The sequence below is a fragment of the Falsiruegeria mediterranea M17 genome (assembly GCF_900302455.1).
In the GTDB taxonomy this organism is placed as follows: domain Bacteria; phylum Pseudomonadota; class Alphaproteobacteria; order Rhodobacterales; family Rhodobacteraceae; genus Falsiruegeria; species Falsiruegeria mediterranea.
In genome coordinates, this window is the sequence record NZ_ONZG01000021.1 from 1 (window position 1) to 44,879 (window position 44,879).

At 58.8% G+C, this 44,879-nt stretch carries 17 protein-coding genes and 5 pseudogenes; 9 read left to right on the forward strand and 13 right to left on the reverse strand.

The genetic code is table 11. From position 1 onward, the window contains the following. Nucleotides 1–107 precede the first annotated feature (107 nt). The 9 genes and pseudogenes from TRM7615_RS26280 to TRM7615_RS24325 form a co-directional block, all read right to left on the reverse strand. A complete protein-coding gene (locus tag TRM7615_RS26280) occupies nucleotides 108–239 on the reverse strand; it encodes a hypothetical protein (RefSeq protein ID WP_370739835.1) in 132 nt (43 codons plus the stop codon). Next, nucleotides 187–648: pseudogene (locus tag TRM7615_RS24290) on the reverse strand (NAD(P)-binding domain-containing protein). The gene TRM7615_RS26280 and the pseudogene TRM7615_RS24290 overlap by 53 nt, the downstream one beginning before the upstream one ends. A 19-nt stretch (nucleotides 649–667) precedes the next feature. Continuing rightward, entirely contained in the window at nucleotides 668–1,627 is a 960-nt protein-coding gene (locus tag TRM7615_RS24295; protein ID WP_108792572.1) for a 2-hydroxyacid dehydrogenase, read from the reverse strand. After that, a complete protein-coding gene (locus TRM7615_RS24300) occupies nucleotides 1,617–1,817 on the reverse strand; it encodes a hypothetical protein (RefSeq protein WP_108792573.1) in 201 nt (66 codons plus the stop codon). Before TRM7615_RS24300 ends, TRM7615_RS24295 begins: the two co-directional genes overlap by 11 nt. 12 nt (nucleotides 1,818–1,829) lie before the next feature. Then, complete coding sequence (locus tag TRM7615_RS24305; RefSeq protein ID WP_108792574.1) at nucleotides 1,830–3,173, reverse strand: amidase; 1,344 nt, start codon at nucleotides 3,171–3,173, stop codon at nucleotides 1,830–1,832. Further along, nucleotides 3,170–4,537 (reverse strand): TRAP transporter large permease, encoded by a 1,368-nt coding sequence (locus TRM7615_RS24310; RefSeq protein ID WP_108792575.1) that lies wholly within the window; start codon nucleotides 4,535–4,537, stop codon nucleotides 3,170–3,172. The genes TRM7615_RS24305 and TRM7615_RS24310 overlap by 4 nt, the downstream gene beginning before the upstream one ends. Nucleotides 4,538–4,567: 30 nt before the next feature. Then, a complete protein-coding gene (locus TRM7615_RS24315) occupies nucleotides 4,568–5,158 on the reverse strand; it encodes a TRAP transporter small permease subunit (protein WP_108792576.1) in 591 nt (196 codons plus the stop codon). A 103-nt stretch (nucleotides 5,159–5,261) separates the two neighbouring features. After that, nucleotides 5,262–6,356, reverse strand: coding sequence for a TRAP transporter substrate-binding protein (locus TRM7615_RS24320; protein ID WP_108792577.1), 1,095 nt, complete (start codon nucleotides 6,354–6,356; stop codon nucleotides 5,262–5,264). A gap of 277 nt (nucleotides 6,357–6,633) precedes the next feature. Beyond that, a pseudogene (locus TRM7615_RS24325) lies at nucleotides 6,634–6,909 on the reverse strand (IS5/IS1182 family transposase); the annotation flags it as partial. A 288-nt stretch (nucleotides 6,910–7,197) separates the two neighbouring features. Here TRM7615_RS24325 and TRM7615_RS24330 point away from each other — a divergent pair. The 7 genes and pseudogenes from TRM7615_RS24330 (at nucleotide 7,198) to TRM7615_RS24355 (ending at nucleotide 38,290) form a co-directional block, all read left to right on the forward strand. After that, nucleotides 7,198–8,727 carry an ATP-binding cassette domain-containing protein gene (locus TRM7615_RS24330; RefSeq protein WP_108792578.1) on the forward strand — a complete coding sequence of 510 codons (1,530 nt, stop codon included), beginning with the start codon at nucleotides 7,198–7,200 and terminating at the stop codon, nucleotides 8,725–8,727. Beyond that, the gene (locus tag TRM7615_RS24335) at nucleotides 8,724–10,664 is read left to right on the forward strand and encodes an ATP-binding cassette domain-containing protein (RefSeq protein WP_108792579.1); all 1,941 of its coding nucleotides are present in this window, start codon (nucleotides 8,724–8,726) and stop codon (nucleotides 10,662–10,664) included. Before TRM7615_RS24330 ends, TRM7615_RS24335 begins: the two co-directional genes overlap by 4 nt. After that, nucleotides 10,657–11,958 (forward strand): HlyD family type I secretion periplasmic adaptor subunit, encoded by a 1,302-nt coding sequence (locus TRM7615_RS24340; protein WP_165821533.1) that lies wholly within the window; start codon nucleotides 10,657–10,659, stop codon nucleotides 11,956–11,958. The genes TRM7615_RS24335 and TRM7615_RS24340 overlap by 8 nt, the downstream gene beginning before the upstream one ends. Before the next feature lie 485 nt (nucleotides 11,959–12,443). Then, the gene (locus tag TRM7615_RS24345; RefSeq protein ID WP_165821534.1) at nucleotides 12,444–23,693 is read left to right on the forward strand and encodes a VCBS domain-containing protein; all 11,250 of its coding nucleotides are present in this window, start codon (nucleotides 12,444–12,446) and stop codon (nucleotides 23,691–23,693) included. Between the two features lie 54 nt (nucleotides 23,694–23,747). Next, complete coding sequence (locus TRM7615_RS26150; protein WP_268877568.1) at nucleotides 23,748–23,933, forward strand: transposase; 186 nt, start codon at nucleotides 23,748–23,750, stop codon at nucleotides 23,931–23,933. 549 nt (nucleotides 23,934–24,482) lie between these two features. Then, a pseudogene (locus tag TRM7615_RS26300) lies at nucleotides 24,483–24,721 on the forward strand (helix-turn-helix domain-containing protein); the annotation flags it as partial. A gap of 216 nt (nucleotides 24,722–24,937) precedes the next feature. After that, entirely contained in the window at nucleotides 24,938–38,290 is a 13,353-nt protein-coding gene (locus TRM7615_RS24355) for a hypothetical protein (protein WP_108792583.1), read from the forward strand. Between the two features lie 92 nt (nucleotides 38,291–38,382). On the opposite strand, the gene TRM7615_RS24360 is transcribed toward TRM7615_RS24355, so the two are convergent. From TRM7615_RS24360 to TRM7615_RS24370, 3 genes are all read right to left on the reverse strand, one after another. Then, a complete protein-coding gene (locus tag TRM7615_RS24360; protein WP_108792584.1) occupies nucleotides 38,383–39,702 on the reverse strand; it encodes an HlyD family type I secretion periplasmic adaptor subunit in 1,320 nt (439 codons plus the stop codon). After that, nucleotides 39,699–41,804: a type I secretion system permease/ATPase gene (locus TRM7615_RS24365; protein ID WP_165821535.1), complete on the reverse strand. Its 2,106-nt coding sequence runs from the start codon at nucleotides 41,802–41,804 to the stop codon at nucleotides 39,699–39,701. The genes TRM7615_RS24360 and TRM7615_RS24365 overlap by 4 nt, the downstream gene beginning before the upstream one ends. A 143-nt stretch (nucleotides 41,805–41,947) precedes the next feature. Next, nucleotides 41,948–43,360: a TolC family protein gene (locus TRM7615_RS24370; RefSeq protein ID WP_235824207.1), complete on the reverse strand. Its 1,413-nt coding sequence runs from the start codon at nucleotides 43,358–43,360 to the stop codon at nucleotides 41,948–41,950. A 155-nt stretch (nucleotides 43,361–43,515) separates the two neighbouring features. Between TRM7615_RS24370 and TRM7615_RS24375 the strand changes: the two genes are divergently transcribed. Beyond that, on the forward strand, nucleotides 43,516–44,208 hold the full coding sequence (locus tag TRM7615_RS24375; protein ID WP_108792587.1) for an OmpA family protein: 693 nt from the start codon (nucleotides 43,516–43,518) through the stop codon (nucleotides 44,206–44,208). Between the two features lie 95 nt (nucleotides 44,209–44,303). Then, nucleotides 44,304–44,755 (forward strand): annotated as a pseudogene (locus tag TRM7615_RS24380) (IS6 family transposase); the annotation flags it as partial. 10 nt (nucleotides 44,756–44,765) lie between these two features. Here the strand turns inward: TRM7615_RS24380 and TRM7615_RS24385 are convergent. Further along, a pseudogene (locus tag TRM7615_RS24385) lies at nucleotides 44,766–44,879 on the reverse strand (IS5/IS1182 family transposase); the annotation flags it as partial.

The following is a 44,879-nucleotide window of genomic DNA, read 5'->3' on the forward strand; positions in this document are numbered from 1 at the left end:
GCCATCGCCCAAAACCTCCGGAAACTAGCAAAACTCAAGCCAATGGTGACAACCACCGGCTGACAACAAGCCTCAGCATCGGTCGTTCAATAAAATCAGCGCAGTAGCTAAACGCGCAACGCCAAAACCAACGACTTTTTCAACGAAATCGGCGGTCTCCGGACCTTAGCTGCAAACGCGAGGTGGTTATCCATTACGGGTTCTGCCCGCTCGTAATCTGCCTGATCCCTGCTGCACATGATCGACTGTTGTCCGTTCTCGGCCCCCGCCTCCCCCCCGGGACACCGGTGCGTCAACAAAACTAACGTGCTGCTGTTTGGCTACCGCGAAAAGTTCATACGAGACCTTGGACGAGAGGGTTGTGTGATCGACAAAAAGACTGCCCGCATCCACATCTGCAAAGGCGCCGTCGTCGCCAACGCAAATGCTTCGCATATCGGTATAGTTCCCCACACATGCCATGACCAGCTCCGCCCTTTTGACGGCTGTTGCCGGGGTCAAAGCGCGTGTTCAACCGCGCTGAGCGGCCCAGGCGTCCGCCTTGGCTGCCGTACGGTATTAGACGGTTACGTCGTGCCCCGCGGCCTGTAAGTGGCCTGCGATCGGGTAGCCCATCATGCCAAGGCAAAGGAAAGCAATTTTCGTCATCGTGAGTGTCCTTTAAAAGCTACAGTAAGTCGCCGGGCGTCTTACCAGCAAAGAACGCGTCAAGGTTGTCGAGTGCGCGGAACCCCATCGCGTCACGCGTCTGGCGCGTGGCGCTGCCGATATGAGGCAGCATGAAGATGTTGTCATGCGTGGCAAAGGCGGGGTTTCCGCCGGGTTCAACTTGAAAACAGTCAAGGCCCGCAGCTGCGAGGTGGTCCTGAGTTAGGGCGTCCAGCAACGCGGTCTCGTCCACCAGCGCTCCACGCGCCGTGTTCACAATCACAGCACCTTGCGGCAGCAGGGCAAAGCGTTCCTGGTTCATAAGGTTTGTCGTCTCAGCCGTGGCCGGGCAATGCAATGACAGGAAATCTGCGATACTCAGAAGGCTTTCGACACTGCCATGGTAGGTCGCGCCCTGCGCGAGATCAGGGGCCAACTCGGTACGGTTATAGTAATGGATGTCCATGTCAAAACCGCGCGCTTTTGCAGCGAACGCACGGCCCACACGGCCCATCCCGATGATGCCTAGCCGAGCGCCTGTGACCTGCTTGCCGACCATAAATGCAGGTGACCAGCTATCCCAGGCACCCGTGCGCACGATCCGATCACCGGCCACCGCATGGCGGGCCGCGCCAAGCATCAATAGCATCGCCAGCTCGGCTGTTGCATCCGACAGCACGTCGGGCGTGTTCGTTATCGCGATGCCGCGTTCCTTGAGCGCGGGCAGATCGCAATGATCAACGCCGACAGAGTGGTTCGCCACGATCCGCAGCCGGTCAGAAAACCGCGCCACCACATCCGCACAAAAGTGTTCGGAATGGCAGGGTATGATGGCGTCGAATTCGGCGCTGGCCGCGATCAACTCCTCCGCCGTGCCGGGTGTGTCTTGGTGATTGATCACCACGTCATAATCGCGGGCGGCCCGCTTGAGCGTGGCGTCCGACAGGCGGCGTGTAATCCAAAGGCGCTTACGGGTCATTTTTGCGGACACATTCATCCCAGAAGTCATAAATCGCCAAACTGCAAACCACGATGGCGATGATCATGAACGGCAGACCGCCGTAAAACCCGGCAAAACCACTAGAGATGCTTTGCGACAAGCCGCCGATGAAAATGCATAGAAATGCAGTTCCAATGAACCCGGCGATCAGTTTCACAGTGTATGACATGGTATTTCCTCTCTATGAGCCGGCCGCTTGGACCAGTTCGGTCTGCAGCCAGCGCGCGGTGCGCAGCAGCCGATCGTCTTTTTCTGCCGGGCCGATCAATTGCACCCCGATGGGCAAGTCTGTTTCCCCCACAAGTAGGGGCAGTGTGACACAAGGCAGACCGGCCAAAGTCCACAATGTACAGAATATCGGGTCTCCGGTGCCATTGCCAAACAGGGGCGCTTCGCCTGCGGCCGAGGGTGCGATGATCCCATCAAATTCTACAAAGAAATCGGCAAAAAACGCCTCTGCAGATACTTTGACATCAAGGGCGTCCTCGTATTCGGTGTGGGTGATTTGACGCCCGCGAGTGATAACGGGTTTGAGTGTGTCGCTTATCTGGTCCCAGTGTTGGTCGAACACCTCTGCCTGATGCTGACAGATTTCGTATTCATGGATGCGCGCTTGCACAGCGACAAGATTCGATAATGTTTCCGCGGGCTGCATGCGGGTGACTTGCGGCCCCAGAATGTCCAAAACGGCTTCAAGCCCTGTGAGCGCAGCCTCTGACAAACGGTCGTTAAACGGCAATTCGAACCATACCAAATCAGGGGGCACGGGCACGTCTGCCGCGACGCCTACAGACATGTCCGGTCGGGGGCGGGCAAAACTGGCCGGGTCGCGCTGGTCATATCCGGCGATGGCGTCGGTTAGCAGCGCCGTGTCGGCGAGTGTGCGGCCAAAGCAGCCCACCTGGTCCAGAGAAACAGATGTTTGCAACACCCCTGTGCGTGAGATCACTCCACGTGTGGGTTTGAAGCCGAACGTGCCGCAGAAAGATGCAGGCCGGATCACGGACCCGTTCGTTTGCGTGCCAATCGCCAGAGGCACATGAAATGCAGCCACTGCCGCCGCTGAACCACTTGACGATCCCCCGGGGCTGTAGTTGGCATTGTGTGGATTGCGCGTCTCGTTTGCATGAACAAAGGCGAGTTCGGTTGTTACGGTCTTGCCCATGATAACTGCGCCGGACTCGCGCAGGTGTTCGACCAGTCGGGCCACATTGTCGGTCTCGCGCCCTGCAAAGATCGGAGTGCCGCGCTGCGTCGGCATTTTGGCTGTGTCGATGATGTCCTTGAGGCCCACTGGTATTCCGTGCAAAGGCCCCAAAGCCATTCCAGCTTTGCGCAATCGGTCGCATTCGGCAGCCTGCGCAAGTGCGGCGTCCGGATCCAGAAACGCCCATGCCTTTATGGCCTCGTCTGTGGATTTGATCCGATCAAGGCAGGACTGCACCAAAGCGACGGATGTCAGTCGCCCAGCCGCCATGGCGGCCAAGGCTTCTGTTGCCGAAAGAGTGTAGGAGTCCTTGATCATGGAATGTAGGGCCCAAAGAGGTAGTCAGGGAACCACAATGCGATGCCGGGGAATTGGTACATAAGCACCATCGTAAAGATCACGATGCCCAAGTACGGCATGATCCCGCGGAAGATTTCCATCAACTCGATCTGCTTCTTTAGTACGCCCTTTAGGTAATACGCCGACATGGCCATGGGCGGAGTAAGGAAAGAAGTCTGCAGGTTCAGTGCTACGAGCATCGCAAAGAAATAGGGATTCACTCCGAAGACTTCGAGCAGAGGCAGGAAGATTGGCACGAAGATGATCAGGATTTCCGACCACTCCAGCGGCCAGCCCAGCAGGAAGATGATGACTTGTGCAAGAATCAGGAACTCCCACGGCTCAAGGTCCATGCCTCCCACCCAATGGGCGATGATGTCATGGCCCCCGAGATAGGAGAATACGGACGCAAAAGTCCACGAGCCGACAAACAACCAGCACACCATTGCTGTGGCTTTTGCTGTCAGGAACACGCTTTCCTTTAGTTTTGTCCATGTCATGGAACGATAGAGTACTGCCAGGACCATACCTCCAAGAGCACCCATCGCAGCGGCCTCTGCCGGCGTTGCCAAACCGCCCAAGATGGATCCGAGGACAAGCGCGATCAGAACGGTCAACGGTACGAAGCTGACGAGCAGGTCCCAATAAATCTCACGCGGGGGTGGAGGGTCCTCCATCGTGGGCTTTGGGGCCAGCGACGGTGTCAACCAGACTCGAAAGATCACGTATACGATATAGAGGCCGGCAAGCAGCATGCCTGGAAAGAGAGCCGCAGCATAGAGGCGCAGTGGAGACAGGTCGGCAATCGCTGCATAGACGATCAACATGATCGAAGGCGGAATAAGAATGCCCAGCGTACCGCCCGCACAAATGACGCCAGAGGCGAAGCTCTTGTTGTAGTCGGCTTTGGCCATCGCTGGAAAGGCCAGCAAGCCCATCAACGTGACCACCGCACCAACGATGCCAGATGCGGTAGAGAAGACGGCACAGGTCACCAGCGCGGCAATAGCAAGGCTGCCAGGCAAATTTCGAGCGGCCATGTAGAGCGAGAAGAACAGCTTGTCGACGATATTGGCGCGTTCCACTACGTAGCCCATGAACAGGAACAGCGGGATTGCGACGAGTATCGGGTTCTCCATCACCGAATAGGTGTTCTGGTTCAGCAGATAGAAGATGTTGTTGTTGAATATGTCACCAATGCTCTCGATGGAGCCGCCCTGATGGTAGGCGTAGTAGCCAAAGGCGACGCCCATTGCCAGCAATGTAAAAGCGATCGGGAAACCCAGCAGGACGAGGACGATAAAGAGCGCAAGCATCAGCAGGGCGACTTCGGGATTTGTCATCTTTTTTACTCTCTTGAAGCGCTAAGCGGCTTATCGATTATTCGGAGATATGGCTTCGATCGCCTCAAGATCGGCTTCGCTGAGCAGATCTTCAGTTTCCTTCACATCCGCCAGTCGCTCGGGCCAGACACCAGTGCGCATGGCCATTACGCAACGCACCAACTCGGCGATGCCCTGTACCGCAAGCAAGCCACCGGCCAGTGGGATAAGTGACTTGAAGAAGTAGATTTGGATCGAGGCGGGGCTGTTAAAGCTGACTTCCTTGTAGCGCCAACTGTCCGAGGCAATTTCATAGCCGTACCAGACCAGTGCGATGATGCCGGGAAAGAAGAACAAAAAGTAGAGCAGAAAATCCAAGCCTGCCTGGACCCTGACCGGAAACAGGCGATAGACAACGTCAGCCCGAACATGCGTGTCCTGCGCTAGCGCATATGCGCCGCACATCAGGAACAATGCCCCATACATCTGGATCATCATGTCGAACGCCCAGACCGTCGGCGAATTCAGCACGTAGCGCACAAAAACTTCGTAGGACACCGACAGTGTCAGGATCAGAATGCACCACCCAAAAGCCCGCCCCGTCCAAAGGCTGAGGCCCTCGATCGCGTGAACAAATCTCATCTCTTATTTTCTCCCCACAGATCCGCTGGGCTTACTGTGTAACCTGCGGACAAGATGTCCGGACACCAAAACGATGCCCGGACATCTCAGTCTTGTACTGAAATCAACCGAAGTAGTGGTTGTAAGCCAGCTTATAGTCTGGCTGGTTCAGGTTGAGATAGTTCATCACGTTCTTCGCATACGCTTTCTGCGATTCCATCACCTTGGCAAAGAACGGGTCGTCCTCGGCGATACGTGCTGTGACTTTGTCCCATGCTTCAAGCTGTGCGGCCATCACCGAATCCGGCGTCCGGTATACATTCACGCCGTCAGATTCCTGCAGCTTCAGCAGGTCGTCCGAATAGCGCTTGGTGTTGCCCCAGTAGAAGCCGGAGTTTTCAGCCATCGACGCATTCTTGATGATCGCCTTGTGCTCATCCGACAAAGCGTTGAATTTGTCCTTGTTGATCGTGACTTCAAAGAACTCCTGGCTCTGGTGATAAGACGCAAGGTGGTAGTGCTTGGACACGTCCTGCATACCAAAGTCGCGGTCAGAGGTGGGGTTGTTGAATTCAGCCGCGTCAATCAGGCCTGACTTCATCGCAGGCTGGATTTCGCCGCCCGGAAGCTGGACGACCGACATACCCATCTCGAGCAGAACGTCAGCAGCCAAGCCAACCGTACGGTACTTGAGGCCGTCCATTTGCGAAGCGTCTGTGATCTGCTCTTGGAACCAGCCAAGAGGCTGAGCAGGCATAGGTGAGTTGAAGAAGGACACGACGTTGAGACGCAGTGTATCCATCAGCTCGTCAAAGAGTTCCTGACCGCCACCTGCGTGGACCCATCCCAGTACTTCCTGGCTGGACCAGCCGAAGCAAGGGCCGGTGCCAAAGAGTGAAGCCGCTTTGGATTTGCCGTACCAATACGCAGGCACATAGTGTGCTGCGTCCAGAACGCCGCGGTGTACCGCGTCTTGCATCTGGCTGGTTTTTACAACCGCGTCGACCGAAAGCACTTCGATGGTCAGCGACCCGCCGGACATTTCGTTGACGCGCGCCGCGAAAGATTGCGCGTTCTCTAAGAAGATGCCGCCGCCCCATGCTGCTTGCATCTTGAGTGTTGTTCCATGGTCGTCCGCAATTGCGGGGGTCGCCAAAGCAGCAGCACCAGCAACAGCCGAGCCGCGCAGAAAGTTTCTGCGATTAAGTGTATCTTTCATGTTTCCTCCCAAGGAATCTGATGTGGCTCAAACTTTGCAACCATTGGCCACACACAAAAATTCAGGCTTGGATGAACCGTTCTTTTTCGCCCTCCCAAGGCTCCTCAACCCAATGGTGGACCAGCGGCTTCTCCCGACCTTCGACTTACGTTAAGTCAAAATAAGACATTGACAAGTGCTGAAATGGTGCGCGGCGATGTGCGATCGACTCCGGGTACTAGCGGGCCTTGTTGCATAAATCAGGTTCTGAGGGGATTTCACCTTTCCCCGGACGGACTTATCCTACGGCCACTGTGACGGGTCTGCCGAGGGCGGTATAGCCGTTCAGCACCGCGATGCGGGCTTGCAGCTCCGCGACCTGGCGGTCGAAGTCTCGAGCCATCAGTGACTGACCAAGCAGGTTGATGCCGTTCATCCTGCTTTCGACCCGGCTCCGGCGGTGGTAGCCGCTCCATCTTCGCCAAATGGCTCGGCCCAGGTACTTTGAAACGCGCAGCGCTTCGTTGCGTGCGACGACACCTGGGCTCGTCGGGGTCCAGGGTTTGGCGTCTTTGAGCAGCCTCATCCGACTGGTCCAAGTTGATTGTTAGTGCATGATTGGCCTGCTTTCCATCAGGATGATGGCCTTTGGTGCCGGTGACCGAGTACCGTTTCCGAGCCATCTTCCATCCCCCAATTCGTGGTCCAAACAATGGCCCCGTTTTAGGGGGCAGGCACAAGTCTTGAGCCTAAGTCCCCCAGCACCCCCTCCCTCTTTAACTGCTTAAATCTGAATTTCTTGATATTTGGATTGATCCACTGACCTTCTGTGCTAATATTTTGACTGGTTCAGCAGGCATGGATGGGTATGGAAGCGATACAGCGAGACGATCAAGTTAATAGTGCTCCCGCTCTCCCCAACCGTTCGCGGTTGTTCGTTAGTGTCATTTCCGTGGGCATCAACGTGCTCGTATTGGCACTGCCCCTCGCTCTTCTTCAGGTCTATGATCGAATTTTGCCGAACCAATCAGCAGGATCTGCGATTGTCATTTTTTCGGCTGTTGTCGTGGCGTTGTTGCTTTCAGGACTGCTTCGATACGTCAGATCTGGCATCTTTGCTCGCTGGTCTGCGTTGGAGGAACACCGGCTCTGGTCTCGAACCGCACGGCAATTGCTTCAAGGGCATCACAGCAGGGAGGACGCTCTTATGCTCGCCTCCGCGCCCGCCAAGGCACGTGATGTGAATGTGGGTCAAACGATGCTGGCCCGCTTCGACGCGCCCTTCTCCATCGTTTTCCTCGCTCTGATTGCCTATCTCGGTGGAATCGTGGTCGCCGCGCCCTTGCTGGTTGCCGCCGTTTCAGTAGTCGCCTTTTTTAGTGTTGCTCCTCGGAACCGGGCGGCGCTGGAGCAAGAGCTGCGCGCGGGCGCGCAATTCGAGGCTGGTGTGACGGGGCTTGCGAACACATCCTCGAACACTACGAGGTTGTCCAGCCTCGGCTCTGTGTTTGCCCGATTGGCCTACGCCCGCTCGGTTCAGTCGAATGCAAACAGGACGACGCAGAACGTCAGCACCTTCCAATTGGACCTGTTGCAAAGCGGCGCACTAATTTCGACCGTCGGTGTTGTCTGGTTGGGCGCCGAAGCGGTGCTCGCAGGACAGATGACAACCGGCGGCCTTGCTGCCTGCACGTTGCTCGGCTCTCGGGCGGCATCCCAGCTTGTCGGGATTGCGGCGACTGGTCTGCGTGCTCAGCCCGCAGCCATCGCAGCGGTGCAATCTAAGGCGGTCCTTGAAACCAATGAAGGAACCGAACGTCGACCGTCCCTTACAACGACAGAGTATCTACAGACGGCCGGCGGTGGTCTCTGGCTGCTCGAGGCGACCCTTAATCAATCGCCGTCCGAGAAGCTGGAAGCCATCATTGGTCACCTGCCCCGCAACCTCGCGGATCCCGAGGCGGTCCGGATCGTTCCAGCTCGGCCGCGGCTGCTGAGCGGTCGACTGATGGATTGTCTTTCCCGGCTGGACAAGGCTCTCGAGGTTCAAGCGTTGTCTCTGTCGCGCGAGGTCGGGCTTGACAACCTCGTTTGTCGCCTAACCCACGGGTACGATACGGAACTTGAGGCGTCCGGCCGACCACTCTCGGATGGCGGCGCCAAGCGCGCCGCGATAGTCCAAGCATTCACCGGCAATCCCAAAATGGTTATTCTCGAGGCGCCAGAAGCCTGCCTTGATGTCGAAGCACTGAAGATGCTGTCGGCATTCCTTCTTGCACACTCGGATGACGTCAAGATCGTGGTGCAGACATCATCCGAGGATCTTCGCAACGACCTGGAAGTTGCCACTCGGCTCGAAAACCCAAGTAACTGGATCGAGGGGCTAGAATGATGTCCGATGCCCCCAGCTTTCTCCAGTCCATTCTTAAGTTTCTCGACGGGCGCCACTCCGATCAGGCCTTAGAGGCTGCATTTGGGGGGTTCTCATCATCGCTGTCTGACATGGCGCGCGCCTGCAACCTGATCGGGGTACACGCCTCAGTTCACAAGGGCGTTCCGGCATCCTGGAGCGACGGGCATGATGGCGCTCTGATCACGAAAGAAGGCTCCAATTGGATTAGCATCGTAAGACGGGATGGTGATCTCAGTTCATTCCCGGAGCACAATGAAGCGGATCAGGTTCTCTTGTCCAACGGGCCGTTTCTATATCTGCGCATGCTCCCCGAAGCAGAGGCATCGAAAGTCACGTATGCCAATCTATCGTCTCGCGCGCGCGGCGCCTTTGTCCATGTCGCGTGGCAATCCTTAGTCATCAACCTATGCGCTCTGGCGGTGCCTTTTTTCACCATGGCTGTGTACGACCGGGTGTTGGGGGGCGGCGCCGCTCAGTCGCTTCCGGCCCTCTTGTCAGGCGCAGTAATCGTTCTGATCACAATGCTGGCAATGCGGCGCGTGCGGTCGGGGCTTGCTTCTGCAGAATATGCCGCGCTTTCGGGGCAGATCTCGACACTGCTGGCGGGCAAGATGCTGCGGTCGCCTGCATCGAATGCGGCCGGAAATTCTGGCAGTACGATCATCGCGAGGGTACGGCAAGGCGAGCGCGCAGCTGATCTGTTCGCCTCTCCGAACATTGCGGCGATTTACGATGCGCCCTTTATCCTGCTGACATTTGCCGCCCTGGTGATCGTTGGCGGCGGCATGGCGATCATCCCCGCGATCTACCTTGTGCTGTTTTTCGGTTTCGGCTTACTGATGAATGCTGGAACCGGTGGCAGGGACCCTTATGCTGTCCGTCAGTCCCAGCGACGCACGCAGATGATCGGTGAACTGGTCGATGCCAACGGGGCCATTCAACGCGCCGGACTAAGCAAAAAGTGGCTTCAGCGGTTCGACGCGACCTTGCGGTCGAGCGCGCGCGACACACACCGTTCCATGATAAGAACCGGATCCCATTCGGCTATCGCAACCACCCTCGGGTCTGGCACCGCTTTGGTTACGCTGGTCGTTGGAATCGATCTCGCACTGAAGGGCCATTTGTCGCCGGGCACGCTGATCGGGACCATGTTGTTGACATGGCGCATTACGGGTCCGGCACAATCGCTGTTCCTAGCAATTCCGCGCCTCAAGGCAATCCGCAGCGGTTGGACTTCGCTTCAGGTTCAGCTCCGTGCGCCCACAGTGGGTCAGGATTCCCATCTTCAGATCGCACTCGAACCTAAGGCACCCGCCGTGGCTGCGCAGGGTCTCTTCTACCGTCATGAAGCTGGTCAACCACCTGCCGTCACCGGCGTAACGTTTGATGTCGCCCCTGGCAGCGTGGTCGTCGTCATGGGGCCAAACGGGTCGGGTAAATCTACTTTGCTCCAACTCGTCTCGGGGCATCTTCGCCCGCAATCCGGGCATGTGACGCTAAATGGGCGCCAAATGTCCCAGTACGATCCCGACGAGATCGACGTGCGTTGCGCCTATGTCGGTGGTGACAAGAGCGTTTGGCTGGAGCGGAGCAAAACAAAGCTCAGGGTTGGGTTTTCCCTGGAAGCCGATGTGGAACGTGCAGCCTGGAGCGCGATTACGGGACATGACTGCTCGTTCTTCGTTCTCGACGATCCGCTCTCGGCAAATGGCAAGGATGCCGTGAACGAGATCGCGACGTTCATCGACGAGAGGCGTGGCAACGCTACAATCTTCCTTGCAACCCACGACACGGAACTCGCGGCGCACGCCGATATTGCCATCGTGCTGGACGCCGGAAATGTCGTCTATTGCGGACCTGTTCAGACAGAAAAGCCAGAGGCAAAATCTTCGACGGAGGAGAAAAGTAATGGGTGAAAATCGCGGAGATCAACCTTTCGACCTTTACGATACTTCCACCTTTGTCTGGATGCGCCGTGCGGCAATCGTTGTTCTGCTAGGACTTGCCGCGCTGGTGGTCTGGATGGTCTACATGCCGGTCGACGAGATCTCAAAAGCGCGCGGTGAAATCGAACCCATCACGCAAGTGAAACGCGTCGAAAGTCGACATGGCGGCCAACTGGCCGAACTGCGCGTGACGCGCGGTCAGATGGTGGAAGCGAGCGAAATCGTGGCTGTCCTGGATCAGGCTGAAGCGCAATCTGCACTTCGGGCCGCCGAAGTTCGCATTGCGGGTCTCTCCCTCGAGATTGAACGCCTCCTCGCGCTTGCAGAAGGTCGAGAACCAGATTTCTCAACCCATGCTGAGGATTTCAGTGGCCTCGTGGAACGCGAGAAAGCCGCTCTGGCAGCAACACGAGCCTTCATTCGCGCCGAACACTCGGTGATCCGCTCTCAAATCAAAGAAAAACGGGCCGAGATTAGCGCAATTGACGAGGAACGCCCCCAACTCATCCAACAGATCGCCGTCGCTGAGGAGGAGCGCTCTGTTCAGCAGGACCTGTTGGATCGCGGCCTGAGCGCACGCGCGAAGCTTGCTGAACTGCGCGAACAGGAGGCTCAGTATCGTTTTGACCTTGCGCAACTCGCTGGCCGTCGAGCCATCGCCGAGGCTGAGGTCGCCGAACTTCAGGCCTCACTGACACAAGTCGAATTGGATGAGTTTGCCAAGGCGAGAAGCCGGATTGCAGAGGCAGACTCCCAGCGTCGCGCATTGCAGGCTGAAGCTGCCGGCCTGCTGAGCCGCGTTGCTGAGACCGAGATACGCTCTCCAATTGCCGGGGTAATCCAATCGATCCCCGACGACACGATCGGCGACGTCATTGACCCCGGCGGCATGGTGGTCACGATTGTTCCGGCCGATGGTGGCTACCGTTTCAGCGGGCGCTTGTCGCCGCGCGATGTCGGCTTCGTCTCGGTCGGGCAACCCGTTCGATTGAAAATCGACAGCTTCGACTACAGCCGTTTTGGCGCATTGCCCGGCACAGTTGAGGAAGTGTCACCTACAACGGCTGTCGATGAGCGTGGAATAGCTTTCTACGAAGTCCTGGTGCAGCTTGACAGTGACCATTTCCGCGATGCCGAGGACGGCCTCATTCTGATCGCCGGGATGACCGGCGAGGCCGACATAAGGACTGGCTCCAAGACCGTTTTTCAGTATGTCTGGAAACCCATTTACACAAATCTTGACCTTGCATTGACCGAGCGGTGAGGAGCGACGCGATGTCAGACCATAACCCGAGCAAGCCCCAAACTTCGCGCGCGACAGCGGACCCCAGGGACGAATTGTCAGAAGAAGTTTTTGCCTGGGTTGTGACTGACACGAGCGAACTTGCAGAAGTTCCGACCGAGGGCTCTCATGCTGCACCTGAGGGCTCCGAGCAAAGCGGGGGCGGTTCCGGCAATCGGCAGTTGTTGGTTTCTGCACCGGCCCTGGCACGCCATATGGGTGTTGATTTTTCCGAGCTGCATTCCGAACCAAGTCGTCTTGGGGCAGAACCCGGCTCCGACTGGTTAGCCTCGTCCGGCTTGGCCCCACTCCCACCGGTTCACCTTCGCGGCTCAGTCGCGGGCGAACCCAACTTCACCCACGCCTTACCGAGCATAGGATCAAATCAGAACGTCGGGCATGCGGTCATTCCAACGGCTTCAAGCGGCAGTGGCAGTCAAGCATCGAGACAGACGCCGAGCCATATCGTGACGGGCGGCCAACCAAACGGGCCCGCCATTGCCGGGTTCATCCCGAGCGCAAAGGAAGGCAACCCCGTCCCAATCGTGATCTCGGTGGTGAATGGCAACAACACCCTGAACGGATCCACCGTGACCTTGGGTGGATTGCCACCCGGAACAACCTTGGACCAAGGTCACGCAGGACAAGGCGGCACCTGGGTCCTCGGCCCTGGCACCGACTTAAAGACCCTGACCATGACGCCCCCGACCGACTGGTTCGGATCCGGACACATCGCAGCGACCGTTGTTGATCCAAACGGACACTCGGCGCAGATCCAGATGCCATTTACTGTGCAGCCGCAGCCCGACGCAGCCAAGATTACGGGAACGGACTCCGGAACTGCGTCCGAAGACCATGTATTGAGTGTGTCCGGCGCGTTGACGGTCATCGACCCTGATCCGGGCGAGGCACATTTTCACACCGCGGCCTTGACCGGCAGTTACGGTCGTGTGCAGATCGATCGATCAGGTCATTGGACCTATGTTTTGAACAACAGTTCTCCTTCGGTACAGGCGCTGGTTTCGGGACAGAGCGAGCACGAAACGTTCACCATCCATAGTGTGGATGGCACAAGCCATCAATTGGTGGTGATTGTTATGGGCACCGACGACAAGGCCGCGATCTCGGGCACCGCCGTGGGCGCCGTGACAGAGGACAAGCTGACCGCGACCGGCGGCAAGCTCGATGTCACAGACCCAGATGCGGGCCAGGCCAGCTTTGTGCCACAGACCGGCGCGGCAGGCGCCCACGGCAGTTTCACCGTGCAGCCCGATGGCACCTGGAGCTACACGCTCGACAACGGACAACCCGCTGTCCAGGCGCTCAAGACCGGCGACCAGATCACCGACACCCTCACCGTCTCAACCGTCGACGGCACCACCAAACAGATCACCGTCACCATCAACGGCACCGACGACAAGGCCGCGATCTCGGGCACCGCCGTGGGCGCCGTGACAGAGGACAAGCTGACCGCGACCGGCGGCAAGCTCGATGTCACAGACCCAGATGCGGGCCAGGCCAGCTTTGTGCCACAGACCGGCGCGGCAGGCGCCCACGGCAGTTTCACCGTGCAGCCCGATGGCACCTGGAGCTACACGCTCGACAACGGACAACCCGCTGTCCAGGCGCTCAAGACCGGCGACCAGATCACCGACACCCTCACCGTCTCAACCGTCGACGGCACCACCAAACAGATCACCGTCACCATCAACGGCACCGACGACAAGGCCGCGATCTCGGGCACCGCCGTGGGCGCCGTGACAGAGGACAAGCTGACCGCGACCGGCGGCAAGCTCGATGTCACAGACCCAGATGCGGGCCAGGCCAGCTTTGTGCCACAGACCGGCGCGGCAGGCGCCCACGGCAGTTTCACCGTGCAGCCCGATGGCACCTGGAGCTACACGCTCGACAACGGACAACCCGCTGTCCAGGCGCTCAAGACCGGCGACCAGATCACCGACACCCTCACCGTCTCAACCGTCGACGGCACCACCAAACAGATCCAGATTACGATCCACGGAACGAATGACGCGCCGGTTCTGAGTACTGCGACGGCCTCAGCAACCGAGGACGGGTCCTCGGTCACCGGCCAGATGTCGGCCACGGATGTGGATACGGGTGACACGCTGGCCTATTCTCTCGGGCAGACCGCCCCTGCCGGATTTACGCTGAACGCAGACGGCTCCTGGAGCTTCGATCCGACAGATGGGGCCTATCAACATCTGGCGGCAGGCGCGACGCAGCAGCTCACCATCCCGGTCACAGTCACCGACAAGACCGGGGCCACAGATACCGAGAACCTCGTCATCACGGTGACAGGCACCAATGACGGCCCGGCCGTCAGCGGCCCGGTCACGCTTCCGGGCGGCACCGAGGACAAGGCGGTGCAGATCACCGCGGCACAGCTTCTCGAGCATGCGACCGATATCGACACGGGCGATGCACTCTCGGTGACCGGCCTGACGGCAAGCCACGGCACGATCAGTGGCGACGCGGCCAACGGCTTCACCTTCACGCCGGACCCCAACTACAACGGCCCGGTCGCCCTCAGCTACACCGTCACCGACGGCCATGGTGGAAACACCGCGCAAACCGCCAACCTGACATTGGCGGCAGTCGGAGACGCGGCGGTGATAACGGCGAGTGTTCCTCAACTCAAAGAGGACAGGGACCTTACTGGTTTCGGCAGCGGCGCGGAGCTACAGGCAACGGGGCATTTCCACGTCACGGATCCCGATGGCCCGGCACAATCGCAATTCGTGCCACATGATGTGAACGGGCTGTTACAGGGGTCTTTTGGCGGCACGCTCCAGATCTACGCCAATGGAAAGTACTATTATCATCTTCCGAATGTCGACGTCGATTATCTCAAGGACGGGGAGTCGGTACAGGATCGCTTCACCATTGATAGCGTCGACGGCACGACCCAGGAGGTCGTGTTTACAATCCACGGCACCAGCGATGCACCCGTCATCTATTCCAACCGACACTATGTGTTCGAGGACAATCATCCGCTGGCGGGTCAGGTTGGCAAACCGCTGACCGACAGGATCAGCGCCGATGATGCAGACAAAGGCGACACTGCACAGCTGGTGTTCAAGCCCATAGCGCAGGTGCCAGGATTTTCTCTGAAGCCGGACGGTAGCTACACTTTCGACGCATCCAACAGCGCCTATCAGTATTTGTCGGAGGGGCAGAAGCACACAGTATCGATCCCCTTCTCGGTGACTGATCCGGATGGACACACATCGACAGGCCATCTGACGATCAAGGTGGAAGGCACCAATGATGTGCCGTCGATCGACGGAAGTTCCGTGACAACGGGCACCGTCACCGAGGACGCCAGTTCGACGAGGGCGACGGGAACGATGTCCGCGAGTGATGTCGATGCAGGCTCGCGGCTCCATTGGGCCGCGGTGGGATCGACCCAGGGACACTACGGGTCATTTGCCATCGATGCCCACACAGGTCAGTGGACTTACACGCTCGACAACAGCCTGCCTGCCACGCAGCAGCTTTCGGCTACCGATCAACCCACCGAAAACTTCCGCGTCGCAGTGATTGATGAGCACGGTGCCCAGAGCCAGAAGACCGTTGTTGTCACGGTGAGCGGAACAAACGACGGCCCGGCCGTCAGCGGCCCGGTTACGCTTCCAGGCGGCACTGAGGACAAGGCGGTGCAGATCACCGCGGCACAACTTCTCGAGCATGCGACAGATGTGGACACGGGCGATCAGCTCTCAGTCACCGGCCTGACGGCCAGCCACGGCACGATCAGTGGCGACGCGGCCAACGGCTTTACCTTTACACCGGACCCCAACTACAACGGCCCTGTCAGCCTGAGCTACACCGTCACCGACGGTCACGGTGGAAGTGTCGCGCAGAAGGCGACAATCGCGCTGGCCGCCCGGGATGACCCGGCGGTTGTTTCCGGCACGGATACCGGCGACTTGACCGAAGACAAAAATGTAGGACCGTCGTCGGCACATCCGATTAGCGTTGGTGGCACCTTGAGCGTTTCGGATCCTGACGGAGCGGCATCGAACCACTTCAGTTACTCCATCTGGGGAGAACATGCGGTCTCTGATCCTTTTGGCGGAAGCCTTCACATGGACCGCTATGGAAACTGGCACTATGCGGTGGACAACTCTCATGCTGCCGTTCAACGTCTCGCCGCCGGTGAAGAAGGGCATGCCACGTATCGTGTGAGCACCGCAGACGGCACGACGCACCAGATCCAGATCACGATCCACGGGACGAATGACGCGCCGGTTCTGAGTGCTGCGACGGCCTCAGCAACCGAGGACGGGTCCTCGGTCACCGGCCAGATGTCGGCCACGGATGTGGATACGGGTGACACGCTGGCCTATTCTCTCGGGCAGACCGCCCCTGCCGGATTTACGCTGAACGGCGACGGCTCCTGGAGCTTCGATCCGACAGATGGGGCCTATCAACATCTGGCGGCAGGCGCGACGCAGCAGCTCACCATCCCGGTCACAGTCGCCGACAAGACCGGGGCCACAGATACCGAGAACCTCGTCATCACGGTGACAGGCACCAATGACGGCCCGGCCGTCAGCGGCCCGGTCACGCTTCCGGGCGGCACCGAGGACAAGGCGGTGCAGATCACCGCGGCACAGCTTCTCGAGCATGCGACCGATATCGACACGGGCGATCAGCTCTCGGTCACCGGCCTGACAGCCAGCCACGGCACGATCTCGGGCGACGCGGCCAACGGCTTCACCTTTACGCCAGACCCGAACTACAACGGGCCGGTTGCCCTCAGCTACCAGGTCACGGATGGCCATGGAGGGACGGTCGCGCAAACCGCCAACCTGACATTGGCGGCAGTCGGAGACGCTGCCATCATCGGCGGCGTTGATACCGGCGATGTGACCGAAAACACGGCTGGAGTGGACATGTCGCCTGACTACGCGCAGCCAGGTATGGCCACGCTCCAGAGGTCCGTACTCTCTGCGGACGGCAAATTAACGATCCTCGATCCCGATGCCGGTGAAGCGGAGTTTGACACGGTTCGACCGGGCATAAATTATCACGGAACCTATGGCGACCTGTACCTGAAAGCCAATGGGGAATGGCACTATTACGGTGATGCCGGTCATCTGGCAGACGCTGGTGCTCGGCCGACCACGCGCGGCACGGCGATCGACCAGCTGGGCGTTGGCCAGACGCTGACGGACACGATCACGGTGCATTCCAAGGATGGCACGCCGCATGACATCGTGATCACGATCCACGGCAGCAACGACCGGCCCTATTGCTCGTCCGAAGTCACGCTACGTCCCGGCACCGAGGATGTACGCCAGACGCTCACCACGACGCAGCTGCTCGCGAACACCGTCGATGTCGATGCCAACGATGCCGGCAAGCTGAGCATCGAAAACCTGCACCCTGATCACGGCTCGATCCGCGACAATGGCGATGGTACCTTCACCTTCACGCCTGGTAAGGATTACAGCGGCGCGGTCCACTTCACCTACGACGTGAAGGACGCCCATGGCGGGGTGACCCACACCGGAGCCACTACAACACTGGCGGCCGTCGGCGACGCCGCCGTGATCACCGGGACGGATACCGGGTCGGCGACCGAAGACAAGGTGCACGGCCGGATCGTGATCAGTGGCGATCTGGACGTGACGGATCCGGACGGTCCAGGACAGGAGCATTTCCAATACAGCCAGTTTGGGGAACATGCTGTCTCCGACCCGTTTGGCGGCAGCCTGCACATCAGTTCCGCGGGAACGTGGAGCTATGTCACTGACAACAGCAATGCAGCCGTTCAACAGCTCGCAGCAGGTCAGGTCGGTCATGCCACCTACCGGGTCTCTTCCGCGGACGGCACGACGCATCAGATCCAGATCACGATCCACGGAACAAATGACGCGCCTGTTCTGAGTGCGTCCACGGCCTCGGCGACCGAGGATGGCAGCGCGGTCTCGGGACAGATGTCGGCGACGGATGTGGATACGGGCGACACGCTGGCCTATTCACTCGGCCAGGCGGCCCCTGCGGGGTTTGCGCTGAACGCAGATGGCTCCTGGAGCTTTGACCCGACCGATGCGGCCTATCAGCACCTCGCGGCAGGCGCGACCGAACAGGTCACCATCCCGGTCACCGTCACAGATGGCACCGACACCGACACGCAGAACCTCACGATTACCGTCACAGGCACCAATGACGCTGCCGTCTATTCGGGATCAACGACTGGCAGCATAACCGAAGACCAGCTCAGCAGGTCCGGTAGACTTGAAACCGCCTGGCACAATTTGGATGTCACGGACCCCGACACGGGCGAAGGACAGGTCGTCGCGATCGAAGTGGGCGGCGTATTGCACCAGCTTCCTGCGAATTTCGCCTCGACCATCCAAGGTACATATGGCTCTTTCCATACAACCCATGGCACGGATGGGCACGATAAGTGGATGTATTTCGCCGACAATGGGAACCCGGCCATCCAGGGTTTGAAGGCTGGCGAAAACCTGGGGGAAACGGCGGTTCTGGTTACTCAGGATGGTACGCGGGTTCCAATCTCGGTTACGATTCAAGGCCATGAAGACGGTGTGGTCATCGATACGCCTGCCTCGACTGCCGGTTGGCTGGGCGAAGTCGTCGAGGACAGCAAGACGCAAGTGAGCGGTCAGCTGCAAGCGCATGATACCGACACGCACGACAGCGTGTCCTTCACGACGCAGACGACAACGAATGCCTATGGCACCTTTACGGTAGACGCATCCGGGCATTGGGCTTTTGCTCTGGATAACAACGCGGTGCAAAACATGCGCGCGGGCCAGCGGCATGCAATGGGCTTCGATATTGAAGCGGTGTCGACCGACGGTTCGAAGGCAATGCAACATGTCGAGATCTTCGCCCGAGGCACCAATGATGCCCCAGTGCTGAGCGCTTCGACCGCATACGCAACGGAGGATGGCCAGCGCGTTACGGGTCGGATGTCAGCGACTGACGTAGATACCGGCGACACGCAGCGCTTCTCGATCGCTCAACCTGTTGACGGGTTCACGATGAACCAGGACGGGTCGTGGAGTTTCGATCCCACGGGTGCAGCCTATCAGAACATCCCAGACGGCCAGACGCGAGATGTGACCATTGCCGTTACGGTCGCCGACAAGGCCGGTGCGACGGATACCCGCAACCTTGTCATCACCGTTACTGGAACGAACGATTCCGCGCGGATCGCGGGTGTTGACACTGGCCACGTGACCGAGGACGTCGGCCCCGGCCACCATACTTCGCTGGCCCGTATCTCCACGTCCGGCACGCTCACCATCACCGACCCGGATGCGGGCGAAGCTGCCTTTACCCCTGTAGCTGGAACGGCCGGCGCGGGCACTTACGGCAGTTTCACGCTGGATGCGAACGGGAATTGGACCTACACGGCCGACAATAGCCAGGCGGCTGTTCAGGGGCTGGGTACCTCGAGCCCGCCGCTGACAGATACGCTGACCATCACCAGCATCGATGGCACGCAGCATACGCTGACCGTGACGATTCACGGCACCAACGACGCGCCTGTTCTGAGTGCTGCAACGGCCTCGGCGACCGAGGATGGCAGCGCGGTCTCGGGACAGATGTCGGCGACGGATGTGGATGCGGGCGACACGCTGGCCTATTCACTCGGCCAGGCGGCCCCTGCGGGATTTGCGCTGAACGCCGATGGCTCCTGGAGCTTTGACCCGACCGACGCGGCCTATCAGCACCTGGCGGCAGGTCAGACCGAGCAGGTCACTATCCCGGTCACCGTCACCGACGGAACGGCCACCGACACCCAGAACCTTGTCATTTCCGTTACCGGCACAAATGATCTGACAGTTTTCGGCGGCGTTCAGACCGGCACTACGCATGAAGATGGAAACGATGTGCAGTTGTTCGGTTCAACGTACAAGCACGACGCCACCGATTGGCAGAGATTTACCGTGCACGATGCCGATGGGCCCGTGAGCCAATTGCAGATCGAGTTTGGCGGCAAGATCGCGATCTGGGACATGCAATCAGACCTTGATGTTGCTACCCCTTACGGCAAGTTCCAGTTCGTACACGCTGATGGCCAAGGGGTTCTTTCGGAGGGCTACTATTGGAACTACATCGGTGACAATAAAAACGCTGCTGTTCAAGCCTTGAAGGCCGGGGAGGCTTTGCCACCAGAACAGATAACCTTGATTTCGCCAGATGGTGTTCGATTTCCGCTCACCGTTACTGTTCAGGGAGCGGAGGACGGGGTCCGGATCGACACAAGTGGAACGATTGACCATGTGATCGAACAAGGTCCATCAACCCCTGTCATCACCAGTGGACAGCTTCAGGCACATGATATCGACACATCCGACAGCGTGAGTTGGCAGGCGACGCCGACGGGGGGGATAACAGGTCATCTGGGTACGTTCACCGTCGATGCTTCCGGTCATTGGGAGTATCAGCTTGATCCTGCAAAAGCCGCGATGTTGGGCGACAAGATGCAGTTTTTTGAACACTTTAGCATTGTGGCGACCTCGACCGATGGTTCAAAGGCGAACCAACAGGTGTCGGTTCAAGTGGTTGGTACCAATCAGGCCCCCTCCCTAAGCGCCATGACGGCCTCGGCGACGGAGGACGGCAGCCGGGTGACGGGGCAGATGTCGGCGACGGATGTCGATACCGGCGACACGCAGGCCTATTCGCTGGGCCAGGCGGCGCCGGCGGGCTTCACGCTGAACGGCGATGGCTCCTGGAGCTTTGATCCGACCGACGCCGCCTACCAGCACCTCGCGGCAGGCGCGACCGAACAGGTCACCATCCCGGTCACCGTCACAGATGGCACCGACACCGACACGCAGAACCTCACGATTACCGTCACAGGCACCAATGATGCGGCCGTCTATTCGGGATCAACGACTGGCAGCATAACCGAAGACCAGCTCAGCAGGTCCGGTAGACTTGAAACCGCCTGGCACAATTTGGATGTCACGGACCCCGACACGGGCGAAGGACAGGTCGTCGCGATCGAAGTGGGCGGCGTATTGCACCAGCTTCCTGCGAATTTCGCCTCGACCATCCAAGGTACATATGGCTCTTTCCATACAACCCATGGCACGGATGGGCACGATAAGTGGATGTATTTCGCCGACAATGGGAACCCGGCCATCCAGGGTTTGAAGGCTGGCGAAAACCTGGGGGAAACGGCGGTTCTGGTTACTCAGGATGGTACGCGGGTTCCAATCTCGGTTACGATTCAAGGCCATGAAGACGGTGTGGTCATCGATACGCCTGCCTCGACTGCCGGTTGGCTGGGCGAAGTCGTCGAGGACAGCAAGACGCAAGTGAGCGGTCAGCTGCAAGCGCATGATACCGACACGCACGACAGCGTGTCCTTCACGCCGCAGACGACAACGAATGCCTATGGCACCTTTACGGTAGACGCATCCGGGCATTGGGCTTTTGCTCTGGATAACAACGCCGTGCAAAACATGCGCGCGGGCCAGCGGCATGCAATGGGCTTCGATATTGAAGCGGTGTCGACCGACGGTTCGAAGGCAATGCAACATGTCGAGATCTTCGCCCGAGGCACCAATGATGCCCCAGTGCTGAGCGCTTCGACCGCATACGCAACGGAGGATGGCCAGCGCGTTACGGGTCGGATGTCAGCGACTGACGTAGATACCGGCGACACGCAGCGCTTCTCGATCGCTCAACCTGTTGACGGGTTCACGATGAACCAGGACGGGTCGTGGAGTTTCGATCCCACGGGTGCAGCCTATCAGAACATCCCAGACGGCCAGACGCGAGATGTGACCATTGCCGTTACGGTCGCCGACAAGGCCGGTGCGACGGATACCCGCAACCTTGTCATCACCGTTACTGGAACGAACGATTCCGCGCGGATCGCGGGTGTTGACACTGGCCACGTGACCGAGGACGTCGGCCCCGGCCACCATACTTCGCTGGCCCGTATCTCCACGTCCGGCACGCTCACCATCACCGACCCGGATGCGGGCGAAGCTGCCTTTACCCCTGTAGCTGGAACGGCCGGCGCGGGCACTTACGGCAGTTTCACGCTGGATGCGAACGGGAATTGGACCTACACGGCCGACAATAGCCAGGCGGCTGTTCAGGGGCTGGGTACCTCGAGCCCGCCGCTGACAGATACGCTGACCATCACCAGCATCGATGGCACGCAGCATACGCTGACCGTGACGATTCACGGCACCAACGACGCGCCTGTTCTGAGTGCGGCGACGGCTTCGGCGACCGAGGACGGTTCAACGGTGTCTGGCCAAATGTCGGCAACGGACACGGATAAGGGTGATGCGCTAACCTATTCACTTGGCCAAGCTGCACCTGCTGGGTTCACACTGAACCCTGACGGTAGTTGGAGCTTTGATCCCAAGGATGCGGCTTACCAGCACCTGGCGGCAAGCGCGACCGAACAGGTAACCATACCTGTAACCGTCACCGATGGCACCGATACCGACTCGCGTAACCTCGTGATTACCGTTACGGGCACCAATGACGGGCCTGTTGTTCATCCAGGAGACCTCGGAGCGACGCAACCGGGGGCAAACAAGACCTGGTCGCCTGCAGATCTGTTGGCCGCCATTCACGCGACCGACGTGGATCAGGGTGATCAACTGTCAGTTTCAAATATTCAAGTCGATGCGCGATACGGGAGCTTCCACCAAACCGGCGGCAACTGGGTGTTCACCCCCACATCCGGCGCAAACCAAACCGATGTCCCAGTGACGATCTCGGTAACGGATGGTCATGAAACTCGCAGTACTACGGCGACTTTGGATGTAACTGCGGCGCCAACACCTCCCAAGGCAACGCAGGTTCAAGGTTCTGGAACCACGCACCTGTCGGGCACTCTGACCGGCGGTTCCGGGGGGTGGTCGATCGACAATGGCCAAGGCCACGGAGTTCTCTCATTGCAGGGCCAGTACGGGACGTTGACCATCAATCCCCAGAACGGGCATTTCGAATACAATTATCGTGCGGATTCCGCTGTGATCAAACAAGGCGGTGGCGGAACAACATCCGGGCGCCATACCGACACGTTCCGCATCCTGCAGCATGGAACGCATACGTCGGATGCAGAGGTGCAGGTCAATATCAACGTCCAGAGCGTGCATGGGAACAGTGGTCACCACGTTGATCACACGACCCTGCTGGGTATTGACATCGTGCCAGTAACGCCTTCGCAACACAACGCTCCGAGTTACGATGAGCCTGCAATTGAGGTAACTGTGGACATGGATCCACAAGATCCCAATGACGAAATCATCGGCCTGAGCGACGTTGTTGAAGCGTCTGTCGCTCAACGATCAGAAGTTGCCGATGCTGAACAATCACAGGGCACTTCGCCCGAAAACGAACCCACCGAGCATTCGCGCGAGGCGATCGCCGGGTCCAGCCAGGACTCCCCAACATCCCCCTATCTTGACGCGATTGGAGGCGGGGTAGGTCCTGACGCGTCTTCTCAAACACCGGGCGTTGATCACGCAAACCCGTATGTGTCGGCACTTGGTGTTGACGCGTTATCGCCCGGTGACACACCTGTTCTGGATCCGACAACGTTGGATGACCCTATGGTGTCAGGAAATGCAGAGCCCGATGCTCAGAATGAAAACGTAGAACCTGATCTCCCGATGGATGATCCGATTGTTCATTTGCCAGAAGATGACGATCCGTCAACCAACTCGGGCTAGGTTGCAATGCGACGGAAGAACTAAGTCGGAGCGCGCTAACCTGAAGCGCGCCTCCTGTTAGGAAACAACAAGTTATCTGATGGGAGATCACGGCATGGGAGCCGTTTACCCGGCGTTGGCCCCATGTCTGCGATGGAAGTCGCAGCTTTCTGCCCTCCTGCGAAGAACTTCCGCAGTGGTCGTGACTTTGCCGCTTGGCTGAGTCTTGTTCGCAGGCAACACTCGACGGGCGGCAAATAGCGGCTCGGCCGCGTCACAAAGATGGGCCAAAAGGATGTGCGGCGATTGCTCATCATCGGTGCGATGTCTGTGATCAACTCAATTGAACGACGAAACCGTTGTGTTGAGCCCTGGCTCGCCCATATGCTTGAAACTCCCCCTAGGATGGTGGTGGCTGTCGCATTAGCAAATCGAATGGCACGCCGGCTTTGGTCGATGTTGGCGACAGGCCAAGAATATCGAAACCGGGCACCGCTGCATAAGGCAGAGCCCGGATACCGGCAGGTATGTGAGGACGAAAGGATCGAATAAGGAAAGCGGATCGGCGAGATCGAATTTGGAAAAGCCATTGCAACCCTTCGTGGCCACGAGTCCGATAAACTGATTTGGACCTGAGTTCGCGTATTTCCATAAAGGCCAGCGGTCACATGCGCCGCACAAACAGGCCGGACACGTGACAGCACCCGATCATACTATCCAGAATTCGAAACTTCCCACCCATGGACCGGGGGCATCCATACGTGGGTTGCGACGAATCCTCTATCTTTTTGAAATGTAAGGAGAATGGAAATGGGCCACACAAAGTTGGATTTGCGTAAGAGCCGCACAATCGAAGATATGCTTAAGCGCAAGTGCCGTTAAGCAAGATCGCGGCTGAGATCGATAGGCTCCGCTCGACCGTCTATCGCGAGATTAGGTGGAACTCTTTAACCGACGAAGAACTGCCATAGCTGAGCGGATACTATGGGCTGGTCGCACTGCCGGAAGCGGCCAAGCGTTGTGCACTGCGGCGCAAATTGACCGGTTTGACGCGTTAAACTGCTCACCAATTCCAAAGATCCTCTGCCTTCTAACAAGTTTGCGACAGAACTGTTGCCGACCCGCTGCAAGACCCCAAGGGCAGCATGGCTTTGCGTCGCTTACACTACTCACATCGCGGTTGGCATAAGCTCTTTATCAAGTAATACTTCAATTAAGACTTTGGAAAATTTTCGGCTTCTTTTCTGTTTCAGGATACTCAGCATATGGCGACACGTCAGGATCAGGTTACCACTCGATCGCTCGCGCAAGCGGATGTTCGGCAAATGCTGGAAAATGGCGCTCCCAACGTCCTTGTCGTCGAAACTGACTTTCTGACCTCTGTAAAACTGCCCGAAGGGGCTGTTGTCGAGTATCCGGCGTTGATCGACGGAAACCTCATACTCGTACAGCCCGAAGGCACGCTGATCGTTTTCCCCAACGCAACTGAAACCTCGCTCCTTGTTGATACCGGCACCGCTTTTGTTCCTTTCAGCCGTCTTTTGAATGTGGCGACGCCGGAAAGCGAATGGACCACGCTCGGCGATGTGTCTCGGGTTCCGCTCCATTTCATTCTCAGCCCGGGAACGCCTCTTCAAGGATCTGCGGATGACCTGAAACTGATCGTCGAGGACCCGCTTGTCGGGCTTGAGGTCAATCCCCTGCTGCCTCCAACAGACTATGCCTTTGGTGACAGGTTTGAGCGCCACTATAGCGGTGATGATGACAATGGTTCCTCACCAGCAGATCTGACAATTGTCCTGAAAGGCCCGCTGATAACAGCGGAAACAGACGGCGTAACCGTCATTCGACCAGCCGATCAGATCGTCATCGTTACCAATCCACCTGACTCACCGGCCTCAGTTTCCGAAATCCGTATCGAAATCTCAGGATTGCCAGCCAATGCGACCAGCAGTCTTGGCAATCTCATCGCACAGCCTGACGGAACCAACACTCTGGCCTTTGTCGGGGCAGAGGCAGAATTTCAGACACTGACGCTGTCCTTCCCAACCGACTTCTCAACTGTCTCTCGGTCCGACATTGCCAATGGTCCTCTGACAGGAACAATCGAAGTTGTTGCGAGCACTGGTGCAACCGAAACACTTGATTTTCCGATCCGCGTGACCCCTGAGGGTGATGTTGAGATTGATGATACGCTGCCGGATCTGGTTCCGGACGAGACGGATGCTCCGACGCCTGTTGTGCCGTCGGAGCTGCTGCTGCCTGCGGTGACGGATGCGGATGGGTCTGAGGCGCTGGAGGCGCTGGTTCTGACGATCACGGGTCTGCCGGGCGGCTCGGATCTGGCGGGCCTGGGGATCACCCTGCCCGCGGGCGCGACCTCGCGCATCGGGGATGACGCGGCGACGGGGGCGGCAACGCTGGTGATCACGCTCAGGGCGGCGGATGTGGGCGACGTGCTGGCGGCGTATCAGGCGCTGTCGCTGTCCTTGCCTGCGGACTTCTCGACGGCCAACCGCTCGGACCTGACGGGCGGCGCCACCGCCCTGCCGCTGAGCCTGACGGTGGATGTGCAGACCGACGAGGACCAGAACCCCGCAACCGACACCCCCACCGACGGCACCGCAACCGCAACACGCATCGTCGAGATCGGCGCGACCGAGGACATCACGCTGAGCGCGCCGCGGTTGCGGCTTGCCTCCGAGGATGACGGGGTGCCGGGCAGCAGCCAGGGCGTGGATGTGGATCTGGGGATCGAGATTGCGATCACCGATCAGGACGGGTCCGAGACCGAAGACCCGAGCGATCCGCGCTTTGCGGCAACGGTTGAGATCCTCTTTGCGGGGCTGCCCGGGGCGGCGACGGCGAATGGCGGCACCCTGGATGCGGGTGCCGGGCGCTGGACCGGCACGGTTGCGCAGGCCGAGGCTTTGGTTCTGAGCCTGCCGGGGGATTACAACGGGGCGATCCTGTCGACGATCACGGTGACGACGCCCGAGGGCGTGGAGAGCGTGCCGCAGGCGATCGTGGTGACGCCCACGCCGGATATCGTGATCGATGGTGCGATCCTGAAGGCCGAGACGGACGCGCCGGTCGAGGTGCTGCTGTCGGACTTCATCTCTGTGCTGGTGACCGATCCGGACGAGACGGTGGAGAGCCTGAGCCTGAACCTGCCCGGCCTGCCGCCTGGGATGGGGGTCGCGGGCGATGGCGGTCTTGGCACCTTCACCGACGCGGGCGACGGCAGTTTTACCTTTGATCTGACGCTGCCTGCGGGGTCGGGTGTGGACCCGGCCGGGGTGCGGCTGATCTTCCCGACGGATTACTCGACAACAAACCCTGCGGTGATGCTGGAGGCGGCGCTGACGGTGACCACCAGCGATGGCACCTCCACGGGCGACATCCCGGTGGTGATCACCGAAGAGGGTGACGTGTTGCTCGAGGATGCGACGCTGACCCTGGCCGAGACCGACGCGCCGGTGCTGTTCACGCCCGCGGCCAGCCTGGTGCCGCAGGTGACGGATGCGGATGGCTCGGAAAGCATCGCGCTGGTGGCGGTGGTGTTCAACGCGCTGCCGCCGGGCACCCGGGTGTCGACCGATGGCGGCGTCAGCTTTGCGCCGCTGACCAATCCGGCGCTGAACTTCATCGGCACGCTGGCCGAGTATCAGAGCCTGGTGCTGTCGCTGCCCACCGATTACTCGACGCAGAATCCGGCGACCACGCTTTATGCCGAGGTTGCGGCGGTGTCGGACGAAGGCGGCTTTGGCCTCGCGCGTCTGGATGTTGTTGTGTCGTATGAGCTGGATGTGACGCTTGCGGCGCCCGGCGCTCTGGTGGCGGTCGAGGATGGCGATGGGGTTGATGGCGGCGGCGTGACGGTGGATCTGCAGATCACGGTCCAGGCAACGGACCGGGACGGATCCGAGGACAGCACGCGCGTTGAGATCGCCTTCAGTGATCTGCCGCCGGGGGCGGCTGTGAACGGCGGCACGCTGGATGCGGGAACGGGCATCTGGACCGGCACGATGGCGCAGGCCGAGGCGCTGACGCTGCATCTTCCGGGGGATTACTCGGGCACGATCAGCTCGGTGATCACGGCGCGGAGCCCGGAAGGCACGGTGAGCACGGCGCAGGTGCTGACGGTTGCGCCTGCGGGCGATATCGACTTCCATATCGAAGAGCTTGTGGCCGCCGAGACGGATGCGCGGGTGGTGGTGACGCCGTCGGCGGCCTGGGCCGTCTCGGTCTCGGACAGCGATCCGGGGCTGCCGGCCGAGGGGCTGGAGACGGTGGTGCTGAGCCTTGCGGACCTGCCGCCGAACGTGCAGGTGCTGGGGGTTCCGGCGGGCACGATCAGCTACAATCCGGCTGCCGGGGGTCCGCTGACCTTCACCGGCACCGAGGCGCAATACCTGGCGCTGCACCTCTCCTTCCCGGCGGATTATTCCACCGAAAGCCCGGCGGCGGACGGCCTGGTGCTGAGCGGCACCCTCACGGCGACCTCAACCGAGGATGCGGGCGGCCAGTCGGCGCCGGTGAGCCTGCGGATCACCCCTGAGGGTGATGTTGAGATTGATGATACGCTGCCGGATCTGGTTCCGGACGAGACGGATGCTCCGACGCCTGTTGTGCCGTCGGAGCTGCTGCTGCCTGCGGTGACGGATGCGGATGGGTCTGAGGCGCTGGAGGCGCTGGTTCTGACGATCACGGGTCTGCCGGGCGGCTCGGATCTGGCGGGCCTGGGGATCACCCTGCCCGCGGGCGCGACCTCGCGCATCGGGGATGACGCGGCGACGGGGGCGGCAACGCTGGTGATCACGCTCAGGGCGGCGGATGTGGGCGACGTGCTGGCGGCGTATCAGGCGCTGTCGCTGTCCTTGCCTGCGGACTTCTCGACGGCCAACCGCTCGGACCTGACGGGCGGCGCCACCGCCCTGCCGCTGAGCCTGACGGTGGATGTGCAGACCGACGAGGACCAGAACCCCGCAACCGACACCCCCACCGACGGCACCGCAACCGCAACACGCATCGTCGAGATCGGCTTCGAGCTGGACGTGACACTGGATGCACCTGCGACACTGACAAGATCTGAAGACAGCAGTGGCGTTGGTGTGACGCTGGATCTTGGTATTCAGGTTGCAGCAACCGATATCGATGGCTCGGAAGACAGTACGACGGTCGAAATCCAGTTTACCGGTCTTCCTGATGGTTCCACCTTCTCTGTCGGGCAATTCGATCCCGCTACGGGGATCTGGACGGGTAACATGGTGGCGGCCAATGCTCTGAACCTGACCCTGCCAGAGGACTATTCGGGCACAATCCAGAGCCAGATCAGGGCGCTGAGCCCTGAGGGAACAGTGAGCGTTGACCAGATCATCGAGATCACGCCAACCGGCGATATCGTTCTGGACGTCGAAGAACTGCGCGCCCAGGAAACGGATGCGCGTATTGTTGTTACGCCATCAACCGTCTGGCAGGTCAGTGTGGATGACACTGACGGAAATATGCCGTTTGAGGTGATCGAGACGATCTCGATTAACCTTGCGGATCTGCCACCCAATGTTCTGGTCCTGAATGTCCCGGCATCGACCTATTCCTATGACCCTGCAACAGGCGGCGGGCTGACCTTCACCGGAACCGAGGCTCAGTATCAGGCACTGCAGCTCTCATTCCCGACAGATTACTCGACCGAGAGCCCGGCGGCGGACGACCTTGTTCTGGACGGCACCCTTTCGGCAACATCCACAGAAGATGCCAGCGGTATCAGCACGTCGATATCTCTGCGCATCACGCCTGAGGGCGATGTTGAGATCGATGACAGCCTGCCAGACACCGTGCCAGACGAGACGGACGCTAGCACGCTGGTTACGCCCTCAGACCTGTTGTTGCCCGCTGCATCCGATCTGGACGGGTCGGAGGCACTGGAGACGCTGACGCTCGTGATCGACGGGTTGCCAGCCGGATCTGATGAAACCTCGTTGATGATAACGGTTCCGACCGGCGCAACCTTGAATTTTGCAACCGATGCTGCAACCGGGGCCAGTACGCTGACCTTGACCATGGATGCCGCGAATGTGGGTGATGTCGCGGCGGCCTATGCTGCATTCAATCTGACTTTGCCTGTCGATTTCTCGACGGCAAACCGGTCCGACCTGACCGATGGGTCAACCACCCTGCCCCTGACCTTCACACTCGATGTGCAGACAGATGAAGATCAGGATCCCGCGACAGACACACCGACAGATGGAACAGCCACAGCGACGCGTGTGGTTGAGATTGGGTTTGAAGAGGACATTTCCCTCGCAGCCCCGTTGCTGATCACGGCCGAAGAGGATGGTGGAAATACCGGCGATCCCGATCTGGGCGTTAATGTTGATCTTGAGATCCAGATCGATATCACCGACCAGGATGGATCTGAAACCGCCGATCCGAGCGATCCCAGATTTGCGGCACAAGTCAGTATCGAGATGTTTGGTCTGCCTGCAGGCACTGGGGTCAATGGTGGCACCCTGACCGGCACCAGTTGGGTTGGCACCGTGGCCCAGGCAAACAATCTGGTCCTGTCCCTGCCCCCCAACTACAATGGCGAAATCCTCAATCTCATCACTGTGACAACACCTGAAGGTGCCGAGAACACCGTGCAGGGTGTCATCGTTTCCCCAACGCCGGACATCATCATCGAAGGCGAAGTAACCGTTGATGAAACCGATGCAGTGGTTGATGTGCGATTGTCGGATTTCATCGACATCATTGTCGATCCGAGCGAAACGATCCTGAACCTGACCTTTGATCTGGATGGGTTGCCTACGGGGACCGAGGTTTTGGATGGCGGAGGTAATCCGATCGGCATGTTCACCGACAACGGCGATGGAACCTCCGATTTCCTCTACATCTTTAATGGGGTTGGCAGCATCCCCACTGGCGCGACGATCAAGCTGCCAACGGACTACTCCACGACGAACCCGATGCAGAGCCTGTTTGCCACGATCTCGGTCACGACAAACGAAGGAACCGTGTCCCGGGATGTGCCGGTCACCGTGCGCGAAGAGGGCGATCTGGCCATTGGCGATGGCAGCTTTGCGTTGGCCGAAACCGATGCACCGGTTCAGTTCCGCCCGGCGGATCAGATCACACCGGTGGCAACGGATCTGGACGGATCGGAATCCGTCACGCGGGTTGCCGTATTGTTCAATGCCCTGCCAACCGGGACACGGTATTCAACCGATGGCGGCACGACTTTCCAGGATGCGCTACCGACGCTGCAGTTTGTTGGCACGCTGGCCGAGTACAACAATCTGATCATCGAACTCCCAACGGACTTTTCGACCGGGAGCCCTGCAACCACGCTCACAGGATCTGTCTTTGCCGTCACCGATGAAGGCGGTCTGGGCCGCGGCGATCTGACGGTGACTGTCGAAGCCGAAGGCGATCTGACATTGAGCGGGCCTGGCCGGTTGGATCTGGTCGAGAATGACGCACCGGGCGATATCGACGAAGACACCACGACAGAAGCGCCGCTTGATGCGCGTCTGGTGGATGCGATCTCGGCCACGTCCCCCGATGCCGATGGATCAGAGAGCATCGCGACCGTTGATGTCACGGTTTCCGGTTTGCCCGACGGGACACAGTATTCGACCGACGGTGGAACCACTTTCATGGCCGTGCCCGCGGGCACGACATTTGTGTTCAATGGTCTTACCGACGCCGAATACAAGGGCCTGATCTTGCGTCTGCCCGACGATTTCTCGACCACCACGGACATCACGGGCAGCGCGACATTCACCACCGACGAGGCCATTCTCGCAGGTGAGACCGACGTTGACGGCACCGATGGGATTGAAACCCGAGGCTTTGTCATCACCGTCTCGTCGGAACAAGACGTGGTCATCGCGGCTCAGGACATCACGGTGATCGAGGATCTGGGTAGCTTCATCCCCCTCAACCTCGATGCAGCTGTCACCGATCTCGACGGCTCCGAGAGTATCACCGCCATCACGGTCGATTTCACCGGATTGCCGACAGGGGACACCGTTTTGACCGGTGGTGTGATCGTGAACGGACCCACCGACAGCTGGACCGGCACCCTGGCCGAGTTGCAGGCGCTTGGCGTGGTATCCTTCCCGCAGCATTTCTCGGGCACTGTTGGTGTCACAGTCACGGTGCAGACGGACGAAGGCACCACTGCTGGCACTTCCGAGAGCTTTGATCTGAATGTGACGCCTGTTGCCGAGCCGACTCTGGTCATTTCCGTCGATGACAGTCCCGCCAGCGTAGACCGGATCGCCGCGGGGAATTATCTGGTCGACGAAGACAGCTCGTTCTTGATGACCTTCGACGCGCAGACACCGGACCGCGACGGGTCCGAGCAACTGACAACCATCGTGGTCGACAACATGCCTGCGGGCTGGGTTCCGAACACGAATGGGACTGTTGATCTGTCGCTGTTCGAACAGGGTGCCGCGCAAGTGGCATCTGCCGCAGTTTCCGGCACAACACTGACGATCACGCTCAACAGCGGCGTGCAGGAGTTCATGGGCGCACTCAGGGTCACGCCTTTGGCCGATGACGACCGCGACGCTGCAACGATCGTCGGCGACGACCTCGTGGCGACGGTCACATCCGTTGACACCGCGGCTGGCCTGCCCTCGGACACACAAACGGCGCAGGATGATCTGGATATCGATGTCGATGCGATTGTCGATCCGCTTGATTTCACGGTGGCCAATTCGCGGACAAACGAAAACACCGGCGGCTCCAAACGTGTCAACATAGAGCTCAGCAATATTGCCCTGCAGGACAATGATGGCTCCGAAGTGCTGCAAAGCCTTGTGCTAAGCATCGCGGTTGCCACCGAAAGCGACAATTTCGATCCGTCCAATACCAATGACCTTCTGCTCGAAGTCAGCAACAAGGGACTGGCCTCGAAGGTGCAGATCACGCAGGCCGGATCGACGCTGACCAGCGTGGATTATGCGATCACGCCGCTGCCCACGACCAGCGCGCAGGAGTTTGCCGATGCGCTTGATTTGATGCGTATCGTTGTGCCCCAGCACTTTAGCGGCGTCCTGACGCTTGATGGAACATTGGCCTGGAATGAGACCACCACCGGCGATGTCGAGGTGGATACCAGCGACAACTTCGCGACCACGGATTTCCAGATCATCCAAACAGTACGTCCACGTGCCGAAGCAGAGCTGACGGCTTCGGTGTTTGTCCGTAGACCAGCCGAAGTGGCCGATGACAGCCAGCAGATCGTCAGCGCCACGATCAAGGATGGCTCTGTCAGCGGGGATGAGATTCTGACCCTGCTGGAAAGCACCGCCGATGGCAGCGGTCCTGGTCAGGTCGACCTTTACGTCGGGCTTGATGCTTCGACGCCCGATACGGACGGGTCCGAGCAGATCGAGACCATCGTGATCACGAACGTCCCGACGGACTGGATCGCCGACCATCTCAGCGGCACAACTGTACAGCAATCCGCATTCTTTCAGCCCGATGGCGGCCTGCCACTGGCACAGACGACCTACGACCTGATTGACAGCGCGACATACAACCAGGCGACCGGTGATCTGACCATTAGCTTTGTGCCGGATGTCACCTCTTTTGAAGCGTCGCTGCAACTGCGACCCTCGCTTTATGAAGACTACGATGTTGATCGACAGAACGGCGATCCGTTCTCGTCTGTGGGTGACTTCTTTGGCGACGATCTGAACATCGAGGTTTCGGTATCGGACGACAACACCGACGAGGTGCGCAACGCCCAGGCGGATGCGACTTTTGATGTCGATGTGGACCCGGTCAACAACATCGCTGTCATCCTGACACTGCCTCAGGGCAATGAGATGGTGATCGACGATGCCGGTGGTGTCTGGCAGATCCCCTTCCAGCCCGTCATTCAAGACACTGACGGGTCGGAATCCGTCACCGCCGTTGTCATGCGCGAAGTGCCAAATGGCGTTACGGTCTATGTTCAGGATTCCAGCGATCCGACCGGCCCAAAGATCCCTGCTCTGCTGACAGATGTGAACGTGCCGCCCGGATTCAACTCGTGGAGCCTGGAAAACGAAAGCTGGCTGACGGCGGAACTGCGTGGCATTCCGACCCATTACGCGGGCGACTACCCTCTCAAGATTGACGTGGTGACAACCGAATCCGACGGTGGCAACACCCGCATCACAACGCTTGACGAAGTATTGCGTGTGGATCCGGTGATTGATGGCGGCGATCCATCCGAAAGCTTCAACGGTCAGGAAGACACGGCACTTGCCACGCCCATCGATGGCAACATCATCGACAACATGAACAACTCACCCGGATCGCCCGAGGCGATACTGGGTCAGGTTGTCATCACAAACGTGGTGCCGGATTCCTTTGGCCGTGTGCCGACCTTCTTCCTTGGGCCGCCGCAAGCTGACCCGGTCATTCCCGACCGGTACTACAATTCACTGCCTGTCGACGCCAACGGTGAATTGCGCCTGACGCCGACACAGGCCGCCGAACTGTGGATCCTACCCGGCAAGGACAGCAACGAAACCATCGAGTTCGACGTCTCGGTCATCTACTATGAGACGATTGATCAAAGCCAGTTCCAGCTCGCAACCGGCACCGTCACGGTCAACGTTACAGGCATTGCCGATGATCCGATCCTTGAATTGCAGAACCCGGATCCGACCGACGATCCAAACTCAGGCATCACCGATGATCAGATCGACGATGCCTACCGGCCAACCGAAATAGTCGACGGTGTCGCGAACGCAGACCGGGTTTATGGCTATGCGGGCAAAGACAACGCGGCATTCGCATTGGACTCGCGCATTCGGGATATCTTCCTGCGAACCGGTCCGATCTCACCCGACAACCTGTTCCGACCGGCAGATCCGATCGAAGGTCGTATGACCGAGATCACCTTTGCTGGCGGACAGTTCGACGGGTCCGAGACCCTGTACTACCTGATCACGGACGTTGATCCGAGTGTATCCTTCCTTGGCGGAACACCCATCGATTCGAGCGGTGAGTCCTATGTGGTCACGGCGGATCAACTCGCGACGCTGGAATTTGTCCCGACCAACGTGACCGAGGTGACCTATTACGACATGACAATCCACGCGATTGTCGTGGAAGATGACCAACCCCTCAATGGCCTGATCGGAACACCCGAAGAAGTTCTGATGCTGATCGACTCTTTGCCGGGCGGATCAGTCGTCCCGATGGACTTTACCGTGGTTGTTGTACCAGCAACGGGTAATGGAACCGATCCCTGTGATCCGGAACAAGAACTGCCCCTTCCAATGCTCGAACTCATCGGCAGCGGAGACGAGGATACGGTGATCGAGTTGACGCTCAAGATCACGCCGCAGCCTCCGTTCTATGACTCCATCGACGATCTGGTGAACCTGCCAAACGGTGTTACCGGCGATTTCGGCATCGGGATCGAGCTGCCACCGGGGTCATCATTGGCGACCGACCCGCCCGGAGGCGCGCTGTTCGACCCCGTCACCGGTTTCTGGGTCATCGACCTGTCCGTGCTTGGCGTTGATCCCAGCGACCCGACACAGACCGAAGGCAAGCTGCTGTTCACGCCGCCTCCGCATGAATCCAGCCCGACAAATCCGTTCGATCCGGCCGATACCTTTGGGCCCGATGATCCGTATGACGAGCTGAACTCGCTCAACTATTCGATGATCCTCAACAACTTCACCTGCGGCACATCGGATTCAGCAAGCAGCACGTTCAGCCTGACCATCAATCCGGTGGTTGATCCGCCCGTGATCCGCCTGACCGGAGGTCGGTCCTTCGACGAGGACACGGTGTTCGATCTTGGCCTTTCAATCACGAGCCCGGATGGCGGCGAACGCCCCGGAGATACGGTTGAAATCGACCTTGATACAAGATCTGGAGCAGAACTGCTGGATGAGAATGGCAATCCGCTAACAGGTACTGATGTCGGTGGAGGCTTTACACGATTCCTGGTTGACTATGATGATATCGACACGCTTGGCCTCAGAGCGGCAGAGCATTATAGTGGTCAATTGGAAATTCGAATAACGGCCACAAGCGAGGATATTGACGGAAGTACTGCATCGTCGACGCTGTTTCAAACGCTTCAGGTCATCCCGGTTGCGGATGATCCGTTCTTCAACTTTAACAACACGATCCTGGATCCAGACACCGGACAGCCCTTTGTCGACGAAAGCGGGCGTGTACCGATCATCACCGCGATCGAGGACATTCCGCTGAACCTGAGCCAGTTCATCGAGGCTAACACTCCCGATCAGGATGGATCGGAGACCATTACAATCGTTCTGGCAGGTGTGCCGGATTACCTGAATGTCACCGGACCGTCGAACAACGGCTTCATCGACAACGGGGATGGCAGCTATACGATCTCCGAGGCGGCCTTCCCGCTGGTTTCCGTCGAGCTTGTGAATCAGCACGCCCGGACACCAGATTCCCTTGATCCCACCTTGCCTAGTGAAATCCCGCTCAGCCTGACGGTGAATACGCTAGAGCTGGCAAATTCAGATCAGGCGACCGGAACGCAGAACTTTGTTCTGCGCGTGCGGCCGGATGCAGACACACCCACGTTGACGGCTAGTATTGATCCAACAACCGGCGTCGAGGATTCCGGCGATCTCTTTACCCTGACCCTGTCCGGTGAAACACCAGATCCCCATGAAACAATGAGCTTTGAGGTCGTCGTTCCAACCGGCGGCAAGATCTTTGTGGATGGGATCGAACAACCGGTTGTCGGTGGCGTAGTCACCTTGGGTGGAACACCCAGCCCAACCGTGAACCCGTCGATCAACCTGGGCTTTGCACCAGATGGTGTGGTGACGTTCCTTGCGCCGCCTGATTTTGGTGGCATGACATCGCTGGATGTGACGGCCATCACCACGGATGCCGACGGGATCTTTACCGACACTGAGCGTACCCCGACGCAAACACTGGACCTGGATATCGCGGTTGCGCCGGATCTTGTGTTCAGTGTTCTGGACCCAGATGTGGAGTTGGATGAAACCGACGCGGTCGTGACCCACGATCCGGCTGGAGATTTCGATATTCAGGTCACCGATGTCGATGGTTCTGAGATGGTCGATAACGTGACCTACACGATCACCGGTGTTCCTGACGGCATGGCCTATCAGGTGGGCTCGAATCCGATTGTGCCAGTGACCACCGCCGATCTGAGCTTCACGGGCAGCCTTGCTGATTTCCAGCAGCTTACGCTGATCTTCCCGCAGGACTACGCCACCAATGGCATGCCGCTGAACGGTACGATCAATGTCACCACAAACGAAGGCGGTGATGAAAGCGGAGCCTTCACCATCGATGTAGATGGTGAGTTGGATCTGTCCGTAATGGTCGATGTGCAGCCCAACACTGCCCCACAAACCGGGGTACCCATTGTTGTCGACTTCGGTATCATGGCCACCGTCACGGATGTTCAGGCGGTTCCGTCCGAAACGCTCGAAGAGGTGTTGGTAGACTTCACTGATCCCCTGCCCCCGGGCACGACATCCTCGGCCGGTACGATCAGCGGAGACCGCCTTACCTTGACGCGCGGCTCAACGTCCCCGGCGGACTTCGCAGTGCTTGTGGCCGCCCTGTCGATCACAGTACCGGGCACCTATGCTGGCGTGCTTGAGGGTGAGATCACGGTCTCAACCAACCACGGCAGCGGTGTGCCCGAGGCGTTCCAGGTCGCAATCAATGATCAGCCGGACGTGAGCGGCCCGGTCAACATCAGTTCAACTGACCCGAGTTTCGCAATCTCGTTTACCGACCTTTTGGCCAATTCGACAGATCCGGATCAGCCGCTGACGGTCGAGAACATTACCTCCAGCGATCCGCTTGTGGGGCTGAATGTCATTGGCTCGACCGTATTTGTGACGGTGCCGGATGCCTATGTCGGAATGCCGACACTGACCTATGACGTCGTCGACAGCGGACCTGGACCGGCGCGCTCGACCGCGACCGCAAATCTCGACATAGACACGTTGCAGATGGAACCGAATGGCACCCATACAGGACCCGACGGGCTTACCCGTGATTTGATGGACAACGTCACCGGAGCAGTTGGCGGCACTGACATCGCGCGGGGCACCGGTGGCGATGACGCGGTGGTCCTGGACGTGACCAATCCTTACGTAGAAATCGAAGGGTTCGAAATGCAGGGCGGTTCTGACTTTGTGGACCTGAGCAATTCGACCCGTGATTTCCGGGTCGATCTTGGCGCCGGTGACGATTGGGGCAGAGGAGGTAATGGCAACGACGTTCTGATTGGCGGCGCCGGGGCGGACACCCTTGAAGGCGGCGGAGGCACCGACATCTTTACGATCACGGATCTCGGGTCCGCCGATGTCATCCTGGATTTCGAGGAACCAGTCGGAATTCTGTTCCCGGTTGGTGTCGACCAGATCGATCTCACCTCTGTTGTTGCGCTGAGCCTGGGTGAAGACCTGGCAGACCACGTGGGCTATGAAAATTCCAACGGCGCATTGACCGTGGACGGATCACTGGCGGCAACCGTCAATGCTGACGGCGGTGGCTTTGCTGACGAAGTTGAAGTGATCTTTACCAACGCCAGCGGCGCTCAAGAAACCGCAATCATCTAAGTGGAAAGGTGCAGTGCAGTTCCCTGATCGCTGGCGTCAGGCCTTTTGTTTCGCGGCCAAGACTGAGCCTGCTGGTCGAAATTCTGGCTTGCTTAGCGCTCCCGCATGGCTTCAAGCTGGGCTTTCCGGAATGGTTTGAGCAGGTAGTCCAGAACCGTGCGCTCACCGGTCTGGATGTCCAGGGACGCGACCATACCTGGTCGGATCTCATGGCTTTCGTCTCCGCGAACCAATAAGTTGCTCTCGGTTTCGACTATGATCGGGAAATAGATCTCGCCCGTGGCCTCGTCCTGCTGGGCATCCGCGCCGACCCGCATCACCTGTCCGTCCAGCGCACCGTAGATCGTGAAATCAAAAGATGTGAGCTTCACGCTTGCGGGCAACCCCGGGTAGACAAAGGCCACATCCTCGGGCCGGATCCGCGCTTCGACCTGTAGGCGATCATCTTGCGGTACGATCTGCAACAGCTCCTCGCCTGGGGCAACAACCGAGCCGATGGTATTGACGTTGAGCACCGACACGATGCCTGTGACCGGCGCGCGCAGGGCCGCCCGCGAAACCACATCGCTGGCGCTTTTGATACTCTCCTGTATCACGCTGATCTGATTGAGCGTATCTGACCGTTCAATGCTGATTTCTGCCCGACGTTGTAGTTTCAATTCCTCAAGCCTGGCTTCGGCTTCGCGCAGCGCAGCGCGGGCCTGCTCGCGGCGGCTCACCAGTGCGTCCTGCTCTTGCCGCCGTGCAGACAGTTCCCGCTCGATCGGAATGATCTGTGCACGAGGGACGACCCCACTTTCTGTCTTGAGCTCGATCTCTTCCTGCAACAAGCCGATCCCTTCAGCGACACGTGTCAGGTTACCTTCGGTCTCTTCAATCTCACGCTGCCTTTGGTTCAGCTGAGCCTCGAGAACCGCTCTCTGACCAAAGTAGCTGGCGGTTCGACTGTCAAAGATCGCAGCCTCGCGCAGGGCCTGGGCACTGTCGGGATCGATGTTCGTGCCATCGAAGCTGAGCGCATCTGCCCCCGCCAGTTCGGCCGCAAGACGCAATCCCCGGATCGACAATGCATCCAGTTGCGCGTTCAGTTCACCCAGCGAAGCCGAAGATCCCGTATCATCAATGCGGATGATGATCTGGCCCGCCTCAACCGCGTCCCCCTCGCGCACGAGGATCTCACGAACAATGCCACCTTCAAGGCTTTCCAAAACCCGCGCCTTGCCCGAGGGAACAACGCGACCTTGCCCGCGTGCAACTTCTTCGATGCGTGCTTGAGATGCCCAGACCACCGCCGCGGTAACCAGTGCGATGACAATGATCAGCAGCAAGGTCAAAAGACGGGACGACCGCCCCATCCTGGCGGCATCCTGCCCTTGGGCAAATTCCCGGATTTTCCAGTCCTGCCCGCTCATGCCTTTGGCGCCTTGACCGAGGCGAGCACCTGATCCCGCGCCCCATCCATTCGGATCTGTCCGTTTTCAAGAACGATAACCCGATCGACCAAGGCCAACAGGCTGGTTCGATGTGTCGACACAACCAGTGTCATGGACCGCTGCTGAAGGATCCGTTTAAGACGCTCGACAAAAAACTGCTCGGTCGCAGTGTCCATCGACGAGGTCGGCTCATCAAGAATGAGGACCTTTGGTTTCGGCAAGAGAGCCCGCGCAAGTGCAACCATCTGCCTCTGCCCGCCTGACAGGTTGGCCCCACGCTCGGCAATCGGCATCGCAAAGCCCATCGGGTTCTTTGCCGCCAGCCCGTCCACCCCGGTCAACCGCGCAACCCTCAGCACATCTTCGACGGTGGCCTGCGGCATGCCAAAGGCGATGTTTTCAGCCAGCGTGCCGGAAAACAGGACCGCATTCTGGGTCACCAGCTGCACATCACGCCGCAATGTCGCCGGACCAAGTTGCGTAATGTTTAGACCATCCAGCGTCGCCAGACCGTCCGTCGGGCGGTAGAGACCGCTCATCAGGCGCACGAGGCTGGTCTTGCCCGCACCAACAGGCCCGATCAGCCCTATGGATTCTAATCCGGCCGTCTCAAAAGACACTTCTTTCAATGCGGGAACCGAGGCACCGGGATATTCAAGCGAGACATCCTTGAAAACATAGGCCCCCTGCTCGATCCGCGCGTTCAGTACGTTCCCGGCTGTCGGCTTTTGCGAGGGGCTTGCCATCAATGCATTGAGGCTGCGCAAGGTTGAAAAGGCAAAGCTTGCACGAACAAAAAGCGCTGCCAGAGACGCAGTTGGGGCAAGTGCCCGTCCCGAGAGGATCATCGCGGCAATCACGGCCCCCATGGTCAGACTGCCCTCGAGCGCCAGATAAACGCCGATGATCACGATACCAATGCTCGACGCCTGCTGCGCCAGACCTGTGATCGTGGTCGAGAATGTGGCGAGTTTCTTGCTGCGCTCATTAACGCGGGCACTCTCGGCCACGTGCTGTTCCCAGCGGGACTGCATGCGCCCCTGCCCCGCTATCGATTTGAGCGTTTCCAATTCGGTCAACGCTTCGACAGCGACCGCGTTCTTGATACCCGTCGATTGCCGGGATGCGTTTGTTGCACCGCGCAAGGGAAGCATGATGAATGCTCCCAGCAGCAGCACAACCGCCAGCGCGATGGCAGGCGGATAAGCCAGCGGACCACCAAGATACGCAATCACAGCAATGAACAGCACACTGAAACAAAGGTCGGTCAGGGTTGCCAGTGTTTGGGACGAAAAGAAGTCTCGAACCTGTTCATAGTCTTTGAGCGTATTGATCAGTGCACCTGCCGGCTGCATGGTTTGCTGCAGCTCGAGATCCGAAAGATGGCGAAAGATCGAGGCCGAAACAGCCTGATCCACGTTTCGACCCACATTGTCGACGACCGCCGCGCGGATCCATTTCAGGATCGCATCAAAAACCAGCGCAATACCCACGGCTGCGACCAAAGACCAGAGCGTAGTGATCGCGGCTGTGGGAAAGACCCGATCATAGACATTCATCGTAAAGATCGGAACTGCCAGTCCAAGCAGATTGACCAGGACCGAAGCAAGCATGACCTGAAAGTACTCGGGCCAATAGCGCGCCGCCACGCTCCAGTACCAGTGTCTGGGTGCTTTGACGGTTTCTGAAAGAGCCCCGCTCTGCGCAGTATCGCTCCGCACCAACAACGCGTGCCCGGCATAAGCCTTGATCAGATCTTCACGCGATAATTCAATGGGTTCATCGGATCGTGTTGGCCAGATGACACGACAAGTATCGGAGCCGCTTTCCAGCAGAACACAGGCTTCGCGATCGCGTAAAAACAGGATGGCAGGCAGAACGCCTTCGGGCAGCGCGCCCAGCTTGCGCCTGGTCAGATGCGCTCTGAACCCATGCTCTTCAAGCGCTGACACTGCCAGACCTGGTGTAAGCAATCCATCAACTGGTAACGGAACACCCGCCAAAATGCCATCGACACCAATATCCTGCCCATTCAAACGGGCGCAGACAGCAACCGCCTGGGCCAACGGATCCGAGGACAAGCGCGCAAAATCCCACTCCTTGGCTGCGCGCACACGTGGCTTTGCAGTTCCCTTTTGGGCCACGGCTTTGATTTGAACGCGAGGTGTCGTGTCCGTCTGTTTTTCAGAATCAGATATTGCGTCTCTCCCGCATCGGACCCGGTCTACTTATCGACCGTTTTCCGCCAGTTCTTGAAGGAGTTTGCATCAAACTGACGTTCGCTGCTGACCTCGCTCAACCCCGGTGCGCCCACCTGATCGCGGGCATAGGGTTGGGAATCCTCGGGCGGTTCCATTCCCAGTGTAGGCAACAGAACCCCGATGGACGCCAGCAGGCGGTATTCGACATAGGTCGCAAGGCTTCGTGCATTGATCAGATTGGCCTCGGCCTGAAACAGCGCACTCTGGGTGTTCAACACATCCAGAAGCGACCGGTTGCCGACCAGATATTCTGTCTCATATGCCTCACGCAGGTTGCGCGACAGACGAGCCTGAGCCTGAATGGTCGACAACCGACGTTTGGCGGAGCGAAGGGTCGACCAGGACTGGCGCACCTCGCTCTCGACCCTGCGGGTGTGGGACAATAGATGCGACCGGCTTTCATTCACTCGGCGCGCCTGCTCCTGACGCTCGGCACGTTTGCGGTTGCCCTGAAACTCGTATCGCATGACCACACCAACCCGAAAATCCTCGCGGTCGCCGGTAAACCCGCCAACGTCTTCGCCTGTTCGCCCCTCTGCTTCGAGGTGCAATGTGGGATACTGGTTCGAATTGGCCCGACGAGACAACGCCTCGGCAGAGCCGACATCCGACTGCATGAACTTGATTGTCGGATTGTCCGAACGCGCCCGTCCAATTGCTGTCTCCAGCGAAGGTGGAACAGCGCGAGAGATGACCGGTATCGTCTGAAGCGCTTTTGCCTCGACCCCAACGGTGGCAAGAAACAAAGTCTTGGCGTCTTCGGAGTTGAGTTGAAACTCTAGAATGATGTCTTCGGCCAGGTAGACGCGCTCTTCGCCTTGTTGCAGGTCACCGATCCCAACGACCCCACGATCGTACCCGGTCTTCAAACGGCCATAGACATCACGATGATAGGCCAGATTGCTTTGCGCAAGTGACAAAAGCGACTGGGTTCGCAATACGTCTGAATACAGACGTACGGCCTCCAACGACAAAACCTCGGAGCGCTCAAGAACCCGAAAGGCAGCACCGTCAATCCGGTAGGCCTGACGCTCGATTTCAGACCGCGTCCGAAAGCCGTCAAACAACATCTGAGAAATGCGTGCGGTTGCTTCGTACCCATCAACCGACCCGGCTGCCGCCCCCAGATCAGGCGAGGCCGTTCCGCGGTTCTCACTGGTTCCGGCCCAGACCTCGAATTCGACGCGCGGTGCATAGAAGTTCCGCGCCTGTTCAAGCTCAAATTCGATCGCCTGTTTGTTTGCCTCGGCCGCCTTGATATCGGGGTTCGTCTCAAGAACGAACAGGATCGTATCCTTGAGAGACAAAGCGTCGGCCCTGCTTGCTCCCAAGGTGGCAGCGGCCACAGACAAAGCGCACATCACTGCTTTGAACACACAAAAACCCTTCGGTTGTGAAACTCTGAAACCCATGGTGACAAACCTATACCGAAAATGCCTTAAGGACATAAGTCCAACTTCGATTACTTGAATAAGTCAGACACGTTGTCCACAATACAACAATAGCAAATTTCCCCGTATGAGGAATTTCGATGCGTTTAACCCTGATACGCCTGAGTGCGGCAGTGATTACCATACTCCTTCCTTCGCTGCTGGCTGCACAGCTCATGGGAACAGTCAACTTCGACTTTGACTCCGATCAGCTGGATGCCCAAGCCCAGCAGAAAATCCTCGAAATTGCCGAGTCGCTGAAATCGACCGACAGCTACAAACCAACAGTAATCGTTGGCTACACAGACGCTGTCGGAGGTTCCTCCTATAATGATAACCTCGGGCTTCGCCGCGCCGAAGCAGTCGCCAACGCGCTTAGGGCCGCAGGTGTACCAATAGATCGGGTGGGCAAGACCGAAACACGCGGCAAAAACGAGCTTCTGGTCGCCGTCTCTACACCGGAGCGCCTGAACCGTCGCGTCACCGTAGGTCTTGAGGACATTCTTGCTGCCTGCCGCAGTTATCGTGAGATTCCACTGACACCCTCGGATGTCGGGGACGCCCTGCAAGCTGACCTCGTTACGCGGGTGCAGGAGGCGGTGAGCTACTACGGCCAACTCACCAGCAACGGCGGCAATGCTTCGGCCTTTCAGATGGCAGGAGCCGCGCGCGCGGATTGCGAGCAGGCAGTTGGCTTTAACCGGGACGCGGTCCGCAAGGTCGAATATGCCAAAAAGTGCTTTTGTAGTTCGGCGCGAATGCAGGTCGCATTGGGCCTGATCCCGGCGAACTGATCTACCATTGCTCCATTGTGATGTCCGGGTATCTGAAAAAGCCCCGGGGTTATTGCCAAGTTGTTCGCCCGGTTTGAGCACACTATGCCGACTCTATGAACATTCCAACAAACATGCCGCGCCTGAAGGGCTTCCGCTTTCCTCGTGACATCATCGCCTATCCCGTTTAGGCGTACCATCATTTCGCACTGAGCACGGCTAATGTTGAGGATCTGTTGGCGGAGCGAGGCGTGATAGTCAGTCGTGAAGCTATCCGGCTCTGGGTTAATCGCTTTGATCGACATTTCGCCACCTGCATAAGGCGCGAACGGCCTGTACCGCGAGAAAGTGGCACTTCGATGAAGTTGTTATTTCAATCCGCGGCGTGAAACATTGGCTTTGGCGGGCCATTGATGCGGATGGGAACTTGCCGGATACTCTTGTGCAAACGAGGCGAAGTGCCAGAGCGGCAAAGCGTTTTCTGAATCGGCTGATTGCGCGGTTCCATCAACCACGCGTTGCGACAACCAATAAATTGCGCAGTTACATCAAGCCGATAAAGACCTTAGGCTCAGGACTCATAACCAGAAAATGACGATTGCAGCGAGAGCGATTGCCGACAGGAAGACTTTCGGGCACCGGTCATATCGTGTTGCTACTCGCCGCCAATCCTTCAGCCTCCCGAACATGAT

Coding starts and splice junctions, on each gene's coding strand:
- TRM7615_RS24330 (WP_108792578.1), top strand. CDS start 7,198: ATGGGTATGGAAGCGATACAGCGAGACGATCAAGTTAATAGTGCTCCC.
- TRM7615_RS24310 (WP_108792575.1), bottom strand. CDS start 4,537: ATGACAAATCCCGAAGTCGCCCTGCTGATGCTTGCGCTCTTTATCGTC.
- TRM7615_RS24375 (WP_108792587.1), top strand. CDS start 43,516: ATGCGTTTAACCCTGATACGCCTGAGTGCGGCAGTGATTACCATACTC.
- TRM7615_RS26280 (WP_370739835.1), bottom strand. CDS start 239: ATGTGCAGCAGGGATCAGGCAGATTACGAGCGGGCAGAACCCGTAATG.
- TRM7615_RS24355 (WP_108792583.1), top strand. CDS start 24,938: ATGGCGACACGTCAGGATCAGGTTACCACTCGATCGCTCGCGCAAGCG.
- TRM7615_RS24300 (WP_108792573.1), bottom strand. CDS start 1,817: ATGTCATACACTGTGAAACTGATCGCCGGGTTCATTGGAACTGCATTT.
- TRM7615_RS24335 (WP_108792579.1), top strand. CDS start 8,724: ATGATGTCCGATGCCCCCAGCTTTCTCCAGTCCATTCTTAAGTTTCTC.
- TRM7615_RS24295 (WP_108792572.1), bottom strand. CDS start 1,627: ATGACCCGTAAGCGCCTTTGGATTACACGCCGCCTGTCGGACGCCACG.
- TRM7615_RS24315 (WP_108792576.1), bottom strand. CDS start 5,158: ATGAGATTTGTTCACGCGATCGAGGGCCTCAGCCTTTGGACGGGGCGG.
- TRM7615_RS24320 (WP_108792577.1), bottom strand. CDS start 6,356: ATGAAAGATACACTTAATCGCAGAAACTTTCTGCGCGGCTCGGCTGTT.
- TRM7615_RS24305 (WP_108792574.1), bottom strand. CDS start 3,173: ATGATCAAGGACTCCTACACTCTTTCGGCAACAGAAGCCTTGGCCGCC.
- TRM7615_RS24360 (WP_108792584.1), bottom strand. CDS start 39,702: ATGAGCGGGCAGGACTGGAAAATCCGGGAATTTGCCCAAGGGCAGGAT.
- TRM7615_RS24340 (WP_165821533.1), top strand. CDS start 10,657: ATGGGTGAAAATCGCGGAGATCAACCTTTCGACCTTTACGATACTTCC.